The sequence below is a fragment of the Amycolatopsis taiwanensis DSM 45107 genome, assembly GCF_000519205.1.
GTDB classification, from domain to species: domain Bacteria; phylum Actinomycetota; class Actinomycetes; order Mycobacteriales; family Pseudonocardiaceae; genus Amycolatopsis_E; species Amycolatopsis_E taiwanensis.
This window is the reverse complement of the sequence record NZ_JAFB01000036.1, coordinates 1-56,498: the sequence shown is the minus strand read 5'-3', so window position 1 is coordinate 56,498 and position 56,498 is coordinate 1. Positions and strand designations below refer to the sequence as shown.

Sequence of the window (56,498 nt, the reverse complement as noted above, 5' to 3'; positions counted from 1 at the left end):
AGGAGTCGAGCCCTTCGCCGACGTCCCGTATGGTCCCGCTCGCACCGGCGCCCCACGCGGTCAGCTTCGACGCCGACTGCGCCGCCTGTACGGCCGAGGGACCGCGCCACGACATCAGCAGCTTCTGCACCGTCTTGTGCACGTCGCCGGTCGCCGAGTCGACCCCGACCGCGAGCTGTGCCCACCGGTGCGCCGCCGTCCCCATCGCGGCCGGGTCGGACGACTGGACCATGTCCCACAGCTGCTGGTGCTCGTACGCCGCCCAGTTGATCTTGCCGAAGGATTCGTCGCGCGCGTTGCTGGCCCGGATGCGGCGCAGCCGACGAACCCGCCGCTGCTGCTTCGCCGTCAGCGGGTGATCTTGCGTGTAGTAACGATGCTTGCGGTGCGTGTTGTACGGAAGCTTTTCGCTCATGGTTTGACCCCCCAATCAAGAACCGGCATCGCGGTGGAATCCGCGCAGGCTGTCGCGGGCCTCGTCGTCCGCGGCCTGGTGGCCGGCCCCCGCCCGCCGGATGGCCTCGCGCAGCGTGGCGAGCTCGTCGAGGTAGTCGCGCAAGGTGGCCTGGACACCCGTGTCCGCCGAACCGCGCAGCCCGAAGGCCCGCCGCAGGTGCGTGGCCACCGGTCCGCTGCCGTCCCGCAACGGCGCCTCCAGCTCCTTGGCCTGTGCCAGCAACTCCGACAGCTCGTCATGCCGCCGGGCCAGTTCCGCGTCGGCCGCCGCGATCTCGGCCGGGTCCAGCTCGATCCGGTCGTCGCCCTCGGCGATCAGCTCGGCCGAGCCCGCCCCGGTCGGCGCCTTGACCTCGTCGGCAGTTGCCACGTGCCGCGGTGTCTGCGGTTGCTTGCCCATCTCATGGAGAAATCGCCGGGCATCGGCCTTGTCCTGCAGCCGGTGCGGATCCACACCACTCACCTCCACCACGTGGACCAACCGTTTGCGACAAGTATGGCAACAACCGGCGGGCCTGACAGCTGGTCTGGTCAAATCTCATCCGGCGCTCCGACGGGGCATCCGGCCTGCTGGTTCCCTAAAGGTCCAGACGTGCGGTGCCTCACGCGTTTCTCGCCGTCCCGCCGAGCGCGAGGACGACCGTGAAGCGGTTGCCCAGTAGCCGTCGCCGGGAACCGGATCAGCGCGGCTGGCACCGCGGGCACCACGTGGTGGCCCGCCCGCCGGCCCGCTCGTGGACGAGTGTGGTGCCGCACCGGGGGCACGACCCCGACGGCTCGTCGCGGCGCCCGGTCAGCCAGGACTTGTCGGTGGGCACCCGGCCCGCCTCGATCGACTGCCGGAGCACGCTGCTCATGGCCGCATCGAGCCTGACGAGGTCGTCTCGTCCTAAGTGGACTCCTGAGGTGCGGGGATTTATCCTTGCCCGCCACAGGATCTCGTCCGCCAGCAGGTTGCCGATGCCGGCGATGACCGACTGGTCCGTCAACGTCGCCTTGACCTGCCGCCGGCCGCCCAGCAGTTCGCCGAGCCGGTCGCGCGACATCTCGGTCGCGTCCGGCCCGACGCCGGTCAGCACCTCGTCCACGCCGCGGGTCCCCTCGACCAGCCGCAGGCCCTGCAGCTTGCGCATGTCGCGGTAGCGCAACTCCCCGTCGGGAAAGGCGAACACCACCCGGTCGTGACGGTGGACGTCCTGTCCCGGCCCGGCCCAGTGCAGCGATCCGGTCATTCCGAAATGCAGGACCACCGCCAGCGGGCCGGCCGGCGCGAGAAGCAACTTGCCGCGCCGGCGCGGCTCGGTGAACCGCCGGCCGACCAACGCTTCCGACAACCTGTCCGCGGTGACGTCGCGGAGCACCCCGGTGTCCAGCACGTCGACACGCCGGACCGGCGGCCCAACCGCGTGCGAGGCGAACACGCGGCGGAAGCTCTCCACATCGGGCAATTCCGGCACGATTCAGGGGTTACCCGCCCAGGCCCGGGAAAAACGGCGTGCGCCTGGCGGACCCTCCCGTGCGCGTCGGGACGACGGGAGTGTGGGACACGCGCGACGGGAGTGTGGGACACGCGCGACGGGAACGGGGGACTCGCGGGGTCCGGCTCGACGATTACGCCAGGGTTTCCCGGTTGGTTTCGCGGGCGCTGAGGACCGCGGTGAAGGAAATCGCGGAAATCACGATGTAGTAACCGATCACCAGCCAGATCGAGCCGGACGCCGCCAGCAGCGACGTCGCGATCAGCGGGAAGAACCCGCCGACCACACCGCCGAGCTGGCGGCTGACGCCCAGCCCCGAGAACCGGCGCCCGGCGTCACGGAACAACTCGGCGTAGAAGCTGCCTTCGGTGGAGAACAGGGGCGTCTGGATGATCGCCGGCGGGATCGCGATCGCGAGGATGATCAGCGCCTCGTTGTGGGTCCGCAGCAACGGGAAGAACACGAACGGGACATAAAGGACCCCGACGACCAGTGACGACCCCAGCATCACCCGCCGGCCGACGAAGTCCGAGAGCCGGCCGAACAGCGGGTTCGCGAAGATACCGACGATGTTGCCGATCAGCACACCCTGCAGCATCACGGCCGTATCGATGCCCAGGGCCTGCTTGCCATAGACCAGGATGTAAACGGTGAACAGCTGCAGCATGCTCGTTTCGGCGATCGTGCACAGGAACACCGTGATGCATGCCCTCGGTTCCTGGCGCAGCGCCGCGGCGAGCGGTACCCGCCGCGGAGCATGCCTCGTCGCGGCCTTGAACACCGGCGACTCTTCGATTTTGGCCCGCACGTAGACGCCGACCAGCACCAGCACCGCACTGGCCAGGAACGGGATCCGCCAGCCCCACGCCAGGCGGTCGCCCTCGGGCATGCCCGCCACCAGCCCCGCGGCCAGCGCCGCGAACACCGAGCCGAGCGCCGCGCCGACCTGAACGAACCCCGCGTACCCGCCGCGCTTACCGTGCGGCGCGCCCTCGGTCGCCATGATCACCGCGCCCACCGTCTCGCCGCCGAGCGCGAGGCCCTGGGTGAACCGGAGGATCGCGAGCAGGATCGGCGCGGCGGCACCGATCGCGGCGTAGGTCGGCAACAGGCCGATCAGGGTGGTGCACGTGCCCATCGTGACCAGCGTGATGAACATGACCGGCTTGCGGCCGATACGGTCGCCGAAATGCCCGAAGATGAGCCCGCCCAACGGCCGGGCCAGATATCCGAACGCGAACGTGCCCAGCACCGCGACACTGCTGACCAGCGGGTCGGCCTTCGGGAAGAACAGTGTTTCGAAGACGACGGGGGCGATCAGGCCGTAGAGCAGAAAATCGAACCATTCGATGGTCGTGCCGATCGCGCCGGAAACCAGGATTCGCCGCCGCTGTGTTTGGCCGAAGCCGGAATCGACGGTGCGCGTCGCGTCCCTGCCGGAAACCGGCTCGCCAGTAGCCGTCATGCCTGGTCCTCCCGTCCTCACCGCGGACGATGATCCGCGCACGATCTCGCCTGGAGTCCAAACTGGACGGACAACCGACCGAGCTGTGCTTTGTCGCAGGGTGGTCGCGGCCTGGGTCGTCATGGCAGCCTCTTCGCCGAACTGAAGAGGGCCTACCGTGGAAAGATAGATAATCGACGCCGCGTCAGCGATGGGCAAATGGCGTTTGAGGATAAGTCATGTGTCGCGGGCACCGCAGGCGCCGGGTGAAAAGGCGCCTGCGGTGGTCGGGGGCGGCCGGGTCGCTCAACCCTCCCGTGCGGCGGTCGGCAGTTTCTCCTTGATCAGGTCCATCACCGAGCTGTCGGTCAAGGTGGTCACGTCGCCGAGTTCCCGGTTGGACGCCACGTCTCGCAGCAGCCGCCGCATGATCTTGCCGGACCTGGTCTTGGGCAGCTCGGCGACGACGAGAATCTGCTTCGGCTTGGCGATCGGCCCGATCTCGCTGGCGACGTGATCACGCAGGTCCCGCGCGAACCGCTCGCCCTCGGCGTCGGTCCGGGCCGCGCCGCGCGGGATCACGAACGCCACGATGGCCTGCCCCGTGGTGGGGTCGGGCGAGCCGACCACGGCCGCCTCGGCCACGTCCGGATGGGACACCAGCGACGATTCGACCTCGATCGTGGAGATCCGGTGCCCGGAGATGTTCATGACGTCGTCCACCCGGCCCAGCAGCCAGATGTCGCCGTCGGAGTCCCATTTCGCCCCGTCGCCGGCGAAATACACGCCCGGGAACCGGGACCAGTACACCTCGCGATAGCGGTCGTCATCGCCCCAGATCGTGCGTATCATGCCCGGCCACGGCTCGGTCAGCACGAGATATCCGGCGGCGTCCTTGCGGGGCAGGACGCGCCCGGCGTCGTCGTAGATCTCGGCGGAGATGCCCGGCAGCGGCCGGCTCGCCGAGCCCGGTTTGCACGTGTGGACGCCGGGCAGGGGCGAGATCAGGATCCCGCCCGTCTCGGTCTGCCACCAGGTGTCCACGATCGGGCAGCGGCCGCCGCCGATGTTTTCGCGATACCACATCCACGCCTCCGGGTTGATGGGCTCGCCCACGCTGCCCAGCAGGCGCAACGACGACAGGTCGAACTGCTCCGGGATTTCGTCGCCCCACTTCATGCAGGTGCGGATCGCGGTCGGAGCGGTGTAGATGATCGACACCCGGTTCTTCTCGACCAGCTCCCACCAGCGGCCCTTGTGCGGCGTGTCGGGGGTGCCCTCGTACATCATCGAGCTCGCACCGTTGGCCAGCGGCCCGTAGACGATGTAGGAGTGGCCGGTGACCCACCCGATGTCGGCCGTGCACCAGTAGACGTCGGTCTCGGGTTTGAGGTCGAACACCGCCCAGTGCGTCCACGCCACGAGGGTCAGGTAACCACCGGTGGTGTGCAGGATGCCCTTCGGTTTCCCGGTCGTGCCGGAGGTGTAGAGGATGAACAGCGGATGATCCGACTCGAACGCCTCCGGGGTGTGCTCCCTGCTCTGCCGCCCGACCTGCTCGTGCCACCACAGATCGCGCGAGCCGTCCCAGTCGATGGTCTGCCCGGTGCGCCGCACGACCAGCACGTGCCGCACGCCCGGGCAGTCCCGCACCGCGGCGTCGACACTGGCCTTGAGCGGGCTGGCGGCGCCCCGCCGGTAGCCGCCGTCCGCGGTGATCACGACCCGCGCGTCGCAGTCCTCGATGCGGGTGCGCAGGGCCTCGGCGGAAAACCCGCCGAACACCACCGTGTGCGGCGCGCCGATCCGGGCACAGGCCAGCATCGCGACGACCGCCTCGGGAATCATCGGCAGGTAGATCGCGACCCGCTCGCCGGCCCGCACGCCGAGTTCCAGCAGCAGGTTCGCGGCCTGGCACACCTCGTCACACAGGGCGCGGTAGGTAATCGTCCGGCTGTCGCCGGGCTCGCCTTCCCACCGCAGCGCCACACGCTCGCCATGGCCCGCTTCGACATGACGGTCCAGGCAGTTGTAGGCCACGTTCAGCTTGCCCGACGGGAACCAGTGGGCGAACGGCGGTTGCCAGTCCAGCACCCGCTCCCAACGGCCGGCCCAGGACAGGCGTTCGGCCGCACGTTCCCAGAACGCGAGCCGGTCTCTCCCGGCGGCCTCGAACGCCTCCGCGGTGACGTTCGCCCCCGCGGCCAGCCCGGCCGGCGGCGGGAAGACTCGCGTCTCGTGCAACAGATCAGAAAGTGTGCTTTCGCGGTCGCTCACGGCACATCCCTCATTTCGCAGGGAATCCAGCCTCACCCTCCACTTTGGTCCTCCGGCCCGATCAGGGCAAGCCAGGCCGCAGTCCAGGCCTGGGGGTTTGTCCCCGGACAAGGGTGGGAGCGGAGCCTTCGCGGGTCATCGCATGGCCACCTGGAACCGCTCGATCGCCTCGCGCGTGACCCGCTCGGCGGCGGCCCGGCCCTCCCAGCCGCCCACCGACACGCACTTTCCCGGTTCCAGTTCCTTGTAGACGTCGAAGAAATGACCGATCTCGCGCAGTAAGTGCGCCGGCACGTCGTCGAGATCCCGCAGCGCCTCCTGCCGCGGATCGTGCGCCGGGACGCACAGCAGCTTGGCGTCGGGGCCGCGCTCGTCGCGCAGCCAGAACAGTGCCACCGGCCGGGCGGCGATCCCACAGCCGGGAAACGTGGGCTGCTCCACCAGCACGAGGGCGTCCAGCGGTTCGCCATCCCCGTCCAGGGTGTCGCGGACGAATCCGTAGTCCGCCGGGTACTGCGTCGCCGTGAACAGGGTCCGGTCGAGCCGGATCCGGCCCAGTTCGTGGTCCATCTCGTACTTGTTGCGCGATCCCATCGGGATCTCGACCAGCACGTCCAGTTCCATTACGGCCTCCCGCGGTGAGATCAGCGTAACCGCCGGGGAAGCAACTCGCCGGTGTGGCGGGTATCGCCGCGGCCACGCTGGAAAAAGGGACGGTCAGGGGTGCGCGGCGTGGGCAGGACTGTTGGCCACTTCCGGCGGGCACGGCGGGAATCCGGCGCGGCCCCGGCAACGCCGCCAGTCCGCGACCGCGACGGCCAGGGAGGCCAGCATCGCGGCGACACCCGCGCCCACGGACAGCGACACGGCGGCCGGGAAGTCGCCGTCCGTTGAAATAAGGACGCCGTAGAACAGACCGGGAAGCGCCGCGGTGCCCACCGCACCGCCGAGTCGTTGCCCGGTCTGCAGCGCGCCACCCGCCGCACCGGCCAGCCGTACCGGGACCTCGCGCAGGGTCATCGTGACGTTCGGCGAGATCACGAATCCGCTGCCGACCCCGCCGAGGAACAGCGCCGGCGCCACCGCCCACATCACCGTCTGCGGCGGAGCCAGCCAAAGGACCAAGGCCGCCGTGCCCAGGCCCGTCATCACGCCGATGAGGCCGAGCACGGTCAGCACGCGTCCCATCCGTTCGACGAGCCGCCCGGCCACCACCGCCGCCCCCGCCGAGCCGAGCGCGAACGGTGTCACGGTGAGTCCCGACCGCAACGGCGAATATCCCAGACCGTCCTGGAAGAACAACGCGAAGACCAGCCAGACTCCGCTGAAGCCGACGAAGTACAGGGTGCCCAGCGCGGCGCCCGTCGCGTAGCCCCGGGTCGCGGTGATCAGCCGTGGATCGAACACCGGCTCGCGGCCCCGGGCGAGCACCCGCCGCTCCCACCAGGCGAACACGGCAAGCAGCAGCACTCCGGCCGGGAACAGCCACCAGAACCGGCGCACTCCCCCGGCGTCGGCCTGCACCAGCGGGAGCATCACCGCCGCCACGCCGCCGCCGAGCAGGCCCACCCCCGGCAGGTCGAGGTGTCCGCGCGGGCCGGGCGCGACCCGCGGTAGCAGGTGAGCGGCCAGCACCAGCGCGAGAACGCCGACGGGCAGGTTGACGTAGAAGATCCACCGCCAGCCCTGGCTGCCGCCGGCCAGCGCGAGGATCGCCCCACCGGTGATCGGCCCGACCGCGCTGGAGATCCCCACCGTCGCACCGAAAAAGCCGAACGCGCGGCCCCGCTCCTCACCGGTGAACAGTTGTTGGATGAACGCCGAGTTCTGCGGCGCCAGGAACCCGGCCGCGGCGCCCTGCGCCAGCCGCGCCGCGACGAGCGCGCCGGCGGTCGGGGCGGCGCCCGCCGCCGCGCTGCACACCACGAACACGGCCAGCGACACCAGGAAGATACGGCGCCGGCCGATGGCGTCGCCGAGGCGCCCGGCGAGCACCAGCGAGAGTGCGAACGTCAGCGCGTATCCGGAAACCACCCACTGCACCGCGGCGGGAGAGGCGCCCAGGTCCCGCCGCATCGAGGGCAACGCGACCGCGACGATCGTGACGTCGAGCAGGATCATGAAGCCCGCGGCCAGCGTCACCCAGAGGGCGTGCCACCGGTTCGGGTCAGGCGCGTCGCCGCCCGGCGCGGCAGGGGTTGGGGAGCCGAGTTGCACGTGCGGTGCCTTCCACGGACGCCCTCAGCGTACGCGGCCCGTGTCGCGCTGTACCCGCCTCACGCGCCCCTGTCCGGTCAAGGCCGGGACAGTCGCGGCGCCGACCTTCATCGCCATCACCTCCGGCATCCCGCAAGTGTTCCACATCGGGCGCCGGACCGCCGTTCGATCCTTTTTCCGCTCGGCGAAACCGCGCTATGCCTCTCGGTGCACGGCTGGTGACGCTGAACGAGACGATCCAGACCGCGATTTGGAGGAAAAACATGAGACTGCGGAGGCTGGTTCCGCCGGTCGCGATGATCCTCGGCCTCGCCGCCTGCAGCGGAACCACGACCGGCGCGGGTCAGGAGGCCTCCGGCCCGCCGCAGCCCGGCGGGGAGCTCACGGTGCTGGAAGGCCAGTCGTTCGCGGGCGGCTGGCCGTCGGGGCTGGACCCGGCGACCAACACCACGGGCGGGGCGAACATCTCCCAGATGAGCTCGATCTACGGCGGGCTGTTCACGCTGACCGCCAACCCCGACGGCAGTGACGTGAAGGTCGTACCGAACCAGGCCGAAAGCTACGAGTTCCTCGACGACGGCAAGACGGTGAAGATCACGATCCGGGACGGCATCCGCTTCACCGACGGCACCCCACTCGACGCCGCGGCCGTCGCGTTCAACTTCAAGCGCGATCTGACCTCGACATGCACGTGTGCGCCGACGTCCTGGAAACTGGCGCCGGAGGGAATCACCGTCGAAGACCCGCGCACCGTGGTGCTCCACTTCACCCGGCCCTACGCCGCGGTGGTCAACGCCTTCCCGATCTCGAACGTCAACTGGATCGCCTCGCCAACGGCGCTGGAGAAGCTGGGGCCGGAACAGTTCAAACTGACCCCGGTCGGCGCGGGCCCGTTCAAGGTCGTATCCGACCAGCTCAGCTCGGAGCTCGTGCTGGAACGGAACCCGGACTACTTCAAACCGGGGCTGCCCTACCTCGACAAGCTGACCTTCAAGTCGATCGGCGGCGACCAGCCCGCCTACCAGGCGCTGCTGGCCGGTCAGGCCCAGGCCTACGAGGGCCTGAGCACGGTGGCCCTGATCGACCAGGCGAAGAACAACCCCAAACTGAGCGTGACGCTGCAGCCACCGACCTCGCCCTACGCGATCACGCTCAACACGAAGATCGCGCCGTTCGACAACCAGCTCGCCCGCGAGGCCATCTACTACGCGACCGACTTCGACGCGATCTCCAAGGGATTGTTCAAGGGTGAATACCCGGTGAGCCAGATGTTCACCGGCTCGGGCGGCCTGTTCCACCATCCGGCTGTCCCGGGTTACCGGACGTTCGACCTGGAGAAGGCCAAGCAGATCGTGCAGCAGCTGGGCGGTATCACCGTCGAACTTGGCACCCAGGCCAACAACCTCGCCACCCAGGTGACAACGGCGCTGCAGACCCAGTGGCAGGCCGCGGGCATGACCGTGCACCTGAACAACTACCAACTGTCCACTTTGGTCCAGCAGTACAACTCGCGCCAATGGCAAGCGATGCTGACGACGGCCGGCGCGTGGGACCCGGCCGCGGGCACCGGCGTCGGGTTCCGGTTCTCCTCGACCTCCCCGTTCAGCGGAATCTCCGACCCGCACGTCGACGATCTGATCAACCGGGCAGGCGGCACCCTCGATGCCCAGCAGCGGGACTCGCTCTACTTCGAGGCAGCGCAATACCTGGCCGAGAAGGCTTACGCGCCCTTCGGCGTCGCTTTCGCCAACGCCAGCGTGGTCGCCGGCGGTGTCCACGGGCCCGGGCTGACCACCAGAATCCCGCCGTTGGTGGTCATCACGAGCGTGCAGTGGGACGAAGTCTGGCGTGCCCATTGAGTTCCGTGTCCCCGGCTCAGGACGGCGAGTTCCCGGTTCACGACGCCGACTTCCGGGTTCACGACGCCGACTTCCCGGTTCGAGCGAGGCACGGAATCCGGTCAGGAATCAAGAAGCGCAGGCCGCCAAGCCGCCATAGCCTGATCGCAGCGAACATCAACCGCGACAACCCGAGGAGTGACCATGACCGTGAAGGAGGCCGTGCGCGATGTCGGTGGCGGCCGCCTGGTGGCCACCGTCACCGACCCCGACGGCAACGTCCTGGGACTGCAACAGGACCAGTGAAGGCGGGCACGGCCTGCCATCGCAGCGGTGCGAAATACATACAGCTAGCCTCAGGCAATTGTGGACACGCCCGAAATGATCGCCATCCCGCCTGGGCAGGTGGTGCTGTCGGACCGGCGCACGCAACGGACGTGGGCGGTGGAAGTCAGCCCCTACCACCTGGCCGCGTACCAGGTCACCCAGGCCCAGTACGCGGAGGTGACCGGCCTGCGGCCCAGCACGGCACAGGGTGACCGTCTGCCCGTCGAAGGCGTCTCGTGGTGGGACGCGGCACGGTTCTGCAACTCCTTGTCGCGGCTGGCGGGGCTCACGCCTGCGTACGTTTTGGACAGTGGCAACGAGACCGTCGAGTGGAACGCGTCCGCCGACGGGTACCGGCTGCCAACAGAAGCCGAGTGGGAGCACGCCTGCCGCGCCGGCACGACGGGGCCGCGGTACGGGCCGCTCGACGAAATCGGCTGGCACCGCGGCAACTCGGGCGAGCGCGTCCAGGAGGTGGGCGGCAAGCGGCCGAACGCCTGGGGCCTGCACGACATGCTGGGCAACGTCTGGGAATGGTGCTGGGACGTCTACGACCCAGAGGTCTACGGAAGCTACCGGGTGCTTCGCGGCGGCGGCTGGTTCGACGAGGACTGGAGTTGCCGCGCCTCGGTGCGGCGCCGCAGCCACCCGACGTACCGGGTCGACGACGTGGGCCTGCGCGTGGCCCGTTCGGCACCCGTAAAAGGCGGCTAGCCGCGCAGCATCGTGGTCAGGGCGTGGGCTTCCTTCAGCAGCAGAGCACCGAGTTCGGGGCGGCGGTTGTCGCGGAACCGGGACTCCACGCCGGTGAGGGTGAGCGCCCAGGCGGGCTCGCCGGCACGTCCGAAGACCGCCGCCGCCATGCCCCAGCTTCCCTCGACGACCAGGCCGGGATTGACCGCGTAACCGGTCTCGCGGGTGCGCGCAATCCGTTCGCGGACCGCACCGGCGTCATACCGCGCTCCCCATCCGACGGTGAGGTCGACCCGCCGCAGGTACTCGTCGATCTCGCGGTCCGGCAACATGGCCAGCACCACCATGCCGGCCGAAACCACGCCGAGCGGGAACCGCGAGCCCTCGTAGAGCACGAACGACCGGATCGGGAAGTCGCCGTCCTCCCGCAGCAGGCACACGGTCTCGTCGCCCCGGCGCGCGGAGAAGAACGCGCTCTCCCCCGTCGCCACGGCGAGCCGGTGCACGCTGGCCCGGGCATGCTGGGTGACGTCGTACCGCCGCGCCGCGGCCTCACCCAGCAGGTAGAGCTCCGGACCGAGGTACCACCGGCCCGTGCCGTGGTCACGGTCCACATAGCCTTCGGCGGCCAGCGCCGCCAGCAGCCGGTGCGCGGTGGGCCTGGCCAGCCCACTCGCCCTGGCGACCTCCGAGGTGGACGCACCGTGGTCCGGAAACCCGGACAGTGCCCGCAGCACCACCGCGATCCGTCCGGTCACATGTGCGGGTGCCGAGGCCATGCTTGTTTCTCCGCGAGTTTGCGCGCGACCGCGATCGTGTCGACGGGGCGCTCCATCCACGATCGACCAACGTGCTCGACAAGGGCGCCCCGCCGCCCCGATAGCGGGACAGAGGCGCGCGCGTGGTGGTCACCCTGATTGCCGCGGGTTGGTACAAGGGGTGTCATGCCACCAGATCCTACGTTCACTCAGTGAACGTCCGCCACGAAGCTGTTCACCAGACGAGAGGATCGAACGGTAACCAGTGCCAGGCATTGACCGCGTGGCCGCTGGCGCATTGACTTCCCCCGACGCTCACTGAACGGACAGGTGGAGGAGAACGCGTGCCCACGATCCACGGCAGCGCCGCCGACGCACTCGCCGACGTGCTCGCCGACGGCATCACGATCGCCGTCGGCGGTTTCGGTCTCAGCGGCAACCCCAACGACCTCATCGAGGCCGTCCGCGACTCCGGTGTGCGCGAGTTGACGATCGTGTCCAACAACATGGGTGTCGACGGCAAGGGCCTCGGTCTCCTGCTGGAGAACCGCCAGGTGCGCAAGGTCGTGGCCTCCTACGTCGGTGAGAACAAGCTCTTCGCGCAGCAGTACCTCGACGGTGAGCTGGAAGTGGAGTTCGCACCCCAGGGCACACTCGCCGAGCGGATGCGTGCCGGCGGCGCGGGGATTCCCGCCTTCTACACCCGCACCGGGGTCGGCACCCCGGTCGCCGAAGGCAAGCCACACGCCGAGTTCGACGGCGAAACCTACGTGCAAGAACGCGGCATCGTCGCCGACGTCGCGTTGGTGCACGCCCACACCGCCGACCGCGCCGGCAACCTCGTCTACCGCCTCGCCGCGCGCAACTTCAACCCGCTCGTCGCCACCTGCGGCCGGGTCACCGTCGCCGAAACCGAAGTCATGCTCGACGGGTTCGTCGACCCCGACATCGTGGTCACGCCGGGCGTGTTCGTCAACCGCCTCGTGCCGGCCCGGCCGCGCGTCAAGGACATCGAAAAGGTCACCGTGCGAACGAAAATGGAGGCTTGATCATGGCCTGGACGCGCGACGAGATGGCCGCCGTCGCAGCCCGCGAACTGCGTGACGGCGACTACGTCAACCTCGGCATCGGTATCCCCACGCTGGTCGCCAACCACGTGCCCGACGGCGTCCGGGTGACGCTGCAGAGCGAGAACGGAATCCTCGGCCTCGGCCCCTTCCCGTTCGAAGGCGACGAGGACGCCGACCTCATCAACGCCGGCAAGCAGACCGTCACCGTCCTTCCCGGCGGGAGCTTCTTCGACTCGGCCATGTCGTTCGCCATGATCCGTGGCGGCCACATCGACATCGCGCTGCTCGGCGCGCTCCAGGTCGGCGCGAACGGCGACCTCGCCAACTGGACGGTCCCCGGCGCACTGGTCAAGGGCATGGGCGGCGCGATGGACCTGGTCGTCGGCACCAGGCGGGTGGTCGTGATCACCGATCACGTGGCCAAGGACGGCAGCCCCAAGATCGTCGAACGCTGCACCCTCCCGCTCACCGGTGCGGGCGTGGTGAACCGGATCATCACCGACCTCGCCGTCCTCGACGTCACGCCGGACGGGCTGCGGCTCGTCGAATCGGCGCCCGGCGTGACCGCGGCCGAGATCCGCGAGAAGACCGGCGCGCCCGTTTCCTGACGGCATCGAGTTCTCATCCCGTTCTGGCACCGTGGAAACGGTGCCAGAACGGTTTTCACCGTATTTCGTCTTCCACCGCCCATAATTCCCAGCCTGTTCGGCCGGCATCTCACCGGCGGCGGCCGGGGTTTCCCCGCACTGCGCCCCAGGGTGATCTCAGGGTGGTCCAGGGTGCGATCCCCGATGTGGGTGCGGCGCCCGGCCGCGAGATTAAACGGTGTGGATCAACACAGCACCGCGGTGACCGCACTGGCGGTGGCACTGGCCGCGCTCGGCGCGTGTGGCTACGCCCTCGGGGCACGGCTGCAGCACACGGCCGTTCACGACACGATCGGCGACCACGGTCTTCGCCTGCGCCACCAACTGCAACTCGTGCGCAACATCCGTTGGCTGGCCGGGTTGATCGCCCTCGCCGGCGGCGCGGTACTGCACGCGTGCGCGCTCGGGCTGGCTCCCCTGAGCGTGGTGCAGCCGATCGGCGTGATCGCACTGCCGCTCACCGTACTGCTCAACCTCAGGCAAAAGGGCGTCCGTGCCCGCGACCTCAATCCCACGGTGGCGTTGGCGGTGGTCGCCGCCACCGGCGGCGTCGCCTCGTTCGTGATATTCGCCGCCGGAAGCGCGACACCGACGACGGTCACGCCGCCCGAACAACTGACGGCCACCCAACTGGCCGGCGGCGGTGTCCTGGTCCTGGGCGTCCTGGCCACGCTGGCCCGGTCGAAGGCGCGGTGCATGTTGTTCGCCGCCGGGTGCGCGGTGGCGTACGGATATGTCTCGCTGATGATGCGCGGACTGGTGCAGCAGTTGGGCACGACTGGTCTCCTTCACCTCAACCTGCTGCCGTTGCTCGGTATCGCGGTGGCGATGGTGGTAGGGGGATGGCTGCTGCAGCACGGGTACGCCAGCGGCCCGCCGGATCTGGTGGTGGCGTGCCTGACCGTGATCGACCCGCTCGTGGCCGTGGGCCTGGGCATCGGCCTGCTGGGCGAGGCCGCCCGGGTGGACACCTGGACCCTCGTGTGCGAGGCCGTCTCGGCCTTCGTCGCATGCGCGGGCGTGTTCGCCCTGGCCAGGTGCCGCCCGGACACCCGCGTGCCCACCACTGTTTCTCCGGCCGGCAGCAGTGATCCTGCCGGCCCCAGTTCGACAGATCGTCCCGACAGGAGTTCCACGTGACCTTGCCACCGTCCACTGCTCGTCCACTTCGGATCGTGATCGGCGCGGTGACCTATCCGCCTCACGTCAACGGGGCGGCGAACTTCGCGCATCGCCTGGCGACCGGCCTGACCGGCCGCGGACACGACGTGCACGTCATCTGCCACTCGGCCGACCGGGGTTCCCGCACCCGGATCGAGGACGGGGTGACGGTGCACCGCGTCGGTTCGTATGGCACATCCCTGCATCCGACCATCCGGGTCTGCCCGCCCTGGCAGGCAGCGGCCAAGGCGGACCGGCTGCTGGCGGAGATCCAGCCGGACGTGGTGCACGTACAGTCGCACTTCTTCCTCTGCCGCGGCCTGATCGTCTCGGCTCGGCGCCGGGGAATCGGGCTGGTGGCGACCAATCACTTCATGCCGGAGAACATCCTCGGCTACCTCAAGATCCCCGGGCTGTTGCGACGCGCGGCCGCGCGCGTCCTGTGGCAGGGCCTGATCAAGCAGTACAGCAGGGCGCAGTTGGTCACCGCGCCAACGCCACGAGCCGTGCAGTTGTTGCAGGACAACGGGTTCGCCGACCTGGCCATGCCGGTGTCCTGCGGCATCGACGTCGAGCGATACCGGCGCAGAGCGGCGTTGTACCGGCAGCGCAACGCTGACCCGGACACGCGCACCGTGCTGTTCGTCGGGCGGTTGGACGAGGAGAAGCACATCGAGGACCTGCTGCGGGCGATGTCGCTGCTGCGGACCGACGCCCCGGTCCGGTTGGAAATCATCGGCGACGGCAGCCAGCGCGCTGCCTTGGCACAGCTTGCCGCCGACCTCGGGATCGCCGACCGGGTTCAGTTCCGCGGATTGGTCGACGAGGACGAGTTGCTCGATGCCTACGCGCGCGCCGATCTGTTCTGTATGCCCAGCATCGCGGAACTGCAGAGCCTGGCCACCATGGAGGCGATGTCGGCGGGCACTCCCGTCGTGCTCGCGAACGCGATGGCCCTGCCGCACCTCGTCGAGCCCGGCCGGAACGGCTGGTTGTACCCGCCGCGCCAGGTACCGGCCCTGGCGAGCGCCATCGACGCCGTGCTCGCCCGGCGCGCGACCATCGACCGCATGGGCAAGGCCAGCCAGCGGCTGGTGGCCCAGCACGACATCGACGCGACCCTGGGCCGGTTCGAGTCGATCTACCACTACGCGATCGACCTGGACGGCTCGCTCGAACTCGACGGACCGTACGCGGAGCTGGCAAGTTGAGCGCGACCATGCTGTCCCCGGGACTCAGCGCAAGCGAGCGGGTCGACCGGATCAGCGGTGCGGACCTTCACTACTGGATGTACCGCGACGGCCTCCCCGGGTCCGACGGTGATCCGCGGACCGTGGTGATGGTGCACGGCTTGCGGGGAACCCACCACGGACTGGAGCTGATCGCGGAGGCCCTGCCCGGCCGGCGGGTGGTGATACCGGACCTGCCCGGCTTCGGTGATTCCGGGCCCATGGTGGGGCGGCGGCACGACGTGGATGGCTACGCGCAGGCATTGATCGAGTTGATCGAACTGCTCGGCGGCCGGATTCGGCCGGTCGTGCTGCTCGGCCATTCCTTCGGTTCGGTCGTGGCTGCGCGTGTCGCTTCCTTGGCACCCGAACTCCTGCACCGGCTGGTTCTGGTGAATCCGATCGCGACCCTGCCGTTGCGCGGGCCGCGGGTGGTCATGTCCGGCCTGACCTCGGCCTATTACGCACTCGGTAAGGCGTTGCCGATCCGGATGGGGCGCCGGTGGCTGTCCAGCAAGTGGCTCGTGCTCGCCGCGAGCCGGGCAATGACGCGGACCAAGGACAAGCAACTGCGCCGGTTCGTCGACGACAGCCATCTCCGGTACTTCAGCCGATTCCACAGCCCTGCGGTACTGGACGAGAGCTTCCAGGCGTCGGTGACGTCAACCGTGGCGGACTACGCCGATTCGCTGACCACCCCGACGCTCATGATCGCGGGCGAGACCGACGAAATCGCCCCGCTGGCCGGACAGTACGAGCTGGCCGGTCGTCTCGCCGACGCCGAACTCGTGGTCATCCCGGAGGTAGGACATCTCGTGCACTACGAAACGCCGACGCCGGCCGCGGACGCCATCGAACAGTTCCTCAGCACACCATCACCGAACACGCGAAGAAGCAACCAATGATGAACATCGTCGTCGACGCGCGGTGGACGCGAACGGACACCCATGACGGCATCAGCCGCTACGGAGCCAGTCTCATCGAGGCACTGCACCGCCTTCACCCGGTGACGATGTTGATCCACGACGAGCAACAGCTCCGGCTGCTGCCGGCCGGTGTTCCCCACGTGATGGTCAACAGTCCGTTCTCACCGCGAGAGCTACTGCTGTCACGCACGTTGCACCGATTGCATGCAGACGTGGTGTTCAGCCCGTTGCAGGTGATCGGCGGGTTCCGGCGGAACTACCGGCTCATACTCACGCTGCACGACCTCATCTACTACCGGCATCCACAGCCGCCGGCCTTCCTGCCGCTCCCGGTACGCATCGCATGGCGGCTGTACCACAAGGCATATTGGCCACAACGAGTCCTGCTCAACCGGGCCGACGCCGTCGTGACCGTCAGCGAAACGACGAAGAAACTCATTGCCGGGCATCGCCTGACCCGGCGCCCGGTGACCGTCATCCACAATGCACCGTCCGTCCCGGCCAGGCCCGGTGGCAACGACGGGCAGGAACCGGATGGCCCGCGCGATCTCGTATACATGGGCTCCTTCATGCCTTACAAGAACGTCGAAGTGCTGATCGCGGGCATGGCCTTCCTCCCGGGATACCGGCTGCACCTGGTGAGCCGGCTCGCGCCGGAACGCGAAGCCGAATTGAGAGCAATGATCCCTCCGGGTGCGGATGTCGTGTTCTGGCGCGGAATCAGCGAAAGCGACTACCAGGACCTGCTGGCCCGAGCAGCCGCCCTGGTCACCGCTTCACGCGACGAGGGATTCGGGTTGCCCGTCATCGAGGCGATGAACGCGGGAACGCCGGTGGTCTGCAGCAGTCTCGAGATCTTTCACGAGGTCACCGGCGGGCACGCCATGTTCTTCGACCCCAGCGCCCCGAAGGATTTCGCTGCCGCAGTGTCCAAAGTAGATGATCCAGGCCTGCGGGCCGACCTGGTCTCCTCCGCTCGCGATCGGGCGAAGGACTTCGCCTGGGCCCACTCGGCCGAGCGCCTGCTGGACCTGATGCGAAGCCTCGCCCGATGACTTCCCGGGCACGAGCGTCCGTCACCAGGAAGTCACCCCGGAGGGTGGTGGCCCAGGCCACGATCGCGCCCCCGTAAGGTCCCAGGGCATGTCGCTCCCCTCCCCCTCACTCACCGTCGTTCCCGCCCGCTATCCCGACCGGCTCGCCCGGTCGCTGGCCTGGGCCGGGCATGGTGCCTTCATCTTCGCGGCCGTCCTGATGGCCGCACTGCACCTGGTTCCGCAGTGGGGTGGCGGCGACAACCCGGTTACCGCGATGCTCAGCGAATACGCCTACGCCCCCGGGCAGTGGATGTGGGCCCTCGCCCTGACCGCGACCAGCGCCGGATCGGCGGCTGTGGGCATTGCGTTACACCGCACCGGACTGCTCACCAGGAGGGCTGCGACCTGGCTGGTCGTGTGGTGCGTGGCAATCTTCCTGGTCGCGGTGTTCCGCAAAGACCCACAGGGCGGCGCCGTCAGCCTGACCGGAAAACTGCACCTCTACGCCACCGGCATCGCCTGCGCCGCCCTGCCGATCACCGCCCTCACCCTGGCCCGGCAGCACCGCACCCGCCCGCCCTGGCACCGGTTCGCCACCTGGACACGCCGGCTCGCCGTCACCGCAATCCCGTTCTTCCTGCCCTTCATCGTCCCCTTTGCCCTCAACATGGCACTGGGCGAAGCCAAGATCCCCACCCCGGCGACCGGCCTGGTCGAGCGGCTGATGGCCGGGCTCGAACTCGCCGTGCTCGGCCTGCTCGCGGTGTGGGCGCACCGGGCGGCCACCGAGCGGCCCGCGGAGATGCCCGCCGCGCTGGCGGTCGGCAGCGGTCAGTAGCCGTCAGTAGTTGTCACTGGCGCTGATCCGCTGCTCGAGTTCGTCGGCGGCCCCGGCGACCAGTTCGACGGGGTCGGTGAACTCGTTGAAATCGAGGTGTACCAACGGAAGCGAGTGGCGCAGCACCAGGTAGTCGCCCATGATGACCGCGCCACCGACCACGGTGGTGGCGCCGATCTCCGCCAGGACCGCCTGCAGGTTCACCTCGCCGACGCGGGCGAACGGCGTGGCGATCTGTACCCAGTCCTCCCGGCGGTCGAGGACCTCCCGCGCGATGACGACCGTCTGGACACGGCCGTCATCGTCGACGTCGCCACCGAAATGCACCCGGATGCGGAGCTCGTCCGGCTCGTCCCGGATGACGTCGTAGCCCTGCCGGACGAACGCCACCAACTCCCGCCAGGTCGCCATGCGCCGAATCCCCTTTCCGGTCACCAGACGTCAGACGATGATCACAACACGCCACGGGGGTGCGGCAAAACCGCCACAAGAGCGTGACCGCCTGTCTGGGACGGCTACTTAACGCAGGGGATCTGACCTCCGCTGATGCCACCCAGCCCAGGGTCGTCGCCACCACTGCCAGGCGGCGTCGTGGTGACGGTGGTGGGCGAGGTGGTGCCACCGCCGGGCTGCCCGCCGCCGCCGGCCGCGGGGAGCTTGAAGTCGGCGCCGATGACCAGCTGGACGTGTCCGGCGGCGATCTCGGAGTCCGCCTTGACGGCTATCCCCCCGCCCAGCGCACCGGAGAGGGCGTTCGCGGCGTCGGCAGCATCGCGGCCGTAGAAGATCGTCGATGTGGCCAGGCGGTGGCGGTTGTCGGTGCCCACGCTGGTGATGGTGAACCCCTTACCCGCAAGGAACTGCTGGGTCTGCGCGGCCAGCCCGTTCCGGCTGGTGGAGTTCACAATGGACACCTTCGCCGTGGGCACCGCCACCGTGGACGTGGGCGGCGGGGTGCCGATCAGCTGGGCCACGATGCCGCGGATCTGGGCGAGGTCGACGAAGTTGACGTCCTCGCCCTTGGGGCTCTTACCGAAATGGTCGATCGGGAGGGTGACGAAGGTGACGTTGCCGCCGGTCAGGCTCGACGCCTGCCGGGCGAAGGTGAGCACGTCGAGCCGCGAGTCCAGCGCGGTGTTCTGCTTGGCGACGTCCAGGATCTGCTGCAGCTTGGCGGGGTTGGCGAACGCTCCGCCCTGCTTGAGCTGGTAGGCCAGCGAGATGATGAACGCCTGCTGCCGCCGGGCCCGGTCGAGGTCGGTGAAGTTCAGCTCCGGGTGCACGTAGTCGCGGCGCTGGCGGACGAAGGCGACCGCCTGCTGCGCGTCGATCTGCTGCATTCCCTTGTGGAAGTTCGCGCCGGAGTAGCTGTCCTGGGTGTCCTGGTTCACGCAGACGGTGATCGGCTGCACGACCTGCGCGATCTGGAAGAACGCGACCAGGGTGACCTCGACGAAGTGGTCGACCGGAACGCCGCCGAGGAACTGGCGGACCGTGTCGATCTGGGCCTTGCGCCCGGCGTCGCGGGCTTGCTGCTCCCGCTGTGTCTTGTCCGTCACCCCCTGCGCGATCAGCTCCCGGGCCTTCTGGTCGAAGGCATAGCCGTAGGCCTGTTTGATCTTGCCCTTGCACACCCCGTCGGGACAGCCCGGCAGGTCCACGTAGTCGTCACGGGGAATGGAGATGGACGCCGCCCTGCTGCCATCCCCGGGGACGTGCAGCAACATCAGCACGTTGGCGTTGTAGCCGCCGTTCTGCTCATCCCCCGCGTGCAGCGCGTCGTAGATGTCCTGGGGCAGCGGGTTGCCGTTCTCGTCCAGCCGGGAGTCCAGGCCCATGATCAGAATGTTGGTGTCCCCACCCAGCGAGCCCGCTTCGCCGTCCAGCGCGTTGGATGTCACCAACCCGTTCGTCAGGCCGTTCAGCGTGGTCCAGCCGTAGCCGGTCGCCGCCAGCACCAACGCCGCCACCATGCCCAGCGCGGCCTTGCCGGCCACTGCGGCCCGGCGCCGCCCGGCGCCCACTGGGGCGACACGGCGCGTCGGCTCATCCCACACACTCCCAGCCACCGCAACCTCCGCTCGGGCGCGTACCCCCGAGGGCCGCACAGCCAGATCGTACTGAGGTCACGCACTGGCTGGTCAGCACGTTGCCCTCGGCCGCACTCCGACGGTGCGGCCACGCCGGGCGAGGTCCACGCCGGCACCGGCTCCACAGCACGCCACCGCGTGCTGGTTTGCTTTTGAGCTTTTTTTGCGGCATCTTTACGGGCGGTGCGCCGGGAAGTCTGGTCGGCACACCCCTCTCCGATGGGGGTGGGGTGGAAGCTCGACTGGAAGGTTTCTACTTGTGGCGCTGGTGTTGGCCTTCGGCGCGGTGTTCTCGGTCAAAATCTCGGTCAGCGGTCGACGTCGCGCTGCACGCGGCGTGCCACCGCGGGTGAGCGGGGACATGGTCGACTGTTTCGTCGTAGTCTGCGCCTATGCACGCCAACGAAATGGCCGAGGAGTTCCCGGTCGTGGAGCAGGGCTCGTCCGCGCTGGAAGCCGCCCGGCTGCTGGCGCACAACCGGCTGCCCGGCCTGGTGGTGACCGGCGAGGATGGCAAACCGTGGGCGATCCTGCCGGCCTCGCAGGTGGTGCGGTTCCTGGTGCCGGCCTATGTCCAGGACGACCCGTCGCTGGCCGGTGTGCTGTCGGAGTCGATGGCCGACCACGCCGCGGACGCCCTGGGCGGCAAGACCGTCCGCCAGTTGCTGCCCGCACAACGGCCCGAGCTGCCGGTGGTGCGCGCCGACGACACGCTCATCGAGGTCGCAGCGACCATGGCGCGGCTGCGCTGCCCGCTGGCCGCGGTGGTGGACGGGGGCGGGCTGGTCGGGGTGATCACCGCGTCCCGGCTGCTGGAGCTGGCGCTGGTGCCACACTGAGTGGTGCACGGTGACGGCGGTCGCGATCGCGGTCTTCGTCGTGGCGTACCTGCTCATCGCCACGGAGAAGATCCCGAAGACAGCCGCCGCGCTGGGTGGCGCAGGCATCGTGCTCGCGCTGGGCGTGACCGGTTCCGAGGAGGCGTTCTTCTCCCGCGAGACCGGTGTCGACTGGGACGTGATCTTCCTGCTGCTGGGCATGATGGTCATCGTTTCGATCCTGCGCCGCACCGGCGTGTTCGAATACACCGCGATCTGGGCGGCCAAACGGGCCAAGGGCTCGCCGCTGCGGGTGATGATCCTGCTCGTCCTGATCACGGCGGTCGCGTCGGCGCTGCTGGACAATGTCACCACCGTGTTACTGATCGCGCCGGTGACACTGCTGGTCTGTGACCGGCTCGCGGTGAGCCCGGTGCCGTTCCTGATCGCCGAGGTGCTCGCCTCCAACATCGGCGGTACGGCCACGCTGATCGGTGATCCGCCGAACATCATCATCGGCAGCCGCGCCGGCCTGACATTCAACGACTTCCTGGTGCACCTGGCGCCGCTCGTGGTGATCCAGATCGCCGTGTTCGTCGCGGTGCTGCCGCTGCTGTTCCGCGGTTCCTTCACCGTCGACGAGAGCCGGGTCGCCGAAGTCATGGCCCTGAACGAGCGGGAAGCCATCCGCGACACCCGGCTGCTGATCAAGTGCGGTATCGTGCTCGCCGCGGTGTTCACCGCCTTCATCGGGCACTCGGTGTTCCACCTCGAACCGGCGATCGTCGCCCTGCTCGGCGCCGGGGTGCTGGTGCTGATCTCGCGAACCCGTCCCGAGGAGTACCTGGCCGGCGTGGAGTGGGAGACCCTGCTGTTCTTCGCCGGGCTGTTCATCATGATCGGCGCTCTGGTGCACACCGGGGTCATCAGCCGGCTCGCCGAACTCGCCGCGCACGCCACCGGCGGCAACGCGCTGGTGTCGGTCATGTTGATCCTGGCGGTGTCGGCACTGCTGTCCGGAATCATCGACAACATCCCGTACGTGGCCACGATGGCCCCGCTGGTCGCCGACCTCGCCGCCGGCCTGGCCAACCCCGCCCACGCGCAGGCGCTGTGGTGGTCACTGGCCATGGGCGCGGACTTCGGCGGCAACCTCACCGCCGTCGGCGCCAGCGCCAACGTCGTGATGCTCGGCATCGCCCGGCGCGAGGGCTACCCGATCTCCTTCTGGGAGTTCACCCGCAAAGGTGCCGTCGTCACCGCGATCACGATCCTGCTGTCCGCACCCTACCTCTGGGTCCGTTACTTCCTGCTCTAAGTTGGTAACACGATGACTGCGAGACCAGAATCCTCTCCGCGTCCCGCGGAGAGTCCACGAGCGCTGCCCGCCGCGGCGAAACGCGGATTCCGGCCGGAGATCCAAGGTTTGCGTGCGCTGGCCTGCGCGCTGGTCGTGGTCTACCACGTGTGGCTGGACCGGATTTCCGGTGGCGTGGACGCATTCTTCGTCATCTCCGGGTTCCTGCTCACCGGGCAGCTCGTGCGCGCCCGCGCGCGGGGCCGGATCCAGTTCCGTCCGCTGTGGGGGCGGATGTTCACCCGGTTGTTCCCGGCCGCGCTCACCGTGCTGCTGGTGACCCTCGCGCTGGGGGTGCTGCTGCTGCCGCAGGCCCGCTGGCTGCAGACCATCCGGGAAGTCACCTCCGCCACGCTGTACTTCGAAAACTGGCGGCTGGCCATCGATTCGGCCGACTACTTCGCGCAGCACAACGAGGCCAGCGTGGTGCAGCATTTCTGGTCGCTGGCCATCCAGGGCCAGTTCTACCTCGTCTGGCCGCTGCTGGTCGCGCTCGTCGCGGTGGTGGCCCGGCGGCGGCTGCGCCCGGCGCTGGCCACGGTGCTGGTGGTCCTCTTCGCCGGGTCACTGTGGTTCTCGATCTGGCTGACCGCGGAAAACCAGCCGCTGGCCTACTTCCACTCGCTGACCCGGGTGTGGGAGTTCGCCCTGGGCGGCCTGCTCGCGCTGGCCATCGACGCTGTCGCGATCCCCCGGGTCCTTCGCCTTTTGCTTGGCTGGGCGGGGGTGATCGGGCTCGTCTCGTGCGGACTGGTCTTCCAGGTCGGCACCGTGTTCCCCGGATACCAAGCGCTCTGGCCCACCGTGTCGGCCGCCCTGGTGATCGCGGCCGCGACGACCCACAGCCGCATTGGCGCCGACCGGATCCTGGCCACCCGCCCGCTGCAGTACCTGGGCAACCTCAGCTACAGCCTGTACCTGTGGCATTGGCCGGTCCTGGTGTTCTACCTGCTCGCCCGCGGGCACGTGGAGGTCGGCCTGCTCGGCGGTGCCGCGGTCATCGCCACCGCGCTGGTCCTGTCGGTCATCACCTACCACCTGGTCGAAAAGCCCGTCCGCGAGTCCCGGATCGCGGTGCGCACCCGCTGGGGCGCCTATCGTTTCGCCGTGCTGGCCATGGCCCCGGTGCTGGGCGCCGCCGGCGCCTGGCAGCTGGCCAGTGACCACCTCGTGAGCTCGCGTACCCTGGTCGCCGGCGCCGACTCCGACCACCCCGGGGCGCTGGCGCGCACCGAGGGTTTCTCCTACCAGGGCAGGGAAAACCCCACGCTGGTCCCGTCGTTCATCGCCGTGCCCGAGGACTGGGCGTGGATCGACAACTGCGAAGATTCCCCGCGCGGCGCCGGGCTCCAGATCTGTACCAGTACCCCCGCCGGCCCGGTGGCCAAGCGCATCGTGATCGTCGGCGACTCGCATCCCACCCAGTTCATCGCCGCCCTGCTCCCCGTCGCCGAACAGCGTGACTGGCAGCTCATCGTCATGTCGCGCGGCGGCTGCCCGTTCTCCACCGAGTCCGAGATCGACCCGGAAAACATCGAGTGCAAGGACTGGAACGCCGCCGCGGCCGACGAAATCATCGCGCTACACCCCGACGCCGTGTTCACCACATCCACCCGCGAGGTGCGCGTCGGAGTGCCCGAGATCACGCCACCCGGCTTCGTCGCCCAATGGCAGAAGCTTGCCGCCGAGAACATCCCCGTCCTCGCCACTCGCGACAACCCCCGCTACGACTTCCCGCCATCGGCCTGCGTCGAAACGGCCGGTCCCGACGCGCCCGAGTGCGCCACACCACGCGCCGATCTCTACGCGCCCGATCCGCCGTACGCCGGCCTTGACGACATCCCGCCCAACGTGTCCTTTTTGGACTTCAGCGACTACTACTGCCTGCCTGACGTGTGCCCGCCGGTGATCGGCAACGTGCTGCTCTACCTCGACAACAACCACCTCACCGCCACCTACCTGTCCACCATGGCCCCCATCGTCGGCGACGCGATCGAGGCCGCGCTGCACTGGGACGAGCCCGATCCACCCACGCCCGCCTGAGCCACGCCGGCTCTCCTCAGCCGCCCCGGTGTGCCCCGCCGCCGTCGAGGTCCGGGCGGCGGGGCGGTCACGAGGAGGGTCTCAGCCGCCGAGCTTGGAGTTGTAGTCGGCGATCTGCTTGTTCGCGGTGTCGGTGGCCGTGGTCAGGGCCTGCTTGGCGTCCTGGCCCTGCAGCACGGCCGCTTGCAGCGCATTCTCCACATCCTTGCGGATGTCGGGCATCACGCCCACCGAGCAGCCCTGCGTGGCGTAGGTGAGCTGGGTGGCCTGCAGTTGTTTGATCGCGGTGTCGAACTGCGGCTTCTGGCTGACCCACTGCTGGTCGGTGGGGTCGGACAGGGCGGCCTTGCTGATCGGGAAGTAGCCCGTCGAGGTGTGCCAGGTGACCTGCGAGGACTTGCTGGCGAGGAACTTCACCAGCTCCCACGCGGCGCGCTCCTTGGCGTCGTCGCTGGAGTGTGTGATCCACAGCGACGCGCCACCGATGATCGGCCCACCGGTGTCACCGGCGTTGACCTTGGGGAAGTAACCGGTGCCGACGGTGAACGGGTCCTTCGCGGCGGCCGCTCCCTTGGTGAAGCTGCCGAGGGAGCCGGTCGACTCGAGTGCCATCGCGACGGTGCCGGAGCTGAACGCGTTGTCGCCGTTGTCGGTGTTGCTGTCCAGCTTCATGGCAAGGCCCTCGTTGACCATCTGCTGCCACCATTGCAGCAGCTTCACATTGGTGTCATTGGCGAGGTCCACTTTGGACACGCGGCCGGTACGGCCGTTGTCCGCGTCGCTCAGGGTCTGGTTGGCCACGGCGTTCCACTGCTCGACGAACCAGCCGTACAGGGTCGCGCCGAAGCCGAACTGCACGGTTTCGCCCGGCGTCTCCTTGATCTTGCGCGCGTCCGCCGTGATCTCCTCCAAGGTCGTGGGCGGCTTGTCCGGGTCCAGACCCGCCTTCTGGAAGGCCTCCCGGTTGATGTAGAGCAGCGGCATCGACGTGTTGAACGGCATCGAGTACATCTTCTTGTCGACGGTGTAGTACCCGGCGATGTTCGGCTGGATGTCGGACACGTCGTAGTGGTCCACGTCGACGAACGACTGCATCGGCACGATCGACTTGGAGTCGATCATGTACCGGGTGCCGATGTCGTACATCTGCATCAGGTCGGGCCGCTGCTGCACCGAGGCGTTCTTGTACGCGGCGAGCGCGGTGTCGTACTGGCCCTTGTAGTTCGGCGTGACCTTGATCTTGCCCTGGTTCTGCTGGTTGAAATCGTCCACCAGCTTCTGCAGCGTCTCCCCGTTGGTGCCGCTCATCGCGTGCCAGAACGTGATGTCGACCTCGCCCTTGCCGTTCAGCGCGTCCGCCCCGGGCGCCTTGATCTCGTCCGATGAGGACGTTGAAGACGAGTTGGTCGCCGAAGAACACGCGGCTGGGGTCACCACCGCGAGCGCGAGCGCAAGTGCGCAGGCACTTCGGCGCAAGGTTTTCCGCACAGGATGTTCCTTTCCTTGGAGTTTTGTTCAAAACCGTGTGCCACTGTCACGAATGACCCGTTACTGTCGAAATCCGGCACGAAACGGGCCACTCGTGGGCGGCCTGGTCACTTCACGGCTCCGGCCATGAACCCGCGCACGAGCCACCGCTGCCCGAAGATCACCAACAGCAGGGTGGGGATCAGGGTGATGCTCACGCCCGCGAGCACCAGCGCCTGCTGCGTGCCGTTCCCGTTGGCCTTCAACGCGAAGACCGCGGTCTGCAGCGTGTTCATCGAGTTGTTCGAGGACGAGATGATCAAGGGCCAGAAGTACATGTTCCAGCCCTGCAGGAACGACCACACCGCCAGCGCGGTCAGCGACGGCCGCACCGCGGGCAGCACGATCGTGGCCAAAAACCGCAGATGTCCGCAGCCGTCGATCCGGGCCGCGTCGGCCAGTTCCGTCGGGAACTGCCGGAACGCCTGCCGCATGAGGAACACCCCGAACCCGTTGGCCAGGAAGGGCAGCACCAGGCTCCACTGGCTGTTCTCGAGGTTGAGGCTCCGGATGAACAGCGCGTTCGGCACCACGATCGCCTCGTAGGGCACCATGATCGTGGCGAGGAACAGCCAGAAGACGGGCTGCCGCAACGGCATTCGCACGAACACCAGCGCGTACGCGGCCAAGCACGAGGTCACCAGGTGCGCCAGCATGATCACGACACCGACGAACATCGAGTTGAGGAACGCCGGCAGCAGCGGCACGACCGTCTGCTGCCAGGCCGCCACGTAGTTGTCGAAGGAGTAGTCCGCGCCGAACAGCGCGGGCGGCTGCCGGACCAGGTCACCTTCGGGCAGGAACCCGCCCACGACCGTGAGCAGCACGGGGAACAGCAGCACGACGGCGGCCAGCGTGAGCCACACGTAGGTCAGCGCCGAGACCCGGCGGGGCGGCCGGTTCAGCGGCCGACGCCGCCGAGCCGGCGCCACGGGCGCCGGGTCCACCGATGGACGTTCGATCACCTGGCTCACCGGTAATGCACCCGCCTTTCCACCACACCGAACTGGATCGCGGCGAGCACGATGCCCACGACCAGCAGCACCAGCCCCTGGGCGCTGGCCAGGCCGTAGTCGTTGTGACCGTTCTCGAACGCGTTGTGGAAGATCGCGAACACCAGCGTCGTGGTGCTCCCGTTCGGCCCGCCGTCGGTCATCACCTGCACCTGCCCCAGCGCCTGCAGTGAGGTCAATGTGGTCGTCACCACGACGAAGAACACGTTCGGCGAGATCATCGGCAGGACCACGCTGAAGAAGTTCCGCCACCCGGTCGCGCCGTCCAGCCGCGCGGCCTCCAATACCTCGTCGTTCACCCCGGCCAGGCCGGCGCCGAGCACCAGGAGGTTGAAGCCGGACACCACCCACACCGTCGCCCACGCCACCGTCAGCAACGCCCACGGAGAGCCCGTGGTCCAGCCCGGTGCGGTGACTCCGAACAACCGCAGCACCCAGTTCACCGGCGACATCGACGGATCCAGCATCAGCAGCCACACGACGCTGGCCGCCGACGCCGAATACGCGAACGGCAACGTGAACAGCGTCCGGAACACCCGCATGCCGGCCAGCCGCTGCGACAGCGGCACCGCCAGCGCCATCGGCAGCACCACCCCGACGACCACGACGAACGCCGTGAACAGCGCCGTATGCAGCAGTACCTGGCCGAACTCCGGGGTGAACAGGTTCGCGAAGTTGGCCCCGCCGACCGAACGCGACGGGTTGCCGTTGATGTCGGTGCCCCGGGTGGACAGGTAGACGGCCTGGAAGAGCGGGAAGATCACGAACGTGCCCAGCCCGGCCAGCGCGGGCACGCAGAACACGACCCCGAGCGCTATCTCCCGGGCAGACCATCGCCGTCGCCCGACGCGGGCAGCAGAATTGGCAGCGGATGTCATGACGCCAGAGCCTGGCTCTGATCGACGAACATCGTAGGTCTCGACCATGTCGGACACCTTGCCACAACATGGCGAATTGGTGACATCACTATAGCCAGACGAAATGGACACACATCGTTATGGCAGCATCACGCCGGTGACGGGCCCCGGACCTGGAGGAACGGGTGGCCGCCTCGAACAGCCGTGTCTCGGCGATCCCGCGCTTGGTGGACGACACCCCGGCGGCCGTGTGAGGCGGGCCGTCTACGCGAGCGCGCTACCCGGATCCGCGGATCTTCGGCCGGGTGCGGATGGACTGCGGCAGGTCCCACACCAAGGGACTCAGGCGGCCTTCCCGACGGCACCATGTTCCGCGCCTCGGGCCGCCGTGGGAGTAGACCGGTGACGCTAACGCGGTCGCCGCCGGCATCACCGGTGATGTGCCGGAAGACGTCTACGTCGACCTGAACGCCGAGCAGGAGGACGTGGCGCGGGCCAGCTACGATATATGGTCCATTGTGGATATTCGCCGCGCCCGGGCGGCCGGCTTTGGCGACGAAAATCCTGCTAGCCCACGACCGTCACAACGTACTCCCACGGGCGTATTCGAGAATGCGCTTCGGGTACGACGCGCATCCGGAGCGCAGCGCGGACGATGGAACATGTGTCAGCGACGCGCGGCCCGGCCGAGGGAGGAAGACCGGCCGTCACGAAATGGAACGCGCATCGCGTTGACCGGGGATCCGGCGGGAGCCGGTTCGCAGCCGACCAGCCGAACCGGCCCCGTCGCGGGGACCTGCTGCTCGCGCTGGTGGTCATGGCCGTTGCGGTGGCCGCGGCCGTTGCGGTGGCCGAGCACCATGACCGGCGCGGTGTGGTGGGATTCGTGGTGGCCACCCTGGCCGGGGCCGGGGTGGCGTGGTGGCAGGCCAGGCCGACACCGGCCTTGCTGGCGGTGTTCGCAATGTACGTGGCCGACACCGTGCTCGGCGTGCCGCCGGTGCCGGTGTTTCTGCCGTTGATCATCATATTCGTGGGCGCGGTGGTGTTCGGGGACCGGCGGGTGGCCCACGTCGTCCTCGTGCTCGGCTACCTGGTGGCCATCGGCGTTCCGGTGTCGGTGTGGCGCGCACCGACCGTGACGTCCGCGGCCGGGTTGGCCGCTTGGTTCCTCCTGTTCGCCGCGGGCGCGGAAATCGTTCGTGCGCAACGGCAAACCCGTCGCGCACGGGCGGCGGAGCTGGCCAGCGTGACGAAGGCCCGGCTGGAGCAGGAGATGCGCCGTACCGGGGAGGAGCGGCTGCGGATCGCTCGCGACCTGCACGACGTGCTGGCACACCAGTTGGCGCTGATAACGGTGCAGGCCAATGCCGGCCTGGCGCTGCTGCCGCGTGATCGGCACGGCACCGAACAGGCGCTGGTCGCGATCAAGGACGCGGGTAACTCCGCCCTCGGAGAACTGCGCAGCGTGCTGGACGCCCTGCGCACCCCGGAGGCGCCGCACCGGCCCAGCCCGCGGATCTCCAGCACTGGTGATCTCGCGGAGTTACTCGACGGGGCCCGGAGCGCGGGACTCACCATCGAGGCACACACCGACGGTGCCCTGCGGTCCCTGCCCACTCCGGTCGACCAGGCCGCCTACCGGATCGTCCAGGAGGCGGTCACCAACGCGGTCCGGCATGCCGGTGCCGGCACCGGCCTCGCGGTGCACCTGGCACGCGGCACCGACCGGCTGGAAGTGACCGTGACCGATGACGGCGCCGGGTCCCCCACCGTCCAGGCTCCCGGCGGCCGCAACGGGTTGCCCGGTATGCGGGAGCGGGCCATCGCGCTCGGCGGGACACTCGCTGCGGGACCACTGCCCGGGGGCGGTTACCGGGTCGCCGCGGCCCTGCCGATCCGGCCGGATACGGCCTCGTGACCGCGCAGCGACCCAGCGACGCCCCGGCGCCGATCCGGGTGGTGCTGGCCGACGACCAGGCACTGATGCGCGCGGGGGTTCGGGTGCTGCTGGAAACCCAGCCGGACATCGCCGTGGTCGGCGAGGCCGGGGACGGTGAGGCCGCCCTCGCTTTGCTTACCCGCCTTAAACCGGACGTGGTCCTGATGGACATCCGCATGCCGCAACTCGACGGGCTGGCCGCGACCCGGCGCATCACCGCCGATCCGGCGCTGGCCGGAATCCACGTCGTCATGCTGACCACGTTCGACCTCGACGAGTACGTGTTCGAGGCGATGCGGCTGGGCGCGGCGGGGTTCCTGGTCAAGAACAGCGAACCCGACGAACTCGTCCGGGGTGTGCGGGCCGCCGCCGCCGGAAACGCACTGCTGGCCCCCGAGATCACCCGGCGGCTGATCGCCGAATTCGCCCGGCGGGCCAAGCCGGCACCCACCGCGGCCGCCGGTCTGGCCACACTCACCGAACGTGAGCGCGAGGTACTGGTGTTGGTGGGGCTGGGCCTGTCCAACGACGAGATCGCCGCCCGGCTGGTGGTCAGTCCGTCGACCGCGAAGACCCACGTCTCCCACATCATGGTCAAGCTCGCCGTGCGCGACCGGGTGGGGCTGGTGGTGCTCGCCTACGAGACGGGCCTCGTGCGCCCGGGCTGGGTGGCGGGCTGAGCGACTCCGCCGGGCCTACTCCCCGTGGTGTACTCGGTAACGCTTCCCGCGGCCGACGCGCCGGCCCGCTCAGTCTTGAACGATGGCTGCATGATTTCGCCACAGGTCGCCGCGCCGGCCAACCGCCGCCCCCGCCGGCGTGTGCGGCAGATCGCGTTGATCGCGCACCTGGTGTCCTCGCTCGGCTGGCTGGGACTCGACATCGTGTTGCTCGTCCTGGGAGCGCACGCCGCCGCGGCGCCGGCCGACCGGTACGCCAGTTACCTCGTGATCCAGGTGCTGCTGGACACCCTGGCGCTGCCGCTGAGCCTGTCCGCGATCGCCACCGGCTTCCTCCTGATGCGCGTCGGCCCCTGGAGTTTCCGCCGCGACTCCTGGGCAACCGCGAAAACGGTGATCAGCACCGTGGCCGTCCCGATGGTCTGGTTCGCGCTGCGTCCCAGAGCCGCCGAGGCCGTCGCCGCCACCGCGCCACGCGGCGACTCCGGGGCATTGTTCGCCAGCCTCTACTCGCCCGGACCGACCCTGATCATCGCCCCCTCCGTGGCCTTCGTGCTCTACCTCACCGTTGCCGCACTCGGCGTGTTCAAGCCCGGACGACGCCGCTCTCGGTGACTCGAATCCGCGAAAGTTCACGGGTTTCTCTCACGTTTTGGTCCCGGCTCCCGGGGTAACCGCACGGTCGGTTCCGTGTGCGGAATCAAAGGTCATCCGCCACGACCAAGGTGGGAGCCAGGTCATGAGCAGCAAGGAACCTCCGGCCAAGGCTTCGGGCCAGTTCTCCCTCGCCGGCGAGCTACCGGTGACCAGGCTCGGGTACGGCGCGATGCAACTGACCGGCCCTGGCATCTGGGGCTACCCCGCCGATGAGGACGAAGCGGTCCGAGTGCTACGCCGGGCGGTCGAACTCGGCGTGAACCTCATCGACACCGCGGACTCCTACGGCCCGACGGTGTCCGAGGAACTGATCCACCGGGCGCTGCACCCCTATACCGCCGACTTGGTCATCGCCACCAAGGCCGGGCTCACCCGGCAGGGACCGGACCGGTGGGCGCCCGTCGGCCGCCCCGAATACCTGCGTCAGCAGGCCGAACTGAGCCTGCGGCACCTCGGACTGGAGCGTATCGACCTGTTCCAGCTGCACCGCATCGATCCCCAGGTGCCGCTGGCCGACCAGGTCGGCGAACTCAAGACGCTCCAGGACGAGGGCAAGATCCGCTACATCGGTCTCTCGGAGGTGACGGTCGACGAACTGCGGCAGGCTCAGCAGGTCGTGGGCATCGTATCCGTGCAGAACCTGTACAACCTGGCCAACCGGTCCGCGGAACCGCTTCTCGAACACACCGAGCGGGAAGGCATCGGCTTCATCCCCTGGTTCCCGCTGGCCACCGGCGAACTCGCCGGGCCGGGCAGCCCGCTGGAGAAACTGGCCGAGCAGCACGGTGCGACGGCCTCGCAACTGGCCCTGGCCTGGCTTTTGTGGCGGTCTCCGGTGATGCTGCCGATCCCCGGCACGTCCAGCGTTGCCCACCTCGAAGACAACGTCGCGGCCGCCGGGGTCACCTTGTCCGACGACGACTTCACCACGCTGACGAAGGCGGTCCGGTGACGCTCCGCCGCCAGCGGGCTCGCCACCCCAGGGATGCGATCGCCCGTGGGCACCGATCGCTTGGCCCGCATGAAGGCCGACTCGGCCCGACCGTTCCCTTGACCAGGGAAGCGGCAGCAGCCGGCCTGTTGTCCACAGTGAACGAGAAACGCCGGTCTCCCCCGGCAGCCTGATCGCTGCGCGGGGAAGACCGGCGTGGAAATGCTGACGATCAGAGGTCCAGGTCCAGGTCCAAATCCAGGTCAAGGCCCAGCAGCCCGCCGCCGTGGCCACACAGGGCAGCCCGCTCCGGCAGCACCTCAGCATGCTGCATTTCCAGTTCCTCGATTGCGTTGTTCACCGCGGTGAACCTCCTCTTTCATTCGATCATGTCGGATTGGTTTGGACCGACGGCCGAAGACTTTGCGTCACCACCGTCACCATTCCGTCACAGCTTCGTCACAGCGGACACGCAAGGGTCATGATCACCCCATCGAGGGACTGCGAACTCTCGGGTAACCCCGTCGGCTCGGGTGCGGTCCGGGTTCCGTCGGCCGGACCATCCACTATGGAGGACGACATCGATTCCGCGTCAGGGAAACCCCGCTATGATTTCCCGATAAACGACCCGATGTGACAGCAGCGATCATCTGCGATCACCGTTGCGGATAAATCCTTTCCCGGAAAGATCGCTTACCGAAGTTGCCTATGGTTTTCGAGCCGCGAACGTGGTTCTGGACACCAGATGGGTAGTGTCGGCGGTCAGGGCCGCCAGGCCGAATGGCCGGAACGGCTCGGTCCGGGAGTTCAGCTGGTAGGCGATCGCGGCGGGCCGGCCGTTCGCGCTGGACGGAAGACCAAATGCGGTGCGGACGTAGCTCGCCGATTACGGTCTCGTCAGCGCTGTCGAAACGATCCTGAAACGTCTTGATAGCTATCGGGAAGCCGGCGTCGACGAGTTCATCGGAGCTCACTGCGGCGAAGGCCTTGACTTCCACCGTGCTTGAGGTCATACCGTCAATGGTGTGTTTCCCGACCCGAAGGGAGGGCACCATGGCGGTGCAACTGAACCACACGATCGTCGCGGCCCGGGACAAGCGGGCTGCCGCCGACTTCCTGGTCGAGATCCTCGGGCTGCAACCACCGACCGCGTTCGGCCCGTTCCTCACTGTCGAGACGGCCAACGCGGTGAGCCTCGACTATTTGGAGACCGATCGCGAGATCGTTTCACAGCACTACGCGTTCCTGGTCAGCGAGCAGGAGTTCGACGAGATCTTCGGCCGGATCCAGGAAAAGAAGCTGATGTACTGGGCCGACCCCGGACACAACAACGCGGGCTTGATCAACACCAGGGATGGCGGCCGTGGGGTCTACTTCGACGACCCCAACGGGCACGCTCTGGAGATCCTCACGCGCCCCTACGGCAGCGGACCGGAGTGAGAGCGTCGAGTTAGCCCACTCCTCGCCCGTTCCAGTGGATGACGTCCGGGAACTCGTGGTACTTCCGCAGATGCTGTTCCTCGGTGCGGCTCTGCAGCGGGAACCTGAAACTCGAGCCGTCCGGCCAGGTCATGGTCCGCGTGCGGAAGCTGAGATCCGGCGCCTGCGGTTTACGTGCCTGCCAGATGATCTGAGGCTGGGGCGCGTCGGCCGGGTCCAGATAGGTGGATCCGGTGTCCACCACCGCGATCCACGAGGGCGAGCACACCAGCCACGGCCCGCTCGCGGACCGGAGCTTGTCGAGCAGGTCGAGCGCCATCGCGTTCGCCGGACCCTTCACGCGGATTTCCCGCTGGAATGGATGACCCCATTTTCCGCCACCACTGCCGGCACCGTTCGCCAAAGCAAAAACGACTACGGCCGCACCACCGATACCGCGTGCGACGTTCCAGAAGAAGCGCCGGACGAGCTTCTTCCCCTTGACCGTGCCGTCCAAGCGCCTGCCGGGCACGTCGAATCCCAGGTCGGTGTCACCGAGGCGGAGCACGATGACCGGCTCGCGCCATTGGCCCCGCATCAACTCCTCGACCCGTTCCCGGAACCCGGGACGAACCAGGACCCTGGCCGTCCTCTCCTCCAGGCGCTCTTGGTGAGCAAAGATTTTCCGCGCTGCTCGCCGCCCGGCCCCGGTGGGCGCCTGCTCGGCGAACTCGCGCAACTCGGCGGCTAGATGTCGAGGTTCCTCCTGGTTTCCTCCGGGCTCTGGTCCCCGCCAATTTCGCTCTTGTTGAACCACGGCTCGTCTCCTTCGGGGGTGACGGCGTCCTTACCTTCGCTGCCGACAGTTTTTGCAACTGCAATACCGGCCTTGACACTGGCGCCGGAGATCAACGGGCCAGCGCCGACCGAGGTGTTGAACATGGTGGTGAGCATCCGGTTGCTCGGGGTCAGCGGCACCCCGGCGGTCTTCTCCAAGACTCTCAGCGAGAACTTCGACTCACCGGCATAGGTGCCGACCCTGAACTTCCTGGTCATCTCCACCACCTTCGTCGAGTATTTCTCGAGGAACTTGATGAAGGTGTCGAGCAGTTTGCCGAACTTACCAAGGTAACGGGTGACCTTCTGCAGCACGCTGGCCGCCTTGGCGATGGACGCGGTCATCGCGGCGGCGACCGAGCCACCGAAGCTGATCACCGACGAGGCCAGCGCGGGCAGCCAGATGGTGATCAGCCAGGAGACCAGTTCGGTGATGATCGCCTTGATCACCTCTTCGATCACCTGCATGACCATCGACCACATCTGCAGCACTTCGGCGACCGAACCGGCCGCCGAGCCGATACCGCGGATGCCGGAGGAGAAGTCGCCGAGCGCTTCCTTCGCCGCAGCACCGGCCTCGTCCACCCACTCGGCCAGCGCGGTGTCGCCGGTCTTCTCGAAGTCTTCGGCGAGCGAGACGAAACCCTCCGCGATCGTGACGAAGTTTTCGGAAGCGTGCCCGATGGCGGGTCCGTCCCCGGTGACCTGGTGCAGGGCGTCCTGCAGGGGCTGGACCAGTTCGAGCAGCATGTTCAGCCCGTGGCTGACCAGCCAGCCGATCGGGTCCATCGCGAAGGTGACCATGTCTGCGGCGGCGGAGCCGACGAACGCCGCCCCGTCGCCGACCAGCGCGGCACCCGCGGACGCCAGTTCGCCCGGGTTGTCCGCCTGGGCTGCCTGCTGGGCGTGCGCGGCGATCGACTTGCCGGATTTGTAGATCGTGCCCGCCACCGGCACATTCCCCATCGCGCGATCGAGGTTCGCGCTCGTGCTCTCGTCATACGCCTCGACGTTCAAGGTGTCGGCGATGCTTTTCTTCTCCGTCATGAACCGTGCTCTCCGATCGCCTCGATTTCCGCCTGGTGCCGGCCGAAGGTGACCTTTCCGGCATCTTCGACGCCCTGGTACATCTCCGCCGCCTTGTTCAGCTTGGTGACGAACCCGTCCACGCCGTCCTTCAGGTCCGTCAGCAGCGAGCGCAGTTCGGCCAGGCGGTCGGTGTAGCCCTGCTTGGCGAAGATGCCAACGACTCCCCACGCCTCGTTGGTGACGTCGGCGGCGTCGATCAGGCCGCCGAACTTGTCCGCTTCCTGTGCATAAAAGGGGAGCTGCCGAGCGTAAGCGGAGATCGCGTCGATATTTGTCTGTATTCCGTCTGACATCGTGCCGTCCTTGGAATCGATCGGTCAGCCGCGCAGGATGGAGTCCTGGTCGAAGTAGTCGTCGTCGTCCCCCGGGCTGGGCCGGCGCCCGGGCCGCGGCGCTTGTTGCGGTGCCTGCTGCTGCGATGCAGGCTCCTGCCCCACGGTTCCGAACGCCTCGGCCTGGGCCTGGCGAACCTGCTCCGAGGTGTTGATTCCGAACGCGTCACCGAAGGCGTCGTCCACGATTCCGGCTTGCTGCTGGACAGCCCTGGCGACAGCCTGACGCATCGTCGTCATGATCAACTCGGCCAACCGGTCCGAACCAAGACGTACGGCACCTGGGGCGAGCCGGAGATTGGTCACGGCCCCACCGGCGCCCGCGACCACCGTGACATTGCCGTCCGGGGAGGTCACGCTGGTCTCGACCTGCGCGATCCGCTCCTGCATGTCGGCGACCCCGGCGAAGCGGGCCTCCGCCTGCCGCACCTTGGCCTGGAAGTTCTCGAACTGGGCGATCAACTGGTCCATGTGGGCGGACAACACGTCTCCCTTGTGCTGCGTGTCAACATATGTCCGTATTGTGACAGGTCCCCGCGTCGCCGGAGGTGTTTGTCGAGAGTTCGGTTTGGCAGGGTGTTCCGCATGATCGTGGTGCGGGTCGTGGCGGGGGTGGCGTTGCTGGCGTGGGTCTGGCTGGCCCTGTTTCACGGCGGCTTCTGGCGGACCGACCAGCGGCTCGGCCCGCGGCGGACACCAGCGCGCTGGCCGTCAGTGGGCATCGTGGTACCTGCGCGCGATGAGGCCGACGTGTTGCCGCGGACGTTGCCGAGCCTGCTCGGCCAGGTGTATCCGGGGCCGGCGCGAGTGGTCCTGGTGGACGACGGCAGCAGCGATGACACCGCCGCGCTGGCGGAACGGCTCGCTCACCACCACGGAGGACTGCCGTTGACGGTGACCTCGCCGGGACCGGTGCCCCTCGGATGGACGGGCAAGCTGCACGCGGTCGCACATGGTGTGGCAGCGGCGGGACCAGTGGACTACTTTCTCCTGACCGACGCCGACATCGCCCACGACCCCGGGTCACTGGTGGTTCTCGTCGAAGCGGCCGGAGACCGGGACCTCGTGTCACAGATGGCCGTCCTGCGCACCCGGACCGGCTGGGAGCGGCTCGTCGTGCCGGCCTTCGTGTACTTCTTCGCCATGCTGTACCCGTTCCGCCGGGTCAACCGCCCCGGCGCGCGGACGGCCGCGGCGGCCGGCGGCTGCTGTCTCGTCCGGCGCAAGGCGCTGGAGCGGGCCGGAGGAATCGCCGCGATCCGGGGTGCGGTCATCGACGACGTCGCGCTCGGCACGGCGATCAAGCGCAGCGGCGGCCGGATCTGGCTCGGGCTGGCGGACCACGTCCGCAGCACGCGCGCGTACCCGACGCTACATTCGTTGTGGCAGATGGTTTCCCGAAGCGCCTACACCCAGCTACGGCACTCCCCACTGCTTCTCGCTGGTACGGTCCTCGGCCTGGCCCTCGTGTTCCTGGCGCCACCTGCCTTGACCGTGGCCGGTGCGTTCCTGCGCGACGGCCTGACGTGCGCCGCGGCAGCCGTTGGGTGGCTTCTCATGGCCCTGACCTTCGTCCCGATCCTCCGCTACTACCGGCAACCGGTGACAGCGGCCCTGCTGCTGCCCGCCACCGCGACGCTCTACTTGCTGATGACAGTGGATTCCGCCGTGCAACATTGGCGGGGCCGGGGCGCCGCTTGGAAGGGCCGCAGCTACCCGAACTGACGTCGGTGTGCCGAATCAGCCGGTGAAGTCGCCGTCGAGGTTCAGGGTGCCACCACCACTACCGGAACTGTTTGTCATCAATTGCCCGTCGACCGTCGCGGTAGCGTTGACGGTTCCGTCCGAATTGGTCAGGACCAGGCGCCATTCGTGCCGGCCCGTCCCGTACGGGAACGTGAAGGTCATCTGCCAGGGCAGGGTGATCTCGTGCTCGTCGGTGGATTTCCCGTCGATGACGTAGGTGAGCGTGTGGACGGTGGCCGTACCGGACACGTCGAACACCAACCGGTGCGGCGCATGTGCGGGCTCCGGTGAGGCCGCCACGGTGGCAGGCGAGCCGGGCCCGGAAAACGGTGCCGGTCCCGAAGTCGTGCCGCAGGCGGCGAGCAGGACCGTCAGTACGGTGAGGGTTGCGAAGCCGGCTGCGCGGTTCATGACGCGACCCTAACCGGCCCCCGTGGGACCGGTCCCGCTGATGACTGCGCGTCAGCGCCGGCGTCCGTCGCGTCTGGACGGTGCGCAGTGATGCCGACGCCGCATGTAGTCGTACCTCTTCGTGAACTAATTGTTTATTTTCGCGAGCGATTGTCACTCGCCTGAACGGACGCGAAATTGCGGGATGTGCCCGTCGATGGTGGGCTCGAAAGTGAGTCATAGCGTCACTTGAGGACCCAGCCGGCGGCAGGAGGTCGCAATGACGGAGACCATGAGTCGGCCCAGCGGCCGGGATCAGGTCGCGGTGCTCCGCGTGAACGGGGAATACGCGCTGGTGGCACGCCATCCGATACCGCGAGACACGCTGATGTTCCGGCTCGAGGGTGAGGTCACCCCGGCACCGACCCGGCACTCGGTACAGGTGGGCACGGGCGTTCACCTGGACCTGCCGGACGACTGTGGCGCCGAAGAAGTCACAAACCGGTTCTACTGGCGGTTCATGAATCACAGCTGTTCTCCGAGCGCGACGATGCGGGGCCGGGACGTTTTCTCGCTCCGGCTCATCGCGCCACGAGAGGAGATCACCTTCAATTACAACACCACGGAATTCGAACTGGCAGAGCCGTTTGCATGCCGGTGCGGCAGCGATCACTGTGCGAAGTGGATCGGCGGCTTCCATCACCTGGCACCGGCCGAGAAGGAGCGGCTGCGGCCATGCCTGGCCGACCACCTGCTGCCGTTGGTGGACAGCACATGCCGGTGACCGCCGGGCGAGCGTGGTTCGGGACCGGACGGCCGCGCGATCTCTACGAGTACTTCGAGCGGGCCGCCGCGGCCTGGCCGAACGAGGTCGCCATCGATGTTCCCCCGGCATCCGCACGACCGCGCAAGACGGTGACATACGCCGAACTCCGGCGCACGTCCGAGCGTTGGGCACGTGCTGTGCAAACTGTGCCGGGCACGGGCAGCGTCGCAGCGATCCTGCTTCGCCGCGACTCGGAACACCTGTATGCCGCACAACTGGGCGTGCTGCGGTCGGCCTCCACATACGTGTGTGTCGACCCATCGTTTCCCGACGACCAAGTCGGGCACATCCTCGGTGATTCCGGGGCCCGCGCACTGCTGACCGACACCGAAGGCGCCGAACGGGCGGCCCGGATCCGCTACGCGGGTCCGATCATCCTGGCCGACGGCCTTCTCGCCGTGTCGACGGCCGGCCTGCCGGCCCCCGCACCGGACAGCGTGGCCTACCTCGCCTATACCTCGGGCAGTACGGGCGGGCCGAAGGCAGTGCTGGTCCCCCGCCGAGGGGTGGTCAACCTGGTCGAGGGCGACCTCGCGGAGTTCGGCCTCGGGCCGGGTGACCGGGTGGCGCAGGGCTCGTCGGCCGCGTACGACTCGTCGGTCGAGGAGGTGTGGCTGGCGCTGGCCAGCGGCGCGACGGTGGTGGTGCTGGACGACGACACCGCCCGGCTGGGTCCCGATCTGGTGCCGTGGCTGCGCAGGGAACGGGTCACCGTCATGTGCCCGCCCCCGACGCTGCTGCGCACTACCGGGTGCGAGAACCCGCGGGAGGAACTGCCCGGCCTCCGCCTGCTCTACGTCGGCGGCGAGGCGCTGCCGGACGACATCGCCCAGCGCTGGTCGGCGGGGCGGCGCATGGTGAACGGCTACGGGCCGACGGAATGCACCGTGACCTGTCTGCGGCAGGACATCGTCGCGGGCAGACCGGTTGCGATCGGCCGCCCGGTGCCGGGCATGCGGGCGTGGGTCCTCGACGAGAACCTCCGGCCCGTGCCACCCGGCGGCCAAGGTGAACTGTGCCTGGGCGGGGCCGGCGTCGCACTCGGCTACCTCAACCGCCCCGAACTGACGGCGGAGAAGTTCCCGCTGCACCCCGGGTTCGGCCGCATCTATCGCACCGGCGACCTGGTCCATGCCGAGCCGGACGGCACCTGCTGCTTCCACGGCCGGATCGACGCCCAGGCCAAGTTGCGCGGTTACCGGATCGAACTAGAGGCGATAGAGTCGTGCCTCGCGCGGTGCTCGGGAGTACGCGAAGCCGCTTGTCGGGTGCAGGGCCAGACACTGGCCGCCCACGTCGTTCCGGAGCACCCCGAAAGCCCTCCACCCGTGGCCGAGCTGCGAAAACGGCTGCTTCAGACGTTGCCCGGCCACATGGTGCCCGCGGTGTTCGGTATCACGCGCGAACTGCCGAGAACCGTCGGCGGCAAACTTCGGCGCGCCGACCTGCCGACGTTGACGATCGAGCAGCAGTGCGGGTTGACGGCGCGCAGCCCGATGGAACGGACCATCGCGGCCGCGGCGCAGACCGCGCTGTCACTGGCCGGCGAGCCGGCCGTAGACCGCGACTTCTTCACCGACCTGGGCGGAAGTTCACTGACGGCCGCCATGGTCGTCACCATGTTGCGGGCGGACCCGGCGACCGCCGGGATCACCGTGCGCGACCTCTATCAGGCCCGCACGATCGCCGAACTCGCCCGGCTCGCTGAGGGTGTCACTCGAACCGATCCCGCTCCGGGCGAACCGGCATGCGGGGCACCGCCCGGAAACGCGATCGGTGCGACGGCCGTGCAGCAGCTGTGGCTGGCGCTCGAACTGTTCGCCGGTTCGGTGGCGGCCTATTTCGTGTTCTTCCACCTGCTGACGTGGGTAGCGGGTCACCTCGGGCTGATCCCGCTCATCTTCCTGGCTCCGGTAGCCCTGACGGTCGGCTGGACGCTGCTTTCCCCGCTTTCGATCGTTATCGCGGTTCACGCGAAGAAGGCCCTCATCGGCAGGTACGTGCCAACCCGGGCGTCGGTGTGGAGTGGTTTCGGGGTGCGCATGTGGATCGTCCGGCAGTTCATGCGGCTGATCCCCTGGAGACGTGTCGCGGGCACCGAGTTCCACTGCATGGTCCTGCGCTCGCTGGGCGCGCGGATCGGCAGGCGAGTGCACCTCCAGCACGGGGTCGACCTCACTCGCGGCGGCTGGGACATGCTGGAGATCGGCGACGACGTTTCGATCGGTCAGGACGCGTCGATCCGCCTGGTCCAGCTGGAGCGGCGACAGCTGGTGCTCGGGCCGGTCACCGTCGCCGCCGGCGCCACCCTGGACGTCCGCGCCGGGGTGAGCCCCCACACCCGGGTCGGCCGGAACGCCTGGTTGACCGCGCTGTCATCGCTGCCCTCCGGCCAGGCCATACCCGATGGACAGCGGTGGGACGGCGTACCCGCCCGGCCGGCCGGCAGGGCGCCACCGCCGCCCGCCGCTGTGCCAGGGCTTCCGCCGATCGTGCACGGCCTGCTGCTGATGCTGAGCCGGGACCTTCTCCAGTGGGTGCTCGCACTGCCGTCGGTCCTCGCGTCCGTGCTGATCGCCTACCGGTTCGGGCTGAGCTACCGGTCGTTGCTCGACGCGCTCACGCATCCCCTTGCCAACCTGCCGCTGCTCCTGGCGATCGGGGGCTCCGGGTGCCTGACGTTGGTGATCACGGTGGGCCTGGAAGCGCTCGCGTGCCGGTTTCTCGGCACGATATCGCCCAGCGTGATCGGCCGGTGGAGTGGCGCGTATGTCCGCGTGTGGTTGAAGGCCAGGCTGGTGAGCTCGGCAGGGAGGTGGCTCTCGGGCGGATTGTTCTGGCCGGCGTGGTTGCGCATCGCCGGCATGAAGGTCGGCCGCGGCTGCGAAATCAGCACGATCATCGACGTGGTACCGGAACTGGTCCGGGTCGGGCCGGACAGTTTCTTCGCCGATGGGATCTACCTTGGTGGGCCGCGAGTCCACCAGGGCGCTGTCACGCTGGCGCCCGTCGTCGTGGGCGCCAACACCTTCCTCGGCAACCATGCCGTGCTCCCCGCCGGCGGGCAGGTGCCAGGGGACGTTCTCATCGGGATATCGACGGTCGCCGGCGACCCCGGGATCCGGCCGGGCACGTCCTGGTTCGGGCATCCGCCGTTCGAACTGCCGCGGCGGGAGGTCATCACCGTCGACCGGTCCCTCACCCACTCCCCGCCGCTGCCCAGGGTGGTGGCCCGGGTGCTCTGGGAGTGGCTGCGGTTCGCCCTGCCGATCGTGCCGATGCTGGCGGCGCTGGGCTGGGCCTTCGGCGTGCAACGGCTGGCCAGGGCGCTCCCGGCGGTGCCGTTGGTGTTGCTGGGTGTTCCGGTGATCACGCTGGCGACCGGGTGCGCGCTCTGTCTGTTCGTGCTCGCCCTGAAATGGGGGCTGCTGGGCCGGGTGCGTCCGGGGATCCACCCACTGTGGTCCTGCTGGTGCAGCCGGTGGGACTTTCTCTACGTCGCCTGGGGTTTCGTCGCGGCGCCGGTGCTCGCGGCGCTGGAAGGCACCCTGCTGCTGGCGGTGTATCTGCGCCGGACCGGCATGAAGATCGGCAAGCGGGTGGTGTTCGGGGAAGGTTTCGCGCAGGTCGTCGATCCCGACATGCTCGATATCGAGGACGGCGCGACGGTCAGCGCGATGTTTCAGGCCCACACCTTCGAAGATCGAGTGCTCAAAATCGACGGGATTCACGTCGGCGCGGATGCCACGCTCGGCAGCGCGACTGTTCCGCTGTACGGCGCCGACATCGGGGAGCGCACCGAGGTCGCGCCGCACAGCGTGATCATGAAGCGGGAACAGTTGCTGCCCGGACGCCGGTACGAGGGCGCACCGACACGGGAATTGCCGCGGCAGGCGTCGCAGGAGTTACGACAGCCAGCCGCGATCGCGTAGCTCCGCCACAAAGCGTTGGTACGACTCGGCCAGCGCGTCCGTCTCGCGCTCGTCCGGTTCGATCACCGTACCTTCAACAGGCATGCGCGAGGCGGCCTCCGCCAGTCCACCTGGGACGGTCGCCGCCGCGGCGAGGAGGGCCGCGCCGTAGGCGGTCTCCGCATGGGGCGACACCTGCAGGCCGAGCCCGGTCACCGTCGCCCGGATCTTGGTCCACAGTGGGCTCTTGCTGCCGCCGCCCGCGGTCAGCAGCGGACCGCGTACCTCGACACCGCGCTCGCGCAGCCGGTCCAGCGCCAGCCGCTCGACGAACGCGACGCCTTCCAGCCGCGCGCGGTGCAACTCGCCCTCGTCCGCCGGGGTGCCGAGCACGAAACCGCGCGCGTCGGGGGTGACGAACGGGAAGCGCTCGCCCGGCCGCGCGAGCGGGTAGGCCACCACGCGGGCCGGGCCTCGCTCGGCGAGCCGGTCCAGTCGCGGCAGGTCGCCGGTCACGCCCTCGCCACCGGTGTTCGACGCGCCACCGGGCAGCCACCAGCCGTCGGGGTGCCGGTGGCTGTACATCGCGCCACTCGGATCGAGCACGAGTTCCTCGGTCACTCCCTTGAGGACATACGTCGTGCCGAGAATGCCCGCGAAGGTCCCCGGCAGCACGGCGCCGGCCGCGAGTTGCCCGGCGCACCCGTCGGTCATGCCCGCCACCACGAGGCATCCGGCGGGAAGGCCGGCCACCGGCCGGCCGGTCTTGCCGAGTACCGAGGCCGGCGCCACCACGTCGGGCAGCCACTCGCGCGGCACGCCGAGGGCGTCGAACACCTCCGACGCCCACTCGCCGGTCAGCGGGTCATACCCGCTCTTCAGCGCGTGTGACCAGTCCGTCGCGACCGGTCCCCCGAGCAGTTTCTCGCAGATCAGGTCGGGCGTGTGCCGGATGCCCGCCGCACCGGGAAACTCCCGGTGCAGCCAGGCGATCCGGCCGAGTGCCGCCGTCGGCGACACCGACATGCCCAGCGCGCGCCACCGGTCCGCGCCCAGGTCCGATGCCTTGGCGTTGTCCGGGGCCCCACGCCGATCGTCGTACATCAGCGCCGGTGACACCGGCTCGCCGTGCCGGTCGACCGCGACGATCGTGCCGGAGGTGGCCGACACCGCGACCGCGTCGACCGGCCGGCCCTCGCTCACCTGCCGCACCACGGCCTCGACCGCCGGCCACCACGTCCGTGCGTCCTGCTCGCTGCGGCCATCCTCGGTACGGACCGGGGTCGGCAGCGACCCCGACGCCCGGGCCAGCACCCGGCCGTCGTCGGCCACCGCGAAGGCCCGGACCCCCGCGGTGGCGACGTCGATTCCGATGACGGTCAACGGGTTGCCGTCGAAGCTGCTCGCGAGCCGGCGCCCTTCACGGCCGTCTCCCCGGTCTCCTCGGGCAGCTTGAGGAACCGCACGATGACCGCCGCGACCAGGTACAGCGCCGCGAAGATGATGACCACGCCCGCCGCGCCGACCGGACCGAGGAACACACTGACGATCGCCGGCCCGACGAAGGCCGCCGCGCCCGCACCGAGGTTCAGCAGCGCCATCGCGCCACCCTTGTTCTCCGGTGCCAGCGAAGGCAGCAGCGCCGAGATCGGGACGAACCCGGCCAGCGTCGCACCGTAGAGCGCACCGACGAGCAGCGCGACCCAGTAGTAGTCCGCGCCCAGGGCGATCGGCACGAAGTACAGGAGCGTGATCGAGATGGCGCAACCGATCGCACCGAACCAGAAGATCGTGTTCCGCCAGCCCATCTTGTCCGACAGCACACCGAAGATCAGGTTGAAGAAGATGTTCGTGCCGTAGATGACCGACACCAGCAGCAGCCAGCGCCCCTCACCGAAGCCGATCTGGTTGGCGAAGATCGTCGGGAAGAACACCAGCATGCCGAACTCCGGCGCCGTGTTGATCACGCGGGCGATCATGCCGAGCCCGACCCGCGGCTTCTTCCAGGCGATGGACACGCTCGAAACCAGGCTCTGCACCGGCTTGACCTCCGGCGGCGCGAGCCGCTGGTAACCGGTGCGCTCCCGCACGCCGAACACGCAGATCAGGCCGCCGAGCGCGAGGATGCCGACCGACAGCCACAGCGTGCCGTAGTGGCCGAAGACGGGGTTGGTGAAGCTCGCGATGAGCGAACCGAGCGTCGGCAGGCCGCCGGTGAACGCGAAGTAGAACCAGCCGACCGCGGCGCCGAGCCGCGCCTTCGGCGCGACCGCGGTGATCCACACCAGGAACCCGAACGCGAACATCGGGTACCCGAAACCGCGGATGCCGTAGAAGACCAGCATCAGCGGGTAGCTCTGGCCGGCCACGGCGACTCCGAGGAACAGGGCGTCGAAGATCACCCAGATGGCCAGGCCGACCATCATCACGCGGCGCGGGCCCCACAACTCGGACAACGCACCGGAGAGCCACGACGCGAGCATGACCGCCACGCCGTACACGGTGATCACGTAGGACGCGTGAATTTCACCACCGGCTCCGTTGTCGGCCATGTAGGGCGCGATGAACCCCGACTCCACGCCATCGCCGATCATGAACAGCAACAGGCCGAGATACCCGAGCACCAGCGGTGCCGGGAGTCCCCACCTGTTGAGGAGCCCGGCGAAGCCGCCCCCGGGCTCGGACAACCTCGATGTTGCCGTCACACTCATTACGTCACGCCTCCATGGGTCTCAAAGCTCGACATATCATGACCCATGTGAATTTCACAGGCAAGATGTGATGGCAAATCAGATGTTCGCCACATCCACGTGAGTGCGGCTGCGCATCTCCTCGACGAGGGTCTCGGGCACACCCGAGTCCACGATCAGCCGGTCGAAGTCGGTGAGGGGCGCGAGGCGGTGCAGCGCGGTGCGCGGCATCTTGCTGGAGTCCATCAGCAGCATCCGGTTCTGCGCGCTGGCCAGCATCGCGCGCTTGACCATGACGATCTCCGGCTCCTGGTGGAAGGTCATCTCCGCGTTCATCGCCGACGTGGACACGAAGGTGGCGTCGACCGTGATCCGCTCGACCGTCTCCAGGCACGGCATGCCGAGGAACGAGTCGTGGGTCGGCGAGTAGTCGCCGCCGATGCAGATCAGCCGCAGGTCGTCGATGCCCTTGAGCAGCTCGATCGTGCGCAGGTAGTTGGTCGCCACGGTCAGCGGTGTGACCTCGCCGAGCAGTTTCGCGAGCGCGAGCGCACTGGTGGAGTCGTCCAGCAGGATCGACATGCCGGGCTCGACGTAGTTCAGCGCCAGCCGCGCGATCGCGGACTTGGTCTCGACGTGCGCGTTCAGCCGGTACTCGGCATTGCTCTCGAACACCGTCGAGGGCTGCGCGGACACGCCGCCGCGGAACTTGCGCAGCAGGCCGCGCCGGGCGAGCTCATCCAGGTCGCGGTGCACGGTCATCACGCTGACGCCGGTCAGCTCGGCCAGTTCGGCCGCGGACGCGGAGCCCTTCTTGACCACGTAGTCCGCGATCCGCTGCTGGCGGAGGTTACGCTGCCGCGCGGTCTGGTGACGGCGCCCGGTGTCCTCCTCGAGGATCTTGCGGACGTTCGCTTCTTTGCTGTCGGTCACCGGCTCAGCATCTCACTCCGCCGGCTGGTTGAAGCGCCGCAGGCCGATGTTCTCCCCGTCGATGGTGACCTCGGTGATCGCGGCGTTGTCCAGCCGCGGGAACACCGTCCGGTACCGGGCGAGCGGGATGCCGAGCAGTTGGCACAGGGTCAGTCGCAGGAACGTGTTGTGCGTGACCACGAGCACCCGGCCACCGGCTTCGCGCGCGGCGATTTCCCTTAGGGTGCGCACCCCGCGGGCGGCGGCCTCCACCGGCGGCTCCGCGCCTGGGAAAGCCCCGGCGACGGGGTCGGCGCGGAAGCGTTCGACGAGGTCGGCGGGCAGTTCGCCGAGCACGCGGCCCTCCGCGACGCCGAAGTGGACCTCGCGCAGCCCCTCGACGGTCTCGATGGCCAGGCCCAATGCCTTCGCGGACGGCTCGGCCGTTCGCTGAGCCCGGCTCTGCGGCGAACAGTACAGCGCCACCGGCGGTTCGGGCTGCGCGGCGAGGAACTCCCCCAGCCGTTCGGCCTGACGCAGGCCCCGTTCGGTCAGCGCGACATCGCTGGTGCCGGCGTACCGGTTCTCGGCGTGCCACTCGGTCTCGCCGTGCCGGACCAGCAGAAGCGTGCTCATGCGTTCTCCTCCGCGAGTTTGCGCGCGAGCGCGATCGTGTCGACGGGGCGCTCCAGCCGAGATCGAGTCATGTCCTCGACACGGGCACCCCGCCGCCCCGATAGCGCGCCTTCGGGGCGCGCGTGGTGGTCACCATGATTGCCGCGGCTTGGCACACCGCCGCTCATCGCAGCCTCCCATGACAAATCTCGTCCTTGGTGTTAACTTAACATCCCGAGCGTGAAAGGGGATGTTGCATGGCGTTCGCCGCGGTGGTGTTCGACCTCGACGGAGTCCTGGTCGAGAGTGAACACCTTTGGGAGGAGAACTGGGTCGCCTACGCCGCCAAGCATGGCGTGGAGTGGACCGCCGAGGACACCTCGACCGTCCAGGGCATGAGCGCCCCCGAGTGGGCCACCTACCTGGCCCGCCGCAGCGGCACCCCGGAGACTCCGGAACAGGTGGAGCGCGCGGTGGTGGACGGGATGATCGCCTCGATCGAGGCCGGTGAAGCGCCGCTGCTGCCCGGCGCGGACGCGATGGTGCGCGACGTCAGCGCCCGAGTGCCGGTGGCGCTCGCGTCGTCGGCCGCGCGACGCGTGATCGACGCGGTGCTCGAGACCCATGATCTGACCCGGGAATTCACCGCGACGGTGTCCAGCGCGGAGGTCCCACGGGGCAAGCCGAACCCGGACGTCTACGCCGAGGCCGCGTCCCGTCTGGGCTTCCGCGGCGAGGACTGCCTGGGTGTCGAGGACTCGAGCAACGGCATCCGCGCGGCCGCGGCCGCGGGCCTGACCGTCATCGCGCTGCCCAACCCGACCTACCCGCCCAAGCCGGACGCCCTCGAACTGGCCGCGGAGATCGCGGAGAACAACGACGACGTGCGGAAGAAGTTGCTCGGTTACCTCTCCGGGAGCGCCCTGCCGGATGGTGTCGCGGCACCTCGTTGACCACTGAGCGCGCTCGGCCGAAGGCCCACCGGCCCGGCTGCGGGGCGCCCAGCATCGAAAAATGGAGTTGATCATGGAGTTCGCGCCCCGTGGACGGGATCGCGGTAGCGCGCAAAACCGCGTGAGACTGGAGATGGTGCGGTCATGACGGTCCTGGGAACCGCCGAAACGTTCAAACGCGACTGGCTCGACGGGTTCGTCACCGCGTACGGGCGCGAGGTCCGCAAGGTGCCCGATGCCTATGGCGTGATCGGCCGCCACGTGCCGCGCCGGGGCAAGGTCGCCGTCGTGATCGGTGGTGGCTGCGGGCACTATCCGGCCTTCGCCGGTCTCGTCGGCCCTGGTCTCGCCGCCGGCGCGGTGGTGGGCGACGTGTTCACGAGCCCGAGCGCGGAGCAGGTCTACCGCACGGCCCGCGCGGCGGACGGCGGCGCCGGTGTCCTCTTCGGCTACGGCAACTACGCCGGCGACGTGCTCCACTTCGGCCTCGCCGCACGCCGGCTGGCGGCGGAGGGCATCGAAAACCGCACGATCCTGGTCACCGACGACATCGCCAGCGGCCCGGCGGACAAGCCGGAGAGCCGGCGCGGCGTCGCGGGCGACTTCTTCGTCTTCCGGATCGCCGGTGCGGCCGCCGAGCGCGGCGACGATCTCGACGCCGTCCACGCGGCCGCGGTGAAGGCGAACGCGAACACGCGCACGTTCGGCGCGGCGTTCGGCGGCTGCACCCTGCCGGGCGCGGGCGAGCCGCTGTTCACCGTCGCCGGCACCGAGATGGAACTGGGCCTTGGCATCCACGGCGAGCCCGGGGTACGCACGGTGGGCCGCCTCGGCGCGGTCGAGCTGGCCGACGAGTTGGTGGACGGGCTGCTGCCCGAGCTGCCGAGCGGGGACGGCCGGGTCGCGGTGCTGCTCAACGGGCTGGGCCGCACCAAGTACGAAGAGATGTTCGTGACCTACAAGCGGGTGCACGAGCGTCTGGCCGGTGCCGGGCTGAACCCGGTGCACATCGAAGTCGGTGAGTTCGTCACCTCGCTGGACATGGCGGGAGTGTCCTTGTCGGTGATGGTGCTGGACGACGAGCTGGCCGAACTCTACGCCACGCCGTGCTCCTCCCCCGCCTACCGCAGCGACGGGCACCCGCTCGGATCCGTGTCGCTGTCGTCCACTGTGGACGACGCGCTGGCCAGGCCCGAGGGCGCCGGGACGGGACTCGTCGACAGGGCACTCACCGCGGCGATGCACAGCATCGAGGAGCACGAGACCGAGCTGGGCAGGCTCGACGCGGTGGCCGCAGACGGCGACCACGGGCTCGGCATGACCCGTGGCATCCGGGCGGCCGTGGCCGCGGCCCGCCGGGCCGAGGGCGAGTCGATCGCGGACTCTCTGCTGGCCGCCGGCACCGCGTTCGCGGACGCGGCGGGAGGCGCGTCCGGTGCGCTCTATGGGGTGCTGCTCGCGGAGACCGGCGCGGGGCTGCGCGGCGACATCACCGCGGAAACCCTCGCCGACGCGGTCGACAACGCGGTCCGGGCTTTCGTCGAACTGGGCAAGGCCAAGCCGGGCGACAAGACCATGCTCGACGCGATCGAACCGTTCCGGGCCGCGCTGCGCGAGCAGGCCGCCTCCGGCGTCGCCGACGCGTGGCGCAAGGCCGCGCAGGCCGCGACCCTCGCCGCGGAAGAGACGGCGAACCTGCTGCCCACCAAGGGACGGGCGGCGCGGCTGGCCCAGCGCAGCCGGGGGCACGCCGACCCCGGTGCGACATCGTTCGCGCTGATCGTCACGGCGATCGGCGACGTTTTGGGAGAAGTTGCGGAAAGGGAAGGCAACTGATGCGGGTTGTGGTGGCCGCGGACAACGCGGGAGCGCTGCTCAAGAACGAGCTCCGGGACCTGCTCGCCGGTGACGAGCGGGTGTCCGAGGTGATCGACGTCGGGGTCGCGGACCCCAGCGATGACCGTGCGTACCCTGTACTGGGGCTCGCGGCCGCGGAAAAGATCGCGAACGGCGAAGCCGACCGCGGCGTGCTGGTGTGCGGCACCGGCATCGGCGTGGCGATCTCGGCGAACAAGGTGCCCGGCGTGCGGGCCGCCGTGGCGCACGACTCCTACTCCGCCGAGCGCTCGGTCAAATCGAACAACTGCCAGGTGATCACGTTCGGCTCGCGCGTGATCGGCCCGGAGCTGGCGAAAAAGATCGTCACCGAATGGCTCGGCTACACCTTCGACCCGGCCTCGGCCAGTGCCGCCAAGGTGGCGCGCATCACCGAATACGAGCAGGTCCACGCGGCGAGCTGACGCCGCGAACACCACTGAGGCACCAGTGAGAGGAACAAAGACGTTGCGGATACTCGCTGCAGGAGACGAGTTCGTCGGGACCGGGCTGCTCATCGATGCGGTGCGCGCCGAGGTCGCCGACGCCGAGTTCACCCAGCTGTCACTGCCCTGGCCCGTCGAGCCGTTCGGCCCCGTCGCCGAGGTCAACGAGGCGAGCGGCACCGAGGAGCAGGTGATCGAGGCGCTGGGCGGGGCCGAGGTCGCGGTCACGCAGATGGCGCCGTTCACCAAGAAGGTCTTCGCCGCCGCTCCCGGGTTGCGCATGGTGTCGGTCTCGCGGGGTGGCCCGGTGAACGTGGACCTGGCCGCGGCCACCGATGCCGGGGTCGCGGTGACCTTCGCGCCGGGACGCAACGCCGCCGCGGCCGCGGAGTTCGCGGTCGGCCTGATCCTGGCCGCCATGCGGCGGATCCCGACCGCCTCGTCGGAGCTGCTCGCCGGCCAGTGGCGCGGTGACTACTACGCCTACGCCAACTCGGGGCTGGAGATCGAGGGGACCACGGTCGGCCTGGTCGGCTACGGCGCGATCGGCTCCAGGGTCGCGAAGGTGCTGCTGGCCTTCGGTGCGCGGGTCCTGGTCGCGGACCCGTTCGCCGATCCGGCCGCGATCGCCGCCGACGGCGCCGAGCTGGTCGAGCTCGACGAGCTGCTGCGCCGTAGCCCCGTGGTCAGCCTGCACGCGCGGCTCACCGAGCAGACCCGGCACCTGATCAACGCCGAGAAGCTCGCGCTGCTCCCGGAGGGCGCGGTGCTGGTCAACTCGGCGCGCGGCGGGCTGCTCGACTACGCGCCCCTGGCCGACCTGCTGCGCAGTGGCCGGCTCGGTGCGCTCGCGCTCGATGTGTACGACGTCGAGCCACCACCCGCCGATTGGGCCCTGCGTGACGCGCCCAACGTGATCGCGACACCGCATCTGGCCGGATGCAGCCGGCAGACGGCCGAACGCGCGGCCCGGATCGTCGCCGCCGAGGTGGGCCGCTACGCCCGGGGTGAGAAGCTGCTGAACGTGGCGAACCCGGACGTGCTGAAATGATCATCGGCGTCGACATCGGTACCTCACTGACAAAGGCCGTCGTCTTCGACCGCTCTGGCGTGTCCATCGCCGAGGCGAGCACGCCCTCGGAGGTCCGGCATCTGCCGGGCGGGCGGGTGGAGCAGGACCTCGACCAGGTCGTCGGCACCGTGGCCACCGTCGTGCGCGAGGTCGCGGCCGCGATCGACGGGCCGGTCACCGCGCTCGCGCTGACCGGCCAGGGCGACGGCGTGTGGCTGCGCGACGAAGACGGCCGCGCCGTCCGTCCGGCCATCTCGTGGCTCGACGGGCGCGCGAACGCCCTGCTGGCGAAGTGGCAGGCGGATGGCGTGACGCGGGAAGTGTTCCGCCGCACCGGTTCCGGCATGTTCCCGGGCTGCGCCGCCGCGATCCTGTCCTATCTTGACGAGCACGAACCCGAGTCGCTCGACCGGGCGGTTGTCGCCGGGTACTGCGTGGACGCGGTGACACAACGGCTCACGGGTGAGATCACCGTCGACGTGTCGGACGCGTCACTGCCCTTCCTCGATCCGGCCACCAGGCAGTACGACGAGCGGGCGATCGCGGCGTGCGGACTGTCCCACCGGCGCGGCCTGCTCGCCGAACCGGCACGGCCGAAGTCGGTGTTCCACCTCAACGCGCACGGCGCCGAGCTGTTGGGCCTGCCGCAGGGGCTGCCGGTCACGGCCGGCCCGTTCGACCTGGTGGCGAGCGCGATCGGCGCAGGCGTACGCAAGCCCGGCGACGGCATCCTGATCGCGGGTACCACACTGGCCTGCCAGGTGCTCACCGACAACGCGGAGTTCAACGCCGACGGCGAGCCGGCAGGGATGTTCCTGTCCACGCCGGCCATCGGCGAGTTCCTGCACGCGATGCCCGCGATGGTCGGCACCGCGAGCATCGACTGGGTGTGCCGGCTGCTCGGCATCGAGGTGCCGCAGATCGGCGCGCTGCTCGCCGAGAGTGTCCCGGGCGCGCACGGCGTGCGGGCGCTGCCGTTCCTGTCCGCCTCCGGCGAACGAGCGCCGTTCGTGGATGCCGCCGCGCGGGCACAGTTCTCCGGCCTGAGCCTGGAGCACGGCCGGGCGGATCTGGTGCGCGCGCTGTGTGAGTCGATCGCTTACGCGGCACGGCATTGCTTGGAGGCGGCCGGGCTGTCGGGCCGGCTGTACGCGTGCGGTGGCGGGGTGCGCTCGGCCGAATGGACGCAGATCTTCGCCGACGTGCTCGGCCGGCCGATCGTGATTCCGAGCGACCCCGGCGTGGGCGCACGCGGTGCGGTGCTGGTGGCCGCGGAGTCACTCGGCGAGCCGTTCGACGTGGAAGTATGGGCGAGCAACTCCCGCACCGTGGAGTTCGTTCCCGAGAATGTGGAGTTCTACCAGGGAGGTTACGCCGACTATCAGGCGTCGCTCGCGGCGGCGAGGGGGTTGTGGCGACTGTGATCCTCGAGGAGCAACGAGCCGCGGTATGCGAGTACGCACGACGGATGACGACCGACGGACTGGTCGTGGGCACCTCGGGCAACATCTCGGTGCGCTCGGGTGACCTGGTGGCGGTGACACCCACCGGGGTCGACTACGCGACGCTGCGCACACAGGACGTACCCGTGGTGTCGTTGGACGGGTCCATCGTGGACGGTGAGCTGAAGCCGACGAGCGAGCTGCCGATGCACCTGTCCGTCTACGGCAGGGCCGCGGACCCCGACGGCAAGCCGATCAACGCGGTGGTGCACACGCATTCCGTGTACGCCACCGCAGTGTCTACTTTGGTCGAAGAAGTGCCACCGATCCATTACATGGTGGCTTCGATCGGTCCGAGTGCGCGGGTCGCGAAATACGCGACCTTCGGCACGACCGAGCTGGCCGACGCGATGGTCGCCGCGCTCGACGAGCGTCGCGGCTGTCTGCTGGCCAATCACGGGACCATCGCCTATGGCGACGGGATCGAGGCGGCCTACCACCGGGTGCAGCAGCTCGAGTGGGTGTGCCAGGTGTGGCTGATCGCGCGGACGGCCGGAAACCCGACCCTGTTGCCGCCCGCCGAAATCAGGCATGTGGTGGAGAAGCTGCGGGGCTACGGGCAGCGCTGAACCTGCCCGTGGTCCCGCTCACCATGGCGCGGGGCCTGCCTCGTGACGTGACGTGCGGAAAGCCCGGTCGTGCCGTGACCGCGACCGGGCCGCCACCGTCGGCACATCAAGACCTTGCAACAGTCGCGTATATCTACCGTCAACTCCCCGGCGCATTTCTGGCCGCCCTTGACATCCAACGGCGTCTGGTTTCTGCTGAGATAATCCTTGACGAGCAACTCAGGCTCAGGGATCAGTACTCACCCCGATACATGTGAAATGCCCTCATGTTTGGAGGTGATGATGGCGACGTATGAATATTGCTGCGCACAGTGCGGTCCATTCGAGACACGGCATCCCCTCGGCAGCGCACCGTCCGAGTCGCTGTGTCCGGAATGCGGCGGGGCGTCACGCCGGGTGTTCACCACGCCCCATGTCTTTCTGATGCCCAAGGAGCTGGGAGCCGCGCACGAACGCGCGGAGAAATCCCGCGACGAGCCCGAAGTCGTTTCGGAAGTACCCGGCAGAGGGCCGGCACGGCGGCCGCATCCGGCACTCGCCCGCCTGCCGAAACCAGGAACGTGAGCCGGCGTCGACGCTAGGAGGTGATGGTCATGGCGTCCGTGGGACTCCTGTTCGTCGGTGCGGTGCTCTTCCTCAACGGCGTGATGCTCCTGGGGAAGATCGATTTCAAGGCCGGCGCCGTGTTCAATCTGTTCGTCGGCGCCCTCCAGGTGATCACACCGACCTATCTGATCTTCACCGCGGGTGGGGATCCCGCCAAGATTCTCGGCGCCTCGGGAATTTACCTGTTCGGCTTCACTTATCTCTATGTCGGCATAGGGTTGCTGGCCGAACTGGACTCCACCGGTGTCGGCTGGTTCTCGTTGTTCGTCTCGATCATGGCCATCGGTTATTCCATCGCGAACTTCCGCATCCTCGGCGACCCTCCCTTCGGGGTGATCTGGCTGTACTGGTCGTTCCTGTGGTTCCTGTTCTTCCTGCTGTTCGGGCTGAAGATCGAGCGGCTCACCATCTATACCGGCTGGGCCACGGCGATCCAGGGCTGGGTCACCGGGGCGATTCCCGCGTTTCTGCTCCTGGCGGGGGTATGGCAGACCAACGTGTTGACCGCGGTGGTGCTGGCGGCCTTCGGAGTCGTGGTCTTCGTGGCGCTCTGGCCACTGACCGCCGGCCGCTCCCATCTTCCATCTGCCGGCTCGACGGCCGGCGACGACGTGACGAGAGGGTACGCATAGTTCACATCGGATGGTGACGGGTGAGGACCTTCCGACGGCACAATTCGCCGGAAGGTCCTCACCGATGAAACACGGCTGCCTACGCCGCCGGTGTGACGGTGGTCGCGGCCGTCACGGGAGCGTCCCAGTCGATCGTGTAGCGCTGCTCCCGCCCGATCATCTTTTCGACGTTGATCGCCTTGAACATGACCGGCATCAGCAGCGACATCGCCTTCCGCGCCACCGGGCCCGGCGTCTTGGCGTGGTTGACCTTCGCTCCGCGCGCCGCGATCCTCTCCACCCGCTCTCGGCGAAGCCTCTCGTACGCGGCGAACGCCGAGGCCGGATCGGCCAGGTCACGCAGGCAGCGCGCCAACTCGATGGCGCTCTCGATGGCCAGCGAGGCGCCCTGGCCGGTGCTGTTGGACGGCGCGTGCACGGCGTCGCCGACCAGCACCATCCGGCCGCGATACCAGTGCGGCACCGGCGGCATGATGTGCAGCGCCCCGGTGACCTGCAGCGTTTCCGTGGTCGTCCGCGCGGCGAGTTCCGCGCCCGGGACATCATCAGCGTAGGTTTCCCGCAACGTCCGCAGCCACTCCTCGGCCGGAACGGCCCGCGCCTCGGTGAGCGACAGGTACTTCCGCGAAGGCAGGTTGGCACCCCACTTGATCCCGCCGCCCGGTTGCGCCCAGTACAGATAGTAGGCGCGCTTGCCGAAAGCGGAGGTCATCGTATCCGGGTCAATGTCCATTGTGGTGTCGGCAATGCCCTCGAAACCGAGCATGCCGGTGTAGCCGGGGCCAGGCGCGTTCGGGTCGATCAAAGTACGAACGGTGGAGCGAACACCGTCGGCCCCGATCAGGACGTCAGCGTCGGCGACCGAGCCGTCGGCGAACCGCGCGGTGATGCCGGCCGGGCCGTCGTCGACGTCGACCAGTCGCTTGCCGTACTCGAACCGCACCCCGGCGGCAAGCGCGCGGGCTCGCAGCACCCGGTGAAGGTCGCCGCGGTCGACGGCCTGGAGCGGCGGCAGATCCGGGATCGCCGGTAACCGGCCCAGGTTCTTGCCATCGACCGACATCGCCATGTGCCGGATCGGTTTGGCGATGGAGCAAACCGCGTCGTCGGCGCCGACGATGCCGAGGGCGGCCAGGCCGTTCGGGGCGAGGGCCAGCGCCCCGCCGATACCGTTCGATTCCTCGGGATACGCCTCGTAGACGGTTGCTTCGATGCCCGCTTTGACCAGGGCGGTGGCGGCGACGGGGCCGGCGATCCCGCCGCCGATCACCAGTGCGGTGCGATTTCTGGACATGTTCTCTCCTCAGGTGTGCGCCGGCGCGGTGCGCCGGCGCGGCGATCTCGATGGGCACGACCCATCCCGCGGAGAGAACCCGGTTATCCTGTGATTGCGTCTCGTGACCGGGCTCGCCTCGTGCGGGCATGGGTTTCGAGGAAGGGCTCCGGTAGCGGTGTTGCCGCACCGCGCCGGGGCCCTGTGCTTCTAGTGCCTCGTCAATGTTGGTTGGTGTCGTAATTGATCTTTCCGGAGTGGTGTCCCATCCTGGTCCCGAACGTGATGGCGGGACCGGGAAGGATGATCGTGGCTCGACCACCGGGAGTGTTTGTGAGGCCGCTGTCGATGGCTGAGGGACAGCGGTTGCAGCGGGTCAACCGGACCGCGAAAGACCGGGTGCGTCTGCGGCGGGCGATGGTCGTGCTGGCCTCCGCCCAGGGCTGGCCGGTGCCCGACATCGCTGATCTGGCCCAGGTCTCGCAACGCTAT

General features: G+C 68.7%; 54 protein-coding genes (1 of these 54 running past the window's edge). 29 read left to right on the top strand and 25 right to left on the bottom strand.

Features of this window, described 5'->3' with window-relative positions:
- The 7 genes from A3CU_RS0126600 to A3CU_RS46705 all read right to left on the bottom strand — a co-directional run.
- Positions 1 to 415, bottom strand: partial view of a WXG100 family type VII secretion target gene (locus tag A3CU_RS0126600; RefSeq protein ID WP_027944873.1) — the beginning only. 698 nt of this gene lie to the left of the window's left edge; the window shows 415 of its 1,113 coding nt (coding positions 1-415); it begins with the start codon at positions 413 to 415; the stop codon falls past the left edge of the window.
- Positions 416 to 430: 15 nt separating this feature from the next.
- Entirely contained in the window at positions 431 to 910 is a 480-nt protein-coding gene (locus A3CU_RS0126595; RefSeq protein ID WP_027944872.1) for a hypothetical protein, read from the bottom strand.
- A 226-nt stretch (positions 911 to 1,136) separates the two neighbouring features.
- A complete protein-coding gene (locus tag A3CU_RS0126590) occupies positions 1,137 to 1,913 on the bottom strand; it encodes an Fpg/Nei family DNA glycosylase (RefSeq protein ID WP_027944871.1) in 777 nt (258 codons plus the stop codon).
- A 154-nt stretch (positions 1,914 to 2,067) separates the two neighbouring features.
- Positions 2,068 to 3,399 carry an MFS transporter gene (locus A3CU_RS0126585; RefSeq protein WP_027944870.1) on the bottom strand — a complete coding sequence of 444 codons (1,332 nt, stop codon included), beginning with the start codon at positions 3,397 to 3,399 and terminating at the stop codon, positions 2,068 to 2,070.
- A gap of 285 nt (positions 3,400 to 3,684) precedes the next feature.
- The gene (acs, locus tag A3CU_RS0126580) at positions 3,685 to 5,655 is read right to left on the bottom strand and encodes an acetate--CoA ligase (protein WP_027944869.1); all 1,971 of its coding nucleotides are present in this window, start codon (positions 5,653 to 5,655) and stop codon (positions 3,685 to 3,687) included.
- A gap of 135 nt (positions 5,656 to 5,790) precedes the next feature.
- Positions 5,791 to 6,279 (bottom strand): inorganic diphosphatase, encoded by a 489-nt coding sequence (locus A3CU_RS0126575; protein ID WP_027944868.1) that lies wholly within the window; start codon positions 6,277 to 6,279, stop codon positions 5,791 to 5,793.
- A 93-nt stretch (positions 6,280 to 6,372) separates the two neighbouring features.
- Positions 6,373 to 7,776, bottom strand: a complete 1,404-nt coding sequence (locus tag A3CU_RS46705; protein ID WP_156960567.1) for an MFS transporter — start codon at positions 7,774 to 7,776, stop codon at positions 6,373 to 6,375.
- A gap of 359 nt (positions 7,777 to 8,135) precedes the next feature.
- Between A3CU_RS46705 and A3CU_RS0126560 the strand changes: the two genes are divergently transcribed.
- The 3 genes from A3CU_RS0126560 (at position 8,136) to A3CU_RS0126550 (ending at position 10,751) form a co-directional block, all read left to right on the top strand.
- Positions 8,136 to 9,731, top strand: a complete 1,596-nt coding sequence (locus tag A3CU_RS0126560; RefSeq protein WP_027944867.1) for an ABC transporter substrate-binding protein — start codon at positions 8,136 to 8,138, stop codon at positions 9,729 to 9,731.
- A 183-nt stretch (positions 9,732 to 9,914) separates the two neighbouring features.
- The gene (locus A3CU_RS55765; protein WP_425388282.1) at positions 9,915 to 10,016 is read left to right on the top strand and encodes a VOC family protein; all 102 of its coding nucleotides are present in this window, start codon (positions 9,915 to 9,917) and stop codon (positions 10,014 to 10,016) included.
- A gap of 75 nt (positions 10,017 to 10,091) precedes the next feature.
- Positions 10,092 to 10,751: a formylglycine-generating enzyme family protein gene (locus A3CU_RS0126550; protein WP_027944866.1), complete on the top strand. Its 660-nt coding sequence runs from the start codon at positions 10,092 to 10,094 to the stop codon at positions 10,749 to 10,751.
- On the opposite strand, the gene A3CU_RS0126545 is transcribed toward A3CU_RS0126550, so the two are convergent.
- Positions 10,748 to 11,509, bottom strand: a complete 762-nt coding sequence (locus A3CU_RS0126545) for an IclR family transcriptional regulator (RefSeq protein ID WP_052372207.1) — start codon at positions 11,507 to 11,509, stop codon at positions 10,748 to 10,750. The genes A3CU_RS0126550 and A3CU_RS0126545 overlap by 4 nt on opposite strands.
- A 323-nt stretch (positions 11,510 to 11,832) precedes the next feature.
- Here A3CU_RS0126545 and A3CU_RS0126540 point away from each other — a divergent pair, with 323 nt between their 5' ends.
- The 7 genes from A3CU_RS0126540 to A3CU_RS0126510 all read left to right on the top strand — a co-directional run bounded on the left by A3CU_RS0126540 (position 11,833) and on the right by A3CU_RS0126510 (position 18,396).
- Complete coding sequence (locus A3CU_RS0126540; RefSeq protein ID WP_027944864.1) at positions 11,833 to 12,537, top strand: CoA transferase subunit A; 705 nt, start codon at positions 11,833 to 11,835, stop codon at positions 12,535 to 12,537.
- Between the two features lie 2 nt (positions 12,538 to 12,539).
- Complete coding sequence (locus tag A3CU_RS0126535; RefSeq protein WP_027944863.1) at positions 12,540 to 13,166, top strand: CoA transferase subunit B; 627 nt, start codon at positions 12,540 to 12,542, stop codon at positions 13,164 to 13,166.
- A gap of 219 nt (positions 13,167 to 13,385) precedes the next feature.
- Entirely contained in the window at positions 13,386 to 14,345 is a 960-nt protein-coding gene (locus A3CU_RS0126530) for a DMT family protein (protein WP_245617355.1), read from the top strand.
- Entirely contained in the window at positions 14,342 to 15,577 is a 1,236-nt protein-coding gene (locus tag A3CU_RS0126525) for a glycosyltransferase (protein WP_027944861.1), read from the top strand. Before A3CU_RS0126530 ends, A3CU_RS0126525 begins: the two co-directional genes overlap by 4 nt.
- On the top strand, positions 15,574 to 16,500 hold the full coding sequence (locus tag A3CU_RS46700) for an alpha/beta fold hydrolase (protein WP_043842620.1): 927 nt from the start codon (positions 15,574 to 15,576) through the stop codon (positions 16,498 to 16,500). The genes A3CU_RS0126525 and A3CU_RS46700 overlap by 4 nt, the downstream gene beginning before the upstream one ends.
- A complete protein-coding gene (locus A3CU_RS0126515) occupies positions 16,497 to 17,576 on the top strand; it encodes a glycosyltransferase family 4 protein (RefSeq protein ID WP_245617354.1) in 1,080 nt (359 codons plus the stop codon). The genes A3CU_RS46700 and A3CU_RS0126515 overlap by 4 nt, the downstream gene beginning before the upstream one ends.
- A gap of 88 nt (positions 17,577 to 17,664) precedes the next feature.
- Positions 17,665 to 18,396, top strand: coding sequence for a DUF998 domain-containing protein (locus tag A3CU_RS0126510; RefSeq protein ID WP_027944859.1), 732 nt, complete (start codon positions 17,665 to 17,667; stop codon positions 18,394 to 18,396).
- A 3-nt stretch (positions 18,397 to 18,399) separates the two neighbouring features.
- Here A3CU_RS0126510 and A3CU_RS0126505 read toward each other — a convergent pair whose 3' ends face one another.
- Positions 18,400 to 18,807 carry a type III secretion system chaperone family protein gene (locus A3CU_RS0126505; RefSeq protein WP_027944858.1) on the bottom strand — a complete coding sequence of 136 codons (408 nt, stop codon included), beginning with the start codon at positions 18,805 to 18,807 and terminating at the stop codon, positions 18,400 to 18,402.
- A 104-nt stretch (positions 18,808 to 18,911) separates the two neighbouring features.
- Positions 18,912 to 20,465, bottom strand: coding sequence for an LCP family protein (locus A3CU_RS46695; RefSeq protein WP_245617353.1), 1,554 nt, complete (start codon positions 20,463 to 20,465; stop codon positions 18,912 to 18,914).
- A 413-nt stretch (positions 20,466 to 20,878) separates the two neighbouring features.
- Here A3CU_RS46695 and A3CU_RS0126495 point away from each other — a divergent pair, with 413 nt between their 5' ends.
- From A3CU_RS0126495 to A3CU_RS0126485, 3 genes are read left to right on the top strand one after another with little or no spacing between them, the layout of a single operon-like run.
- Positions 20,879 to 21,325: a CBS domain-containing protein gene (locus tag A3CU_RS0126495; protein ID WP_027944857.1), complete on the top strand. Its 447-nt coding sequence runs from the start codon at positions 20,879 to 20,881 to the stop codon at positions 21,323 to 21,325.
- Positions 21,326 to 21,335: 10 nt separating this feature from the next.
- Positions 21,336 to 22,622, top strand: a complete 1,287-nt coding sequence (locus A3CU_RS0126490; protein WP_027944856.1) for an ArsB/NhaD family transporter — start codon at positions 21,336 to 21,338, stop codon at positions 22,620 to 22,622.
- 12 nt (positions 22,623 to 22,634) lie between these two features.
- On the top strand, positions 22,635 to 24,704 hold the full coding sequence (locus A3CU_RS0126485; RefSeq protein WP_084143785.1) for an acyltransferase family protein: 2,070 nt from the start codon (positions 22,635 to 22,637) through the stop codon (positions 24,702 to 24,704).
- An 81-nt stretch (positions 24,705 to 24,785) separates the two neighbouring features.
- On the opposite strand, the gene A3CU_RS0126480 is transcribed toward A3CU_RS0126485, so the two are convergent.
- The 3 genes from A3CU_RS0126480 to A3CU_RS0126470 all read right to left on the bottom strand — a co-directional run bounded on the left by A3CU_RS0126480 (position 24,786) and on the right by A3CU_RS0126470 (position 28,122).
- Positions 24,786 to 26,192 (bottom strand): ABC transporter substrate-binding protein, encoded by a 1,407-nt coding sequence (locus tag A3CU_RS0126480; RefSeq protein WP_052372201.1) that lies wholly within the window; start codon positions 26,190 to 26,192, stop codon positions 24,786 to 24,788.
- Between the two features lie 107 nt (positions 26,193 to 26,299).
- The gene (locus A3CU_RS0126475; protein ID WP_245617352.1) at positions 26,300 to 27,205 is read right to left on the bottom strand and encodes a carbohydrate ABC transporter permease; all 906 of its coding nucleotides are present in this window, start codon (positions 27,203 to 27,205) and stop codon (positions 26,300 to 26,302) included.
- The gene (locus A3CU_RS0126470) at positions 27,202 to 28,122 is read right to left on the bottom strand and encodes a carbohydrate ABC transporter permease (protein WP_027944852.1); all 921 of its coding nucleotides are present in this window, start codon (positions 28,120 to 28,122) and stop codon (positions 27,202 to 27,204) included. The genes A3CU_RS0126475 and A3CU_RS0126470 overlap by 4 nt, the downstream gene beginning before the upstream one ends.
- Positions 28,123 to 28,765: 643 nt before the next feature.
- On the opposite strand from A3CU_RS0126470, the gene A3CU_RS46690 reads away from it, so the two are divergent.
- From A3CU_RS46690 to A3CU_RS0126450, 4 genes are all read left to right on the top strand, one after another.
- Positions 28,766 to 30,022 (top strand): sensor histidine kinase, encoded by a 1,257-nt coding sequence (locus A3CU_RS46690; protein ID WP_156960558.1) that lies wholly within the window; start codon positions 28,766 to 28,768, stop codon positions 30,020 to 30,022.
- On the top strand, positions 30,019 to 30,723 hold the full coding sequence (locus A3CU_RS0126460) for a response regulator (RefSeq protein ID WP_281174150.1): 705 nt from the start codon (positions 30,019 to 30,021) through the stop codon (positions 30,721 to 30,723). The genes A3CU_RS46690 and A3CU_RS0126460 overlap by 4 nt, the downstream gene beginning before the upstream one ends.
- A gap of 90 nt (positions 30,724 to 30,813) precedes the next feature.
- Complete coding sequence (locus tag A3CU_RS0126455) at positions 30,814 to 31,338, top strand: hypothetical protein (protein WP_027944850.1); 525 nt, start codon at positions 30,814 to 30,816, stop codon at positions 31,336 to 31,338.
- 124 nt (positions 31,339 to 31,462) lie between these two features.
- On the top strand, positions 31,463 to 32,332 hold the full coding sequence (locus A3CU_RS0126450) for an aldo/keto reductase (RefSeq protein ID WP_027944849.1): 870 nt from the start codon (positions 31,463 to 31,465) through the stop codon (positions 32,330 to 32,332).
- Between the two features lie 211 nt (positions 32,333 to 32,543).
- On the opposite strand, the gene A3CU_RS55200 is transcribed toward A3CU_RS0126450, so the two are convergent.
- Both A3CU_RS55200 and A3CU_RS52740 read right to left on the bottom strand, forming a co-directional pair.
- Complete coding sequence (locus A3CU_RS55200) at positions 32,544 to 32,672, bottom strand: hypothetical protein (RefSeq protein WP_281174149.1); 129 nt, start codon at positions 32,670 to 32,672, stop codon at positions 32,544 to 32,546.
- A 295-nt stretch (positions 32,673 to 32,967) separates the two neighbouring features.
- Positions 32,968 to 33,324: a hypothetical protein gene (locus A3CU_RS52740; protein WP_156960557.1), complete on the bottom strand. Its 357-nt coding sequence runs from the start codon at positions 33,322 to 33,324 to the stop codon at positions 32,968 to 32,970.
- A 40-nt stretch (positions 33,325 to 33,364) separates the two neighbouring features.
- Here A3CU_RS52740 and A3CU_RS0126440 point away from each other — a divergent pair, with 40 nt between their 5' ends.
- The gene (locus tag A3CU_RS0126440; RefSeq protein ID WP_027944848.1) at positions 33,365 to 33,751 is read left to right on the top strand and encodes a VOC family protein; all 387 of its coding nucleotides are present in this window, start codon (positions 33,365 to 33,367) and stop codon (positions 33,749 to 33,751) included.
- Positions 33,752 to 33,761: 10 nt separating this feature from the next.
- On the opposite strand, the gene A3CU_RS0126435 is transcribed toward A3CU_RS0126440, so the two are convergent.
- The 4 genes from A3CU_RS0126435 to A3CU_RS0126420 all read right to left on the bottom strand — a co-directional run bounded on the left by A3CU_RS0126435 (position 33,762) and on the right by A3CU_RS0126420 (position 36,471).
- Positions 33,762 to 34,328: a hypothetical protein gene (locus A3CU_RS0126435; protein ID WP_245617351.1), complete on the bottom strand. Its 567-nt coding sequence runs from the start codon at positions 34,326 to 34,328 to the stop codon at positions 33,762 to 33,764.
- A gap of 149 nt (positions 34,329 to 34,477) precedes the next feature.
- On the bottom strand, positions 34,478 to 35,614 hold the full coding sequence (locus tag A3CU_RS0126430) for a hypothetical protein (protein ID WP_027944846.1): 1,137 nt from the start codon (positions 35,612 to 35,614) through the stop codon (positions 34,478 to 34,480).
- Positions 35,611 to 35,949, bottom strand: coding sequence for a hypothetical protein (locus A3CU_RS0126425; RefSeq protein WP_027944845.1), 339 nt, complete (start codon positions 35,947 to 35,949; stop codon positions 35,611 to 35,613). The genes A3CU_RS0126430 and A3CU_RS0126425 overlap by 4 nt, the downstream gene beginning before the upstream one ends.
- A 24-nt stretch (positions 35,950 to 35,973) precedes the next feature.
- A complete protein-coding gene (locus A3CU_RS0126420; RefSeq protein ID WP_027944844.1) occupies positions 35,974 to 36,471 on the bottom strand; it encodes a YbaB/EbfC family nucleoid-associated protein in 498 nt (165 codons plus the stop codon).
- Between the two features lie 102 nt (positions 36,472 to 36,573).
- On the opposite strand from A3CU_RS0126420, the gene A3CU_RS0126415 reads away from it, so the two are divergent.
- A complete protein-coding gene (locus A3CU_RS0126415; RefSeq protein WP_027944843.1) occupies positions 36,574 to 37,713 on the top strand; it encodes a glycosyltransferase in 1,140 nt (379 codons plus the stop codon).
- Positions 37,714 to 37,728: 15 nt separating this feature from the next.
- Here the strand turns inward: A3CU_RS0126415 and A3CU_RS0126410 are convergent, their stop codons facing one another.
- Positions 37,729 to 38,145: a hypothetical protein gene (locus A3CU_RS0126410; RefSeq protein WP_027944842.1), complete on the bottom strand. Its 417-nt coding sequence runs from the start codon at positions 38,143 to 38,145 to the stop codon at positions 37,729 to 37,731.
- 259 nt (positions 38,146 to 38,404) lie between these two features.
- On the opposite strand from A3CU_RS0126410, the gene A3CU_RS0126405 reads away from it, so the two are divergent.
- A complete protein-coding gene (locus A3CU_RS0126405) occupies positions 38,405 to 38,908 on the top strand; it encodes an SET domain-containing protein-lysine N-methyltransferase (RefSeq protein WP_027944841.1) in 504 nt (167 codons plus the stop codon).
- Positions 38,899 to 42,882: a non-ribosomal peptide synthetase gene (locus tag A3CU_RS46685; RefSeq protein WP_052372197.1), complete on the top strand. Its 3,984-nt coding sequence runs from the start codon at positions 38,899 to 38,901 to the stop codon at positions 42,880 to 42,882. The genes A3CU_RS0126405 and A3CU_RS46685 overlap by 10 nt, the downstream gene beginning before the upstream one ends.
- On the opposite strand, the gene A3CU_RS0126395 is transcribed toward A3CU_RS46685, so the two are convergent.
- The 4 genes from A3CU_RS0126395 to A3CU_RS0126380 all read right to left on the bottom strand — a co-directional run bounded on the left by A3CU_RS0126395 (position 42,856) and on the right by A3CU_RS0126380 (position 47,099).
- Positions 42,856 to 44,244 carry an FGGY-family carbohydrate kinase gene (locus tag A3CU_RS0126395; RefSeq protein WP_027944840.1) on the bottom strand — a complete coding sequence of 463 codons (1,389 nt, stop codon included), beginning with the start codon at positions 44,242 to 44,244 and terminating at the stop codon, positions 42,856 to 42,858. The two genes, A3CU_RS46685 and A3CU_RS0126395, sit on opposite strands and share 27 nt — an antisense overlap.
- Positions 44,241 to 45,572: an MFS transporter gene (locus A3CU_RS0126390; RefSeq protein WP_027944839.1), complete on the bottom strand. Its 1,332-nt coding sequence runs from the start codon at positions 45,570 to 45,572 to the stop codon at positions 44,241 to 44,243. The genes A3CU_RS0126395 and A3CU_RS0126390 overlap by 4 nt, the downstream gene beginning before the upstream one ends.
- A 78-nt stretch (positions 45,573 to 45,650) precedes the next feature.
- Positions 45,651 to 46,451: a DeoR/GlpR family DNA-binding transcription regulator gene (locus A3CU_RS0126385; RefSeq protein ID WP_027944838.1), complete on the bottom strand. Its 801-nt coding sequence runs from the start codon at positions 46,449 to 46,451 to the stop codon at positions 45,651 to 45,653.
- 45 nt (positions 46,452 to 46,496) lie between these two features.
- Positions 46,497 to 47,099, bottom strand: a complete 603-nt coding sequence (locus A3CU_RS0126380) for a histidine phosphatase family protein (RefSeq protein WP_027944837.1) — start codon at positions 47,097 to 47,099, stop codon at positions 46,497 to 46,499.
- Between the two features lie 236 nt (positions 47,100 to 47,335).
- Here A3CU_RS0126380 and A3CU_RS0126375 point away from each other — a divergent pair, with 236 nt between their 5' ends.
- The 8 genes from A3CU_RS0126375 to A3CU_RS0126345 all read left to right on the top strand — a co-directional run bounded on the left by A3CU_RS0126375 (position 47,336) and on the right by A3CU_RS0126345 (position 54,733).
- On the top strand, positions 47,336 to 48,031 hold the full coding sequence (locus A3CU_RS0126375) for an HAD family hydrolase (RefSeq protein WP_027944836.1): 696 nt from the start codon (positions 47,336 to 47,338) through the stop codon (positions 48,029 to 48,031).
- 144 nt (positions 48,032 to 48,175) lie between these two features.
- Positions 48,176 to 49,867 carry a dihydroxyacetone kinase family protein gene (locus A3CU_RS0126370; protein WP_027944835.1) on the top strand — a complete coding sequence of 564 codons (1,692 nt, stop codon included), beginning with the start codon at positions 48,176 to 48,178 and terminating at the stop codon, positions 49,865 to 49,867.
- Positions 49,867 to 50,331 carry a ribose-5-phosphate isomerase gene (locus tag A3CU_RS0126365; RefSeq protein WP_027944834.1) on the top strand — a complete coding sequence of 155 codons (465 nt, stop codon included), beginning with the start codon at positions 49,867 to 49,869 and terminating at the stop codon, positions 50,329 to 50,331. Before A3CU_RS0126370 ends, A3CU_RS0126365 begins: the two co-directional genes overlap by 1 nt.
- A gap of 43 nt (positions 50,332 to 50,374) precedes the next feature.
- Positions 50,375 to 51,403, top strand: a complete 1,029-nt coding sequence (locus A3CU_RS0126360) for a 2-hydroxyacid dehydrogenase (RefSeq protein WP_027944833.1) — start codon at positions 50,375 to 50,377, stop codon at positions 51,401 to 51,403.
- Positions 51,400 to 52,848, top strand: coding sequence for an FGGY-family carbohydrate kinase (locus A3CU_RS0126355; RefSeq protein ID WP_027944832.1), 1,449 nt, complete (start codon positions 51,400 to 51,402; stop codon positions 52,846 to 52,848). Before A3CU_RS0126360 ends, A3CU_RS0126355 begins: the two co-directional genes overlap by 4 nt.
- Positions 52,845 to 53,495 carry a class II aldolase/adducin family protein gene (locus A3CU_RS0126350; RefSeq protein ID WP_027944831.1) on the top strand — a complete coding sequence of 217 codons (651 nt, stop codon included), beginning with the start codon at positions 52,845 to 52,847 and terminating at the stop codon, positions 53,493 to 53,495. The genes A3CU_RS0126355 and A3CU_RS0126350 overlap by 4 nt, the downstream gene beginning before the upstream one ends.
- Positions 53,496 to 53,753: 258 nt before the next feature.
- The gene (locus A3CU_RS51420; RefSeq protein ID WP_342668935.1) at positions 53,754 to 54,059 is read left to right on the top strand and encodes an FmdB family zinc ribbon protein; all 306 of its coding nucleotides are present in this window, start codon (positions 53,754 to 53,756) and stop codon (positions 54,057 to 54,059) included.
- A 29-nt stretch (positions 54,060 to 54,088) separates the two neighbouring features.
- Positions 54,089 to 54,733 (top strand): AmiS/UreI family transporter, encoded by a 645-nt coding sequence (locus A3CU_RS0126345; protein ID WP_027944830.1) that lies wholly within the window; start codon positions 54,089 to 54,091, stop codon positions 54,731 to 54,733.
- 79 nt (positions 54,734 to 54,812) lie between these two features.
- On the opposite strand, the gene A3CU_RS0126340 is transcribed toward A3CU_RS0126345, so the two are convergent.
- Positions 54,813 to 56,027: an FAD-dependent monooxygenase gene (locus A3CU_RS0126340; RefSeq protein WP_027944829.1), complete on the bottom strand. Its 1,215-nt coding sequence runs from the start codon at positions 56,025 to 56,027 to the stop codon at positions 54,813 to 54,815.
- Positions 56,028 to 56,498 lie beyond the last annotated feature (471 nt).

Coding starts and splice junctions, on each gene's coding strand:
- A3CU_RS0126415 (WP_027944843.1), top strand. CDS start 36,574: ATGATCGTGGTGCGGGTCGTGGCGGGGGTGGCGTTGCTGGCGTGGGTC.
- A3CU_RS0126410 (WP_027944842.1), bottom strand. CDS start 38,145: ATGAACCGCGCAGCCGGCTTCGCAACCCTCACCGTACTGACGGTCCTG.
- A3CU_RS0126425 (WP_027944845.1), bottom strand. CDS start 35,949: ATGTCAGACGGAATACAGACAAATATCGACGCGATCTCCGCTTACGCT.
- A3CU_RS0126380 (WP_027944837.1), bottom strand. CDS start 47,099: ATGAGCACGCTTCTGCTGGTCCGGCACGGCGAGACCGAGTGGCACGCC.
- A3CU_RS0126535 (WP_027944863.1), top strand. CDS start 12,540: ATGGCCTGGACGCGCGACGAGATGGCCGCCGTCGCAGCCCGCGAACTG.
- A3CU_RS46685 (WP_052372197.1), top strand. CDS start 38,899: ATGCCGGTGACCGCCGGGCGAGCGTGGTTCGGGACCGGACGGCCGCGC.
- A3CU_RS0126470 (WP_027944852.1), bottom strand. CDS start 28,122: ATGACATCCGCTGCCAATTCTGCTGCCCGCGTCGGGCGACGGCGATGG.
- A3CU_RS0126450 (WP_027944849.1), top strand. CDS start 31,463: ATGAGCAGCAAGGAACCTCCGGCCAAGGCTTCGGGCCAGTTCTCCCTC.
- A3CU_RS0126340 (WP_027944829.1), bottom strand. CDS start 56,027: ATGTCCAGAAATCGCACCGCACTGGTGATCGGCGGCGGGATCGCCGGC.
- A3CU_RS0126505 (WP_027944858.1), bottom strand. CDS start 18,807: ATGGCGACCTGGCGGGAGTTGGTGGCGTTCGTCCGGCAGGGCTACGAC.
- A3CU_RS46705 (WP_156960567.1), bottom strand. CDS start 7,776: ATGATCCTGCTCGACGTCACGATCGTCGCGGTCGCGTTGCCCTCGATG.
- A3CU_RS0126510 (WP_027944859.1), top strand. CDS start 17,665: ATGTCGCTCCCCTCCCCCTCACTCACCGTCGTTCCCGCCCGCTATCCC.
- A3CU_RS52740 (WP_156960557.1), bottom strand. CDS start 33,324: ATGACCTCAAGCACGGTGGAAGTCAAGGCCTTCGCCGCAGTGAGCTCC.
- A3CU_RS0126455 (WP_027944850.1), top strand. CDS start 30,814: ATGATTTCGCCACAGGTCGCCGCGCCGGCCAACCGCCGCCCCCGCCGG.
- A3CU_RS0126435 (WP_245617351.1), bottom strand. CDS start 34,328: ATGCGGGGCCAATGGCGCGAGCCGGTCATCGTGCTCCGCCTCGGTGAC.
- A3CU_RS0126375 (WP_027944836.1), top strand. CDS start 47,336: ATGGCGTTCGCCGCGGTGGTGTTCGACCTCGACGGAGTCCTGGTCGAG.
- A3CU_RS0126550 (WP_027944866.1), top strand. CDS start 10,092: ATGATCGCCATCCCGCCTGGGCAGGTGGTGCTGTCGGACCGGCGCACG.
- A3CU_RS0126560 (WP_027944867.1), top strand. CDS start 8,136: ATGAGACTGCGGAGGCTGGTTCCGCCGGTCGCGATGATCCTCGGCCTC.
- A3CU_RS0126545 (WP_052372207.1), bottom strand. CDS start 11,509: ATGGCCTCGGCACCCGCACATGTGACCGGACGGATCGCGGTGGTGCTG.
- A3CU_RS55765 (WP_425388282.1), top strand. CDS start 9,915: ATGACCGTGAAGGAGGCCGTGCGCGATGTCGGTGGCGGCCGCCTGGTG.
- A3CU_RS0126515 (WP_245617354.1), top strand. CDS start 16,497: ATGATGAACATCGTCGTCGACGCGCGGTGGACGCGAACGGACACCCAT.
- A3CU_RS0126485 (WP_084143785.1), top strand. CDS start 22,635: ATGACTGCGAGACCAGAATCCTCTCCGCGTCCCGCGGAGAGTCCACGA.
- A3CU_RS0126365 (WP_027944834.1), top strand. CDS start 49,867: ATGCGGGTTGTGGTGGCCGCGGACAACGCGGGAGCGCTGCTCAAGAAC.
- A3CU_RS0126495 (WP_027944857.1), top strand. CDS start 20,879: ATGCACGCCAACGAAATGGCCGAGGAGTTCCCGGTCGTGGAGCAGGGC.
- A3CU_RS0126355 (WP_027944832.1), top strand. CDS start 51,400: ATGATCATCGGCGTCGACATCGGTACCTCACTGACAAAGGCCGTCGTC.
- A3CU_RS0126430 (WP_027944846.1), bottom strand. CDS start 35,614: ATGACGGAGAAGAAAAGCATCGCCGACACCTTGAACGTCGAGGCGTAT.
- A3CU_RS0126575 (WP_027944868.1), bottom strand. CDS start 6,279: ATGGAACTGGACGTGCTGGTCGAGATCCCGATGGGATCGCGCAACAAG.
- A3CU_RS0126390 (WP_027944839.1), bottom strand. CDS start 45,572: ATGAGTGTGACGGCAACATCGAGGTTGTCCGAGCCCGGGGGCGGCTTC.
- A3CU_RS0126345 (WP_027944830.1), top strand. CDS start 54,089: ATGGCGTCCGTGGGACTCCTGTTCGTCGGTGCGGTGCTCTTCCTCAAC.
- A3CU_RS0126405 (WP_027944841.1), top strand. CDS start 38,405: ATGACGGAGACCATGAGTCGGCCCAGCGGCCGGGATCAGGTCGCGGTG.
- A3CU_RS51420 (WP_342668935.1), top strand. CDS start 53,754: ATGCCCTCATGTTTGGAGGTGATGATGGCGACGTATGAATATTGCTGC.
- A3CU_RS0126440 (WP_027944848.1), top strand. CDS start 33,365: ATGGCGGTGCAACTGAACCACACGATCGTCGCGGCCCGGGACAAGCGG.
- A3CU_RS0126370 (WP_027944835.1), top strand. CDS start 48,176: ATGACGGTCCTGGGAACCGCCGAAACGTTCAAACGCGACTGGCTCGAC.
- A3CU_RS0126585 (WP_027944870.1), bottom strand. CDS start 3,399: ATGACGGCTACTGGCGAGCCGGTTTCCGGCAGGGACGCGACGCGCACC.